The 56,173-nt window shown below is 45.7% G+C and carries 67 protein-coding genes and 2 pseudogenes (1 of these 69 cut by a window edge); 20 read left to right on the top strand and 49 right to left on the bottom strand.

Going from position 1 to position 56,173, the window contains the following annotated elements:
* The 3 genes and pseudogenes from L5M38_RS16105 to L5M38_RS16115 form a co-directional block, all read left to right on the top strand.
* Positions 1–237 (top strand): integrase core domain-containing protein (locus L5M38_RS16105; protein ID WP_263146819.1); only part of this gene is annotated, 237 nt, incomplete at its 5' end.
* An 11-nt stretch (positions 238–248) separates the two neighbouring features.
* A pseudogene (locus tag L5M38_RS16110) lies at positions 249–794 on the top strand (porin); the annotation flags it as partial.
* Positions 795–1,229: 435 nt separating this feature from the next.
* Positions 1,230–2,327, top strand: coding sequence for a porin (locus L5M38_RS16115; protein WP_263167610.1), 1,098 nt, complete (start codon positions 1,230–1,232; stop codon positions 2,325–2,327).
* Between the two features lie 166 nt (positions 2,328–2,493).
* On the opposite strand, the gene parC is transcribed toward L5M38_RS16115, so the two are convergent.
* From parC to nudF, 7 genes are read right to left on the bottom strand one after another with little or no spacing between them, the layout of a single operon-like run.
* Complete coding sequence (gene parC / locus L5M38_RS16120; protein ID WP_105251475.1) at positions 2,494–4,770, bottom strand: DNA topoisomerase IV subunit A; 2,277 nt, start codon at positions 4,768–4,770, stop codon at positions 2,494–2,496.
* Positions 4,763–5,935, bottom strand: a complete 1,173-nt coding sequence (locus L5M38_RS16125; RefSeq protein ID WP_105251474.1) for a PQQ-dependent sugar dehydrogenase — start codon at positions 5,933–5,935, stop codon at positions 4,763–4,765. The genes parC and L5M38_RS16125 overlap by 8 nt, the downstream gene beginning before the upstream one ends.
* Before the next feature lie 52 nt (positions 5,936–5,987).
* Complete coding sequence (gene parE / locus L5M38_RS16130) at positions 5,988–7,874, bottom strand: DNA topoisomerase IV subunit B (RefSeq protein ID WP_105251473.1); 1,887 nt, start codon at positions 7,872–7,874, stop codon at positions 5,988–5,990.
* Between the two features lie 56 nt (positions 7,875–7,930).
* Positions 7,931–8,506, bottom strand: coding sequence for a YqiA/YcfP family alpha/beta fold hydrolase (locus tag L5M38_RS16135; RefSeq protein WP_173246860.1), 576 nt, complete (start codon positions 8,504–8,506; stop codon positions 7,931–7,933).
* A 26-nt stretch (positions 8,507–8,532) separates the two neighbouring features.
* Complete coding sequence (cpdA, locus tag L5M38_RS16140) at positions 8,533–9,372, bottom strand: 3',5'-cyclic-AMP phosphodiesterase (protein ID WP_105251471.1); 840 nt, start codon at positions 9,370–9,372, stop codon at positions 8,533–8,535.
* A gap of 15 nt (positions 9,373–9,387) precedes the next feature.
* Positions 9,388–9,828, bottom strand: coding sequence for a DUF1249 domain-containing protein (locus L5M38_RS16145; RefSeq protein ID WP_263179646.1), 441 nt, complete (start codon positions 9,826–9,828; stop codon positions 9,388–9,390).
* Between the two features lie 6 nt (positions 9,829–9,834).
* A complete protein-coding gene (nudF, locus tag L5M38_RS16150; RefSeq protein WP_113941530.1) occupies positions 9,835–10,437 on the bottom strand; it encodes an ADP-ribose diphosphatase in 603 nt (200 codons plus the stop codon).
* Positions 10,438–10,681: 244 nt separating this feature from the next.
* Here nudF and tolC point away from each other — a divergent pair, with 244 nt between their 5' ends.
* Positions 10,682–11,989 carry an outer membrane channel protein TolC gene (tolC, locus tag L5M38_RS16155; RefSeq protein ID WP_105251469.1) on the top strand — a complete coding sequence of 436 codons (1,308 nt, stop codon included), beginning with the start codon at positions 10,682–10,684 and terminating at the stop codon, positions 11,987–11,989.
* Positions 11,990–12,065: 76 nt separating this feature from the next.
* Here the strand turns inward: tolC and L5M38_RS16160 are convergent, their stop codons facing one another.
* The 3 genes from L5M38_RS16160 to L5M38_RS16170 are packed head-to-tail and all read right to left on the bottom strand — an operon-like array spanning position 12,066 to position 14,268.
* Positions 12,066–12,803: a TIGR04219 family outer membrane beta-barrel protein gene (locus L5M38_RS16160; protein WP_263179647.1), complete on the bottom strand. Its 738-nt coding sequence runs from the start codon at positions 12,801–12,803 to the stop codon at positions 12,066–12,068.
* Positions 12,804–12,805: 2 nt separating this feature from the next.
* Complete coding sequence (locus tag L5M38_RS16165; protein WP_105251468.1) at positions 12,806–13,774, bottom strand: DUF2333 family protein; 969 nt, start codon at positions 13,772–13,774, stop codon at positions 12,806–12,808.
* A gap of 11 nt (positions 13,775–13,785) precedes the next feature.
* Positions 13,786–14,268: a copper chaperone PCu(A)C gene (locus tag L5M38_RS16170; protein WP_113941529.1), complete on the bottom strand. Its 483-nt coding sequence runs from the start codon at positions 14,266–14,268 to the stop codon at positions 13,786–13,788.
* Between the two features lie 33 nt (positions 14,269–14,301).
* Here L5M38_RS16170 and L5M38_RS16175 point away from each other — a divergent pair, with 33 nt between their 5' ends.
* Positions 14,302–15,039, top strand: coding sequence for an enoyl-CoA hydratase (locus L5M38_RS16175; RefSeq protein WP_028761866.1), 738 nt, complete (start codon positions 14,302–14,304; stop codon positions 15,037–15,039).
* Between the two features lie 131 nt (positions 15,040–15,170).
* Here the strand turns inward: L5M38_RS16175 and L5M38_RS16180 are convergent, their stop codons facing one another.
* The 3 genes from L5M38_RS16180 to dusA form a co-directional block, all read right to left on the bottom strand.
* Complete coding sequence (locus tag L5M38_RS16180) at positions 15,171–15,371, bottom strand: PspC domain-containing protein (protein WP_113941528.1); 201 nt, start codon at positions 15,369–15,371, stop codon at positions 15,171–15,173.
* A gap of 151 nt (positions 15,372–15,522) precedes the next feature.
* The gene (locus L5M38_RS16185; RefSeq protein WP_173246873.1) at positions 15,523–15,813 is read right to left on the bottom strand and encodes a hypothetical protein; all 291 of its coding nucleotides are present in this window, start codon (positions 15,811–15,813) and stop codon (positions 15,523–15,525) included.
* 210 nt (positions 15,814–16,023) lie between these two features.
* Positions 16,024–17,043 carry a tRNA dihydrouridine(20/20a) synthase DusA gene (dusA, locus tag L5M38_RS16190; RefSeq protein WP_263167621.1) on the bottom strand — a complete coding sequence of 340 codons (1,020 nt, stop codon included), beginning with the start codon at positions 17,041–17,043 and terminating at the stop codon, positions 16,024–16,026.
* A gap of 108 nt (positions 17,044–17,151) precedes the next feature.
* Here dusA and L5M38_RS16195 point away from each other — a divergent pair, with 108 nt between their 5' ends.
* Together L5M38_RS16195 and L5M38_RS16200 are read left to right on the top strand one after the other, a co-directional pair.
* Positions 17,152–18,213, top strand: a complete 1,062-nt coding sequence (locus L5M38_RS16195; protein WP_263179648.1) for a tyrosine-type recombinase/integrase — start codon at positions 17,152–17,154, stop codon at positions 18,211–18,213.
* A 106-nt stretch (positions 18,214–18,319) separates the two neighbouring features.
* A complete protein-coding gene (locus tag L5M38_RS16200) occupies positions 18,320–18,550 on the top strand; it encodes a hypothetical protein (protein WP_263179649.1) in 231 nt (76 codons plus the stop codon).
* Here L5M38_RS16200 and L5M38_RS16205 read toward each other — a convergent pair.
* From L5M38_RS16205 to L5M38_RS16300, 21 genes are all read right to left on the bottom strand, one after another.
* Entirely contained in the window at positions 18,547–18,759 is a 213-nt protein-coding gene (locus tag L5M38_RS16205; RefSeq protein WP_263179651.1) for a hypothetical protein, read from the bottom strand. The genes L5M38_RS16200 and L5M38_RS16205 overlap by 4 nt on opposite strands.
* Positions 18,760–18,784: 25 nt before the next feature.
* Positions 18,785–20,569 (bottom strand): hypothetical protein, encoded by a 1,785-nt coding sequence (locus L5M38_RS16210; protein WP_263179652.1) that lies wholly within the window; start codon positions 20,567–20,569, stop codon positions 18,785–18,787.
* Positions 20,566–20,868: a hypothetical protein gene (locus tag L5M38_RS16215; protein WP_263179653.1), complete on the bottom strand. Its 303-nt coding sequence runs from the start codon at positions 20,866–20,868 to the stop codon at positions 20,566–20,568. Before L5M38_RS16215 ends, L5M38_RS16210 begins: the two co-directional genes overlap by 4 nt.
* On the bottom strand, positions 20,861–21,799 hold the full coding sequence (locus L5M38_RS16220) for a hypothetical protein (protein ID WP_263179654.1): 939 nt from the start codon (positions 21,797–21,799) through the stop codon (positions 20,861–20,863). The genes L5M38_RS16215 and L5M38_RS16220 overlap by 8 nt, the downstream gene beginning before the upstream one ends.
* A gap of 11 nt (positions 21,800–21,810) precedes the next feature.
* Positions 21,811–24,285, bottom strand: a complete 2,475-nt coding sequence (locus tag L5M38_RS16225; RefSeq protein ID WP_263179655.1) for a hypothetical protein — start codon at positions 24,283–24,285, stop codon at positions 21,811–21,813.
* 7 nt (positions 24,286–24,292) lie between these two features.
* Positions 24,293–24,664, bottom strand: coding sequence for a hypothetical protein (locus L5M38_RS16230; RefSeq protein WP_012196693.1), 372 nt, complete (start codon positions 24,662–24,664; stop codon positions 24,293–24,295).
* 38 nt (positions 24,665–24,702) lie between these two features.
* Entirely contained in the window at positions 24,703–28,989 is a 4,287-nt protein-coding gene (locus L5M38_RS16235; RefSeq protein ID WP_263179656.1) for a phage tail tape measure protein, read from the bottom strand.
* Between the two features lie 92 nt (positions 28,990–29,081).
* Entirely contained in the window at positions 29,082–29,801 is a 720-nt protein-coding gene (locus L5M38_RS16240; protein ID WP_106649474.1) for a hypothetical protein, read from the bottom strand.
* Complete coding sequence (locus L5M38_RS16245; protein WP_263179657.1) at positions 29,798–30,223, bottom strand: hypothetical protein; 426 nt, start codon at positions 30,221–30,223, stop codon at positions 29,798–29,800. The genes L5M38_RS16240 and L5M38_RS16245 overlap by 4 nt, the downstream gene beginning before the upstream one ends.
* Positions 30,224–30,238: 15 nt before the next feature.
* The gene (locus tag L5M38_RS16250) at positions 30,239–30,808 is read right to left on the bottom strand and encodes a hypothetical protein (RefSeq protein WP_263179658.1); all 570 of its coding nucleotides are present in this window, start codon (positions 30,806–30,808) and stop codon (positions 30,239–30,241) included.
* Positions 30,809–30,811: 3 nt separating this feature from the next.
* Positions 30,812–31,156, bottom strand: a complete 345-nt coding sequence (locus tag L5M38_RS16255) for a hypothetical protein (RefSeq protein ID WP_263179659.1) — start codon at positions 31,154–31,156, stop codon at positions 30,812–30,814.
* Positions 31,149–31,472: a DUF2190 family protein gene (locus L5M38_RS16260; RefSeq protein ID WP_012196684.1), complete on the bottom strand. Its 324-nt coding sequence runs from the start codon at positions 31,470–31,472 to the stop codon at positions 31,149–31,151. Before L5M38_RS16260 ends, L5M38_RS16255 begins: the two co-directional genes overlap by 8 nt.
* 80 nt (positions 31,473–31,552) lie before the next feature.
* Positions 31,553–33,634 (bottom strand): ClpP-like prohead protease/major capsid protein fusion protein, encoded by a 2,082-nt coding sequence (locus tag L5M38_RS16265; RefSeq protein ID WP_263179660.1) that lies wholly within the window; start codon positions 33,632–33,634, stop codon positions 31,553–31,555.
* Positions 33,537–35,117, bottom strand: coding sequence for a phage portal protein (locus L5M38_RS16270; RefSeq protein ID WP_263179661.1), 1,581 nt, complete (start codon positions 35,115–35,117; stop codon positions 33,537–33,539). The genes L5M38_RS16265 and L5M38_RS16270 overlap by 98 nt, the downstream gene beginning before the upstream one ends.
* 49 nt (positions 35,118–35,166) lie before the next feature.
* Complete coding sequence (locus L5M38_RS16275) at positions 35,167–35,373, bottom strand: hypothetical protein (protein ID WP_012196681.1); 207 nt, start codon at positions 35,371–35,373, stop codon at positions 35,167–35,169.
* A gap of 29 nt (positions 35,374–35,402) precedes the next feature.
* The gene (locus L5M38_RS16280) at positions 35,403–37,400 is read right to left on the bottom strand and encodes a phage terminase large subunit family protein (RefSeq protein WP_220592016.1); all 1,998 of its coding nucleotides are present in this window, start codon (positions 37,398–37,400) and stop codon (positions 35,403–35,405) included.
* Complete coding sequence (locus L5M38_RS16285) at positions 37,375–37,908, bottom strand: terminase small subunit (protein WP_263179662.1); 534 nt, start codon at positions 37,906–37,908, stop codon at positions 37,375–37,377. Before L5M38_RS16285 ends, L5M38_RS16280 begins: the two co-directional genes overlap by 26 nt.
* A complete protein-coding gene (locus L5M38_RS16290) occupies positions 37,862–38,218 on the bottom strand; it encodes a phage holin family protein (RefSeq protein ID WP_263179663.1) in 357 nt (118 codons plus the stop codon). The genes L5M38_RS16285 and L5M38_RS16290 overlap by 47 nt, the downstream gene beginning before the upstream one ends.
* Positions 38,199–38,447: a hypothetical protein gene (locus L5M38_RS24610; RefSeq protein WP_227257030.1), complete on the bottom strand. Its 249-nt coding sequence runs from the start codon at positions 38,445–38,447 to the stop codon at positions 38,199–38,201. Before L5M38_RS24610 ends, L5M38_RS16290 begins: the two co-directional genes overlap by 20 nt.
* Positions 38,329–38,832, bottom strand: a complete 504-nt coding sequence (locus L5M38_RS16295; RefSeq protein WP_263179664.1) for a hypothetical protein — start codon at positions 38,830–38,832, stop codon at positions 38,329–38,331. The genes L5M38_RS24610 and L5M38_RS16295 overlap by 119 nt, the downstream gene beginning before the upstream one ends.
* Positions 38,813–39,346, bottom strand: a complete 534-nt coding sequence (locus L5M38_RS16300) for a lysozyme (RefSeq protein WP_263179665.1) — start codon at positions 39,344–39,346, stop codon at positions 38,813–38,815. Before L5M38_RS16300 ends, L5M38_RS16295 begins: the two co-directional genes overlap by 20 nt.
* A gap of 577 nt (positions 39,347–39,923) precedes the next feature.
* Here L5M38_RS16300 and L5M38_RS16305 point away from each other — a divergent pair.
* Positions 39,924–40,817 carry a hypothetical protein gene (locus tag L5M38_RS16305; RefSeq protein WP_263179666.1) on the top strand — a complete coding sequence of 298 codons (894 nt, stop codon included), beginning with the start codon at positions 39,924–39,926 and terminating at the stop codon, positions 40,815–40,817.
* 353 nt (positions 40,818–41,170) lie between these two features.
* On the opposite strand, the gene orn is transcribed toward L5M38_RS16305, so the two are convergent.
* The 8 genes from orn to L5M38_RS16345 form a co-directional block, all read right to left on the bottom strand.
* Positions 41,171–41,785: an oligoribonuclease gene (gene orn / locus L5M38_RS16310; RefSeq protein ID WP_263179667.1), complete on the bottom strand. Its 615-nt coding sequence runs from the start codon at positions 41,783–41,785 to the stop codon at positions 41,171–41,173.
* 8 nt (positions 41,786–41,793) lie between these two features.
* Positions 41,794–42,147 (bottom strand): hypothetical protein, encoded by a 354-nt coding sequence (locus L5M38_RS16315; protein WP_012196674.1) that lies wholly within the window; start codon positions 42,145–42,147, stop codon positions 41,794–41,796.
* Positions 42,134–42,352, bottom strand: coding sequence for a helix-turn-helix domain-containing protein (locus tag L5M38_RS16320; RefSeq protein WP_011847783.1), 219 nt, complete (start codon positions 42,350–42,352; stop codon positions 42,134–42,136). Before L5M38_RS16320 ends, L5M38_RS16315 begins: the two co-directional genes overlap by 14 nt.
* A 55-nt stretch (positions 42,353–42,407) precedes the next feature.
* Positions 42,408–43,664, bottom strand: a complete 1,257-nt coding sequence (locus L5M38_RS16325) for a tyrosine-type recombinase/integrase (protein WP_263179668.1) — start codon at positions 43,662–43,664, stop codon at positions 42,408–42,410.
* Positions 43,654–44,337: a replication protein P gene (locus L5M38_RS16330; RefSeq protein WP_263179669.1), complete on the bottom strand. Its 684-nt coding sequence runs from the start codon at positions 44,335–44,337 to the stop codon at positions 43,654–43,656. The genes L5M38_RS16325 and L5M38_RS16330 overlap by 11 nt, the downstream gene beginning before the upstream one ends.
* Positions 44,334–45,083, bottom strand: a complete 750-nt coding sequence (locus L5M38_RS16335; RefSeq protein ID WP_263179670.1) for a helix-turn-helix domain-containing protein — start codon at positions 45,081–45,083, stop codon at positions 44,334–44,336. Before L5M38_RS16335 ends, L5M38_RS16330 begins: the two co-directional genes overlap by 4 nt.
* A 164-nt stretch (positions 45,084–45,247) precedes the next feature.
* Positions 45,248–45,856, bottom strand: coding sequence for a hypothetical protein (locus tag L5M38_RS16340; protein ID WP_263179671.1), 609 nt, complete (start codon positions 45,854–45,856; stop codon positions 45,248–45,250).
* 31 nt (positions 45,857–45,887) lie between these two features.
* Entirely contained in the window at positions 45,888–46,091 is a 204-nt protein-coding gene (locus L5M38_RS16345; protein WP_011847789.1) for a Cro/CI family transcriptional regulator, read from the bottom strand.
* A gap of 79 nt (positions 46,092–46,170) precedes the next feature.
* On the opposite strand from L5M38_RS16345, the gene L5M38_RS16350 reads away from it, so the two are divergent.
* The 12 genes and pseudogenes from L5M38_RS16350 to L5M38_RS16405 all read left to right on the top strand — a co-directional run bounded on the left by L5M38_RS16350 (position 46,171) and on the right by L5M38_RS16405 (position 51,829).
* On the top strand, positions 46,171–46,872 hold the full coding sequence (locus L5M38_RS16350; RefSeq protein WP_263179672.1) for a helix-turn-helix transcriptional regulator: 702 nt from the start codon (positions 46,171–46,173) through the stop codon (positions 46,870–46,872).
* Between the two features lie 11 nt (positions 46,873–46,883).
* Positions 46,884–47,738 carry a YEATS-associated helix-containing protein gene (locus L5M38_RS16355; protein ID WP_263179673.1) on the top strand — a complete coding sequence of 285 codons (855 nt, stop codon included), beginning with the start codon at positions 46,884–46,886 and terminating at the stop codon, positions 47,736–47,738.
* A gap of 539 nt (positions 47,739–48,277) precedes the next feature.
* Positions 48,278–48,631: a helix-turn-helix domain-containing protein gene (locus tag L5M38_RS16360; RefSeq protein ID WP_263179674.1), complete on the top strand. Its 354-nt coding sequence runs from the start codon at positions 48,278–48,280 to the stop codon at positions 48,629–48,631.
* Positions 48,632–48,635: 4 nt separating this feature from the next.
* On the top strand, positions 48,636–49,154 hold the full coding sequence (locus L5M38_RS16365) for an ImmA/IrrE family metallo-endopeptidase (RefSeq protein WP_263179675.1): 519 nt from the start codon (positions 48,636–48,638) through the stop codon (positions 49,152–49,154).
* Between the two features lie 171 nt (positions 49,155–49,325).
* Positions 49,326–49,457 (top strand): hypothetical protein, encoded by a 132-nt coding sequence (locus tag L5M38_RS16370; RefSeq protein ID WP_263179676.1) that lies wholly within the window; start codon positions 49,326–49,328, stop codon positions 49,455–49,457.
* Positions 49,458–49,726: 269 nt separating this feature from the next.
* Positions 49,727–50,080, top strand: a complete 354-nt coding sequence (locus L5M38_RS16375) for a hypothetical protein (RefSeq protein WP_263179678.1) — start codon at positions 49,727–49,729, stop codon at positions 50,078–50,080.
* Positions 50,077–50,337, top strand: coding sequence for a pyocin activator PrtN family protein (locus L5M38_RS16380; protein WP_220591999.1), 261 nt, complete (start codon positions 50,077–50,079; stop codon positions 50,335–50,337). The genes L5M38_RS16375 and L5M38_RS16380 overlap by 4 nt, the downstream gene beginning before the upstream one ends.
* Before the next feature lie 25 nt (positions 50,338–50,362).
* A complete protein-coding gene (locus L5M38_RS16385) occupies positions 50,363–50,710 on the top strand; it encodes a hypothetical protein (protein ID WP_006082041.1) in 348 nt (115 codons plus the stop codon).
* Positions 50,711–50,740: 30 nt separating this feature from the next.
* Entirely contained in the window at positions 50,741–51,019 is a 279-nt protein-coding gene (locus tag L5M38_RS16390; protein ID WP_263179680.1) for a hypothetical protein, read from the top strand.
* Complete coding sequence (locus L5M38_RS16395) at positions 51,020–51,298, top strand: hypothetical protein (RefSeq protein WP_006082043.1); 279 nt, start codon at positions 51,020–51,022, stop codon at positions 51,296–51,298. It begins immediately after the preceding gene.
* On the top strand, positions 51,295–51,525 hold the full coding sequence (locus L5M38_RS16400) for a hypothetical protein (protein WP_263179681.1): 231 nt from the start codon (positions 51,295–51,297) through the stop codon (positions 51,523–51,525). The genes L5M38_RS16395 and L5M38_RS16400 overlap by 4 nt, the downstream gene beginning before the upstream one ends.
* A pseudogene (locus L5M38_RS16405) lies at positions 51,522–51,829 on the top strand (hypothetical protein). The gene L5M38_RS16400 and the pseudogene L5M38_RS16405 overlap by 4 nt, the downstream one beginning before the upstream one ends.
* Before the next feature lie 67 nt (positions 51,830–51,896).
* Here the strand turns inward: L5M38_RS16405 and L5M38_RS16410 are convergent.
* From L5M38_RS16410 to L5M38_RS16440, 7 genes are all read right to left on the bottom strand, one after another.
* Complete coding sequence (locus L5M38_RS16410; RefSeq protein WP_105251424.1) at positions 51,897–52,202, bottom strand: hypothetical protein; 306 nt, start codon at positions 52,200–52,202, stop codon at positions 51,897–51,899.
* Positions 52,203–52,691: 489 nt separating this feature from the next.
* A complete protein-coding gene (locus L5M38_RS16415; protein ID WP_220591992.1) occupies positions 52,692–53,243 on the bottom strand; it encodes a tetratricopeptide repeat protein in 552 nt (183 codons plus the stop codon).
* A gap of 391 nt (positions 53,244–53,634) precedes the next feature.
* Positions 53,635–54,165, bottom strand: coding sequence for a GNAT family N-acetyltransferase (locus L5M38_RS16420; RefSeq protein WP_263179682.1), 531 nt, complete (start codon positions 54,163–54,165; stop codon positions 53,635–53,637).
* Complete coding sequence (locus L5M38_RS16425) at positions 54,162–54,431, bottom strand: DUF1778 domain-containing protein (RefSeq protein WP_012586779.1); 270 nt, start codon at positions 54,429–54,431, stop codon at positions 54,162–54,164. The genes L5M38_RS16420 and L5M38_RS16425 overlap by 4 nt, the downstream gene beginning before the upstream one ends.
* A 187-nt stretch (positions 54,432–54,618) precedes the next feature.
* Positions 54,619–55,260 carry a hypothetical protein gene (locus L5M38_RS16430; protein ID WP_263179683.1) on the bottom strand — a complete coding sequence of 214 codons (642 nt, stop codon included), beginning with the start codon at positions 55,258–55,260 and terminating at the stop codon, positions 54,619–54,621.
* Positions 55,261–55,486: 226 nt separating this feature from the next.
* Complete coding sequence (locus L5M38_RS16435) at positions 55,487–55,906, bottom strand: hypothetical protein (protein WP_263179684.1); 420 nt, start codon at positions 55,904–55,906, stop codon at positions 55,487–55,489.
* A 191-nt stretch (positions 55,907–56,097) separates the two neighbouring features.
* Positions 56,098–56,173 carry the end of a hypothetical protein gene (locus L5M38_RS16440; protein WP_263179686.1) on the bottom strand. The gene runs 410 nt beyond the window's last position, so the window shows 76 of its 486 coding nt (coding positions 411–486); its start codon lies off the right edge, out of view; the stop codon is at positions 56,098–56,100.

Here is a 56,173-nt window from a genome sequence, read left to right on the forward strand (position 1 = left end):
CGTCGCGGGAATTGTTGGGATAACGCACCAATGGAGCGTTTCTTTAGAAGTTTGAAATCTGAGTGGATACCCGCCAGTGGTTATGGGAATTTTACAGAAGCAGATAAAGAGATCACAAATTACATCACTGGATATTACAGTGAGACCAGACCCCATCAATATAATGGTGGGTTAACGCCAAATGAGTCAGAACGTTTATATTGGAATGACTCTAAAACCGTGGCCAATTTTACTTGACCACTACAAACCAAGTGGATAAGAATGGCAACGACGTGTATAGCAAAGATCAAATGTATGCTCTGAGCGCCACCTTAGGGGATAAAGCCTTTAAAGCACAAAACTACTATGTCGCTGCCGCCTATAGTGATGGTATTGACAACGTTGAAGCCTACCGTGGTGTGGCCCAAGCTAAATTCGGTGACGTAATCTTAGGTGCCTTATATCAACACAGTGAGCATGTAGATGATAAGTTTGCCAATCTCTCAGGCGATACCTATTTTGTCAACGCAGCCTACTTAATTGGCGACTTAAAACTAAAGATGATGTACGGCAAAGATGACTCAGGTTTAGGTAAATACGTGAGCCGTTATGTTGGTGACCAAGACAACAGTGGCCTAGAACAAGTCAGCGATGTTGACCTGCAACAGTTCAGTGTGGGTGCTGATTACCGCCTGAGCACTAAGACTATGGTCTATGGTCACTACACACGCTTTGATGGTGATCTTATGTTGGCTGATGTAAAGCAAGACCTGAATGACAACATCTTTACTGTCGGTTTACGCGTTGATTTTTAAATAGATTAATCAACTAACCCCAAGGTTATTTATTGATAAAAAAGCGGCTTCGGCCGCTTTTTCTGCTTAGATATCGCCCCCAAACACAAATCTATAACCAATATGACAGACTTGCTACAGCATTAGTATATGCTACAGTTACCCTCGCCGACGCACTATCTAAGGCTATCCGCCTTACCTACCACTTAAGTAGTAAGTGAAAAATAGAGTTTTACCCCTTTCAGGTAGATTTGCAGTCAAGATATAAGGAAAGATCCCAGAAATGGCCCGAATATAGGCAAGGAGAGCCAAAAACATGATCTGCGCCACAGCCTGCGAGTCGTAAAACTGTAAAAATCGGCGGCAACTTTGTTACCAACTCAGGTAGCAAATGCGTTAAACCACACAAAAACCATGAAAAATGGATAAGAACTTAGGTTCGAGGGAGCACAAAACATGAAAAAGACATTCATCTCTGCATCAGTTGCATCAGTATTGGCATTGGCTTCATTCGGTGCGCTAGCCGAAGGCCCAAGCTTCTATGGTCGTTTAGAGCTTGCTCTAACCCATACTGACACAGGTGCCACTCTACAATCAGGTACTAACGGCATTGATACCAAAAACTATGCTGATGAGAATAACGCAGGCACTTATTTAGAAAACAACTTCTCTCTATTAGGTGTTAAAGGTTCAGAAAAAATTGCTGATGGCTTTGACGTTATCTACCAAATGGAATTCCAAGTTGAAAATACATCTACTACTGGTGATGTTTTCAAAGCACGTAACACTTTCTTAGGTTTAAAAACTAACGCTGGTACTGTGTTAGTTGGCCGTAACGATACCGTATTTAAACAAGCCGAAGGCGCTGTAGATATTTTCGGTAACACTAACGCCGATATCGACCGTTTAATCAGTGCCCAAACACGTAGCGCTGATGGTGTTTGGTACTATTCACCAAAAATTGCAGGCTTAGTAACATTAAACGCTAACTATCAATTTGATGATAACGACACTACAGCTAAGACTTCTGAAAGCCTATATGCACTAAGCGCAACTCTCGGTGACAGCAAGTTTAAAGAACAGAATTACTATGCTGCAGTAGCCTATAACAAAGGCATCGCGGGTGTTGATGCATACCGTTTAGTGGGCCAAGCAAAATTCGGTCAATTCAAAGTCGGCGGTTTATTCCAAAACTCTGAAGATGTTGTGAACAATGACATCGAAGGTAACACTTACTTTGTTAACGTTTCTTATGATCTGAACGGTGTAAATCTGAAGGCTGAGTACGGGGTAGACGAAGCCGGTTTTGGTAACTATTACAAAAATATAAACAAATATACTGAAGTTGTTAACGGTACCGTTGTAAGCAAATCAATTACTGGTACAGACATCAACGTACAAAACTTCAACGTGGGTGCTGACTATCGTTTAGCTAAATCAACTATGGTATACGGCCAATACGCTATGTACCGCGGTGACCATGTTGTTGCTGGTAACAAAGTTGATCTACAAGATGACAACGTATTCTCTGTAGGCGTACGTTACGACTTCTAATCTCTTACCTAAGAGATAATAAAAACCTACTGTAGTAATACAGTAGGTTTTTTTATGTCTCAAATCTAATCCAAAAGCGCCAAAAATAAAAAACCACCTAAGCCAAACTGAGGTGGTTTTAGTTAACCCATTTAATTCTTTACAGCATTGAAACCATTACAAAGCATTAGATGCTCGCTAAAGCATCACCACCGTCACCTAATTCAACGCTATCGACACGTTGTAATCCTCTAGGCAATTTTGCACCACGACGTCCACGTTCACCTCGATAATGCTCAAGATCGCTTGGCTTCAGTGTGAGTTTGCGCTTACCTGCCCACAAGGTAACCGGCGTATCACTCGGCACTAATTGTAAATGCGTCATAAGTTCATCGCGACTCTTGGCCCTTTCGGTTGGTATGCCAATAATTTTATTACCTTTACCCTTGGATAATTGCGGTAACGCTTCTAGCGAAAACAGTAACATCCGCCCTTCGTTTGTGATCGCTAGCAGTGACATTTCTTTAGTGCGGTCGATCAACTTAGGCGTTAATGATTTAGCGTTTGTTGGTAGACTCAGCAAGGCTTTACCTGCCTTATTGCGCGACACCATATCGTTGTATGAACAAATAAAACCGTAACCTGCATCCGTAGCTAACAAGTAACATTGGTCTTCTTCACCCATCAACACATGCTGCATGGTTTCGCCAGGTGCCATATTGAAGCGAGTCGTAATAGGCTCACCTTGGCTACGGGCCGATGGCAGAGTATGGCTATCCGTCGCAAAAGCCCGCCCAGACGAATCAATAAACACTGCGGCCTGATTGCTACGTCCCATCGCGCTACATAGATATTGGTCGCCAGACTTATAGGAGAGCGACAAAGGATCGATATCGTGGCCCTTAGCACAACGCACCCAACCTTTTTCAGATAAGACAACAGTCACGGCTTCTGTCGGCGTTAACTCTTGTTCAGTTAATGCTTTGGACTCATTACGCAATACGATTGGCGAGCGACGATTATCGCCATAGGTTTCGGCATCTTGAATTAATTCTTTCTTGATCAACGTCTTCAAGCGACGCTCTGAGCCCAATAACTGCTCCAGTTTTTCGCGTTCGGCTTCAAGCTCATTTTGTTCGGCCGTTATCTTAAATTCTTCTAACTTAGCTAAATGCCGTAACTTTAACTCGAGGATCGATTCAGCTTGTTTATCACTGAGTGAAAAACGGGCCATCAACTCGGCTTTAGGATCATCGTGAAAACGAATAATCTCGATCACTTCATCAATGTTGAGGAAAGCGATCATTAGGGCTTCGAGTATATGTAACCGCGATACCACCTTGTCTAAACGATATTCTAAACGACGTTTAACCGTATCAACGCGGAACTCTAACCACTCAGTTAATAAGGTTTTTAACCCTTTAACTCGCGGACGCCCATCGAGACCCAGCACGTTTAAGTTAACTCTAAAGCTCTTTTCTAAATCCGTGGTGGCAAACAAATGCGCCATCAGTTGATCGCAATCGACGCGATTGGAGCGCGGCACCACCACAAGACGCACTGGGTTTTCATGATCCGACTCATCGCGTAAATCGGCCACCATAGGCAATTTCTTCGCCTGCATTTGACCAGCGATTTGCTCTAAAATTTTACCGCTACTGGCTTGATGCGGCAGCGCCGTTATGATGATTTCACCGCCATCGACAGTGTAAACCGCGCGCGCTCTTAATGACCCACGGCCCGACTCATAAATTTTTGCAATATCGGCAGACGGGGTAATAATCTCGGCTTCAGTTGGATAATCAGGGCCTGGTACAAAGGCCATCAATTGCTCGAGTTCAAGCTTAGGATCATCGAGCAATGCTACGCAGGCGGAGACTAATTCTCTCACGTTATGCGGCGGAATATCCGTCGCCATACCTACGGCAATACCAGTAATACCATTGAGTAAGATATGCGGTAAACGTGCAGGCAGTACTTTAGGTTCCTTCAAAGTGCCATCGAAGTTAGCACCCCATTCAACCGTACCTTGTCCCAGTTCACTGAGTAACACTTCAGAGAATTTAGAGAGACGTGCTTCGGTATAACGCATAGCCGCAAATGACTTAGGATCATCGGGGGCACCCCAGTTACCTTGGCCATCGACTAACGGGTAGCGATATGAAAATGGCTGCGCCATCAATACCATAGCCTCATAACAGGCACTATCGCCGTGAGGATGGTATTTACCTAATACGTCACCAACCGTACGGGCCGACTTTTTATGCTTAGATTGAGCCGATAAACCTAACTCACTCATCGCATAGATAATTCGACGCTGTACCGGTTTAAGTCCATCACCAATGTGTGGCAGGGCTCGGTCCATAATGACGTACATGGAATAGTTCAGATAAGCCTCTTCGGTAAAGCGCCGCAATGGCATTTGCTCTACCCCATCGAGACTTAACTTGATAGCGTCACTCATTTTCTTCTAGTTCCTGTGTTTCTTCAGTACTATCGCCCTTATAAAACAAGCGATACACGTTACCTTTTAAATCATCGGAGATGTACATAGCACCATCGGATGCCGATAACAGCGCAAAGGGTCGAGCAACGGGAAATTCACCGTCAAGGAAACTAACAACCGTTTCACGACTCACCACTTTTTGATCTTCAATCTTCAACATCACCACTTGATAACCAACTTTACTCGAACGATTCCACGAGCCATTTTCGGCGACAAACAACTGATTATGGTAAATATCGGGAAATTGACTGCCGCGATAAAATGCAAGTCCCGTGGGTGCAACATGGGCTGGCAACTCATACATTGGCAGAGTGATTTTTAAATTTTTCGGTTTTTCATAGGCGGGTTCGACAACACTACTGGCATGTAAATAAGGGAAGCCATAATGACTCCCTATCACATCGATGCGGTTAATCTCATCGGGTGGTAAGTTGTCCCCCATCCAATCACGGCCTTGATCGGCAAACCATAATTTTTTGTCTATTGGCGACCAATCAAATCCACTTGCATCACGCACACCAGCCGCAATCTGCTCACTCGCACCGGTATCAACATTGATCGCTATGATACTACTGTAAGGCACTGGCGCTTCACAGACGTTACAGGGTGCACCAATAGACACATATAAACGGCCATCTGGGCCAAAATTAATTGCCCGAGAACTTTTCTTCTCTGAGTAAGGCAAGTCACTGTAAATCTCTTTGGGTCGACTCGGGCGGCGCAATCTTTGCTCAATATCAACAAAGCGCACTATTTGATTTTCAGTGGCGACAAACAAGTCACCATTGTGGAATGCAATCGCATCGGGTGATTCAAGCCCTTTGGCTATCACATAGCGCTTATCGACACGACCATCTTGATTACTATCAACGAGAGCATGGATAGTGCCGCTCTTATTGGAACCGACAAATAAAGTGCCATTAGCCCCCATCGCCATCTGCTTAGCATCGCCAATATCCGAGGCATAAAGCGATAAACCAAACCCCTTAGCAACGGTAATCATGATCGATTGGGAACCCGCAAAGGCGCTATTGCAGAGCAATAACGTCACACTCGCTAAGAGCGTAAAACCGGCAGAAAACACCTTTAAGCAATTATAATTATTAGTTTTAATATACAACATTGTAATTTTCTTTATGCCTATGTTTTATTGTTATCGGCAATAGTGCACAACATTAAAGTAAAGCCATGTCACCCTTATCTTCAAGCCAGTTTTTACGGTCCGGCGAACGCTTCTTAGCGAGCAACATATCCATCAAAGCATCCGTTTCTTCGATGTCATCTATCGTCAACTGTACTAAACGACGGGTGTTTGGATCCATCGTTGTTTCACGAAGTTGTAAAGGATTCATCTCACCCAAGCCCTTAAAGCGGGTGACTTGTACCTTACCCTTTTTATTCTCAGCGGCAATACGGTCTAAAATACCCGCTCTTTCTGCCTCATCTAAGGCGTAATACACCTCTTTGCCGATATCAATACGGAACAACGGCGGCATAGCAATATACACATGACCCTGCTCAACTAAGATACGGTAATGCTTCAAAAATAGCGCGCATAACAAGGTAGCAATGTGCAGTCCGTCTGAGTCGGCATCCGCAAGGATACAAATCTTGCCATAACGTAATTCAGAGATATCACTACTATCGGGATCGCAACCAATCGCGACCGAAATATCATGAACTTCCTGTGAAGCTAATACCTGCGAAGCATCGACTTCCCAGGTATTCAAGATTTTTCCACGCAGCGGCATGATGGCTTGAAACTCACGATCGCGGGCCTGTTTAGCACTACCACCCGCAGAATCCCCTTCCACGAGGAATAACTCTCCGCGCATCGGATCTTGGCCACTACAGTCCGTTAGCTTACCCGGCAGTGCAGGTCCCGAAGTCACCTTTTTGCGGGCCACTTTTTTGGCGGCCTTTAAGCGGCTCTGGGCATTATTAATGCACATTTCGGCTAAGGATTCAGCTAACTCGGTATTTGAGTTCAACCAGAGTGAGAATGCGTCACGCACAACGCCAGACACAAAAGCAGCACATTGGCGACTAGAAAGCTTTTCTTTTGTTTGACCAGCGAATTGCGGTTCTTGCATCTTCACCGACAATATAAACGCGGCGCGATCCCAGATATCTTCGGGTGAAAGTTTAATACCACGGGGGATTAAATTTCTGAACTCACAGAACTCCCGCATCGATTCCAATAAACCTTGGCGGAAACCATTCACATGGGTACCACCCAGTGGAGTCGGAATTAAATTAACATAACTCTCGCCAATGGATTCACCGCCTTCAGGCAACCAAGTAATGGCCCAATCTGCGGCTTCTAGTTGACCTTTAAAGCAACCCACAAACGGCTCTTCGGGCAACCTTAAATTGTCGCCAATCGCTGCCTTCAAATAATCAGTTAGGCCGCTTTCATAGAACCATTCATGGACTTCATTTGTCTGTTTATTGGTAAATTTGATCCGTAAACCTGGGCACAGTACTGCTTTAGCACGAAGTAGATAAATTAGTTTTGAATTTGAGAAGTTAGCCGAATCAAAATAGCTCGCATCGGGCCAAAAATGCACTCGAGTCCCCGTATTACGACGGCCACAGGTCCCTGTTGGGCGTAAATCTTCAACTTTAAAGCCATTTTCAAAAGCGATGTCATACACTTGGCCATCACGGCGAACCGTGACTTCGACACGGCGCGACAAAGCGTTAACTACCGAGATACCGACACCGTGTAAACCACCGGAGAACTGGTAGTTTTTATTCGAAAATTTACCGCCAGCATGCAATTTGGTCAGAATTAACTCAACCCCAGGAATGCCTTCTTCTGGGTGGATATCCACTGGCATACCACGGCCATCATCAGTGACTTCGAGGGAGTTATCTGTATGTAGAACAACTTCAATTTTTGTCGCGTGACCTGCCAATGCCTCATCGACACTGTTATCTATGACCTCTTGGCCCAAATGGTTCGGTCTGGAGGTGTCGGTATACATACCTGGACGGCGTTTAACAGGATCGAGTCCGTTGAGAACTTCAATGGCGTCAGAGGTGTATTGATTTGTCATAGGGCACGCTATTGGTTGTTATATCCGGCCATGTTGCGGCTCGGCATGTCAGTTTGTCAAGGTAAGTGTAAAAATTGGCTTACAGTTTGCAGATGCGACTCATAACCAACAAAGCTGTGATCACCACCCGCTTCAACTCGCAATTGACAGTGATGATACTTATTGACCGCTTCGCGATAATCCAGCACATCATCACCTGTCTGCAATAATACCAAAAAACGATCCGGATTGCGGATCACAGCCGTATTAAATTCAGCGACTTCAGACTTATGCTCAGGTAAGACAAGATAATGCTGTTCAGTGTAAGGATTGAATTGCGGCCCCATAAACTCATCGAACAACTCAAAGGGTTTTACCGCTGGATTAACTAACACCGCTTTGCCACCGTAGGTTTCGGCTAAATAGCTGGCGAAATACCCGCCTAAAGATGAGCCTATATAAGTTAATGGCTCGTTGGCATCAATCGCCGCCTCAACATAAGCGGTTAAGAGCACCATCGCAGCCTTAGGTGTATTGGGTAATTGGGGCTGATGGAAGGCCACACTAGGATGATGCAGCGCCATGTACTTAGCCGTCATCACAGCTTTATCTGAAAATGGAGAACTATTAAAACCGTGAATATAAAGCAGCATATTTCCTCAGGCTGCGGCTATTCGCGTTAATAACCGCTAGAGTTGTTGTCGGGGGAAAAATGGTTGCCCGGTACGCGATACACTTTAGTGTTGATGCTACCATCGGCTTTCAACTCCAGCAAACGATAACCCGGTTGAACGCCATCCAAGGCAAAATAAGGCGATAACGGCTTAAATTGAATACAAGTGGAAGGTGTCGCCATCAACTGCAACGTGCCATGGGGCCCATTATGATGGGTATCAATACATTGGTGCACATGTCCCCAGAGCAATCCTTTGACCTGCGGATACTTTGCCACTCGCGCGATAAACTCGGCGCCATTGTCCATGCAGTGCTGATCCAACCAAGTACAATTCACAACGATGGGATTGTGATGCATCACCAGTAAAGTATGGCATTCAGGATGTGCGGCAATGGCTTCATCAATTAATTCGAACTGAGTCTCGGCCATATTGCCGCCAGGCTTTCCCCGCACGGTTGAATCCAACATGAGGATTTGCCAGTTTCCCGCCAGAATACGCTGCTGCCCAAAAATCTGTTCACCCTGCATGTGCAGATACATGATCCGTGGATCGTCATGATTTCCAGGAAGATAATGGCAAGGTAAGCCAACGGGGGTGACTGCTTTCACAAATTGCTGATAGGACTCAGCCGAATAGTCTTGACTCAAATCGCCCGTGGCGAGCATCAAGTGAGCAGGATAGTCCACAGCTCTAATCGTATTTAATACGGCAGCAAAACTTTTGCTAGTATTAACTCCTAATAGCTGAGCTTCAGGATCGGCAAAAAGATGCGGATCTGTGACTTGCACGATACGCACGCTTTCCCCTTCAGCTATGGAGTAAGAGACAGCCTCTTTCAGCACATTGAATACCCAATTCTAAGACTGGCACACGACACTGTGTTGGTAACCAATCTTTAATAACTCTTCCAGGAATGCATTCACCTGGTACTTTTCATCACTTTGATACATGCGTACATTGGGATAATCATACACTGGGCGTAATTGGTAAATCTGTTGGCCAGTTAACACTTCTGCTAATTTAGCATCGTGATAAATTCTCACTAACACCTTGGGAGTATTGATAAACTCCTTTATTTCGATGGGACGAGATATCTCAACTAGCTGAGTATATTTGGTATTTTCTAAAATTCGCACTACTAATATACCAAACTCACCTTCGAGTCGCCATGACTCACCGATAGCTATATCTAACGGTAACCATTTCAACATGTAGCCATAATTACGCCCGCACAGTGCTAAAAAATCACTGACGTTGGGTTTATAGCGCCGTTTTAGACTCGAAGTAGCCACATTCATCCCAACTTAAACCAGTTGCTGATAGTTTAATTGTAACCATTGTAATCCAATAACGGTCGACGCATTATCAATCTCGCCCGCAACCACTCGCTCATAAGCTTGCTCGCGGCTCATGACATGCAATCGAATATCTTCGTGCTCTTCAGCTAATCCATGCAATCCACGGGCGTTGTTTGAATCGATATCAGCCCAATAGAAATAGAAACGTTCTGTACTACCACCTGGGCTCGCTAAATAGCTATTCACACTGTGTATTTGCTTAGCCATTAAGCCTGTTTCTTCCATTAATTCTCGGTGTGCAACATCCAGAGGCGTTTCTGCGGGCGCAATCATACCCGCGACTAACTCAAGAAGCCAAGGAGATTTAGCGGTTGCTAATGCAGGAAAACGTACCTGTTCAATGAGTACGACTTTATCTTGCTTGGCATCATAGGGCAGAACGACCACAGCATGACCCCGTTCAAACACTTCGCGAGTGACAGGCTTACTCCAGCCACCAGCGAATAATTTATGCTTGAAAGTGTATTCGTCCATTGAGAAAAACCCTTGATAAAGGGATTTTTTTCCTAAGATCTCAATATCCGTTTGCGAAAAAACAGGGGGTTTCATACTCTATCCTTAAAAGTTAAATTTGCGCCTACAATCAAGGCAATTTGAGCACATTTTTAAAATAAAATCTGTTACACTTCGAATTTGACTTGAAAGTGTCAGAGTTCTTAGACTCTAGGTCATTAAGTTTTAGCTGTATCGGGAAGCGTCGGGAAGCGCAAACCGCCTTGGTAAAGGCATTACTTAGTCTAAACGAAGTTAAAATATTCCTCCGTGGGGGGATTTTGTCTAATAAGGACAGCAAATGAAATTTAAGATCCATAATTTATGCGCAGCATTAACACTTGCGGCTTCCGCTTCAGCGGTGCAAGCAGATGATTTGTTGCAAATTTATCAGCAAGCACTGACCAGCGACCCGCTCGTATTGCAAGCCCAAGCCCAGCGTAATGGTTTGTTTGAGAAAATCGAGCAAAACCGCGCTCCGCTGTTGCCAACCATTAGTGCAAACGTCGGTTATGACAAAGCTTGGAATGATCCGAAGGATGATGCAAGTGGTCTAGTAGGTAGCCTGAAATTAAATCAAGTCATCTATGATCACAGTGCTTGGGTTGGTTTAAGTCTTGCTGAGAAAGCCGCTTCTCAAGCTGATTCCGCTTATGCTTCCGCATTACAAAACTTGATTACTCGTATCACTAAAGCCTATTTCGATGTATTAACGGCGAAAGACAACTACGAGTTCCAAGGTGCAGAAAAACGCGCAATCGAGCGTCAACTTGAACAAACTAAACAACGTTTCGCAGTGGGTTTGACCGCGATTACCGATGTGCATGAAGCTCAAGCGCAATATGACTTAGCCTCAGCCACTGAAATTTTAGCCGAAAACACGCTCGCCAATAGTTATGAAGCCTTACGTGAAATCACCGGCATCGATCACAAGACGATTAATGTGTTAGATACCAACCGTTTCTCAGCCGTTACGCCAGCGCCAACGTCATCTAGCGAATGGTTAAAAATTGCTGAAACCAATAGTGTTGATTTAATGACTCAACGTATTGGTAAAGATATTGCCCAAGAGACCATTAAGCTTTATCAAGCAGGCCACATGCCGTCTTTAAGCTTAAATGCCGGTTACAACAAAGGTCTTGAGCAAAAAATGGGGAATCTCAACGAACCTGATTTTGATAATGTCAGCGTTGGTGTCAACTTAAGCATTCCGATTTTCGAAGGTTTTAAAGTCAGCTCACAAGTTAATGAAGCACAATTCCAGTATGTTGAAGCAAGTGAAAAGCTTGAGCAAATTTACCGTGGTGTAGTGAAAAACGTTCGTAATAACTACAACAACGTAGGTGCTTCTATCAGCTCAATCAAAGCTTATGAGCAATCTGTTATTTCATCAGAAAGTGCCCTAAAAGCCACTCAAGCGGGTTTCGAAGTGGGTACTCGTACTATCGTTGATGTTTTGAACCGTACCCGTGACTTGTACGACTCAAAACGTAAATTATCCGATGCGCGCTATAGCTACATCAACTCAGTTGTTGCACTAAAGCAAGCTGCGGGTACATTGAATGAAGATGATGTTATCGCCATCAATAATGGCTTGATTGCACAGTAACAACGCTCTCAGTCATTAAATATAAAAAACCGCCATTTGGCGGTTTTTTTATGCTTAGAAGTTAAAATCCACAAAATTAGAAGTTGATTTCAACACCCGCAAAATAACCTTTAAATTTAGTATCAGCACTCACACCCGAGAAATTACTCACATCGAATAAAAATTCACGGTAGCCTACACGTACACGCGTATTGACGGCCAAACCATCAAATTGCCAACCTAAACCAATTGCATAGTCGTGCACGCTTGACTCATTGACGCCCTGCATCAAATCAGCAAAACCGTACAAGCCTAAGCCAGGCATACCTACATGCGTACTGGCGTAACCCATCACAATACCGCTATCGACATCTTTCTCTTCTGGATGGCCAGGATCTTGAACACGCAGTGAACCATTCATTAACTTGTATGCTGCACCGAGATCCAACGACACTATGTCGTTGTCCAATATTTCGTAGTACAGCACGAAGTCTGTGTTACTCAAATCAGTATAAGCAGTAACATTACCTTTAAAATCATGACCATTGAAGTTGAAATCAGCATCCGACATGCCGCCTTTCTGATCTAAGCTATTTTCACGGATTTTAATGTTAGGGACAAATGGCAATGGGTGCTCAACTGCAATCCAATAACTGCCTTGAGCAGATGAACTGTAATCAAATGTTTGTTGTGGTTGACCTTTATCAGCAAAAGTACCGCTAGTATCGGCGCGCCAGTAATCACCACCAATAGTAAAACCAACCACAGTTGCCGCTTGGGCAGATGAGGCCATACAGAATCCTAATACCGCACTGGCGAGGAGAGTTTTTTTCATAATTAACCTTGAGATAGCAAGTTCGTTAAATCAATCACCGCGGCATTCGCACGCGACACATAGTTAGCCATAACCAATGAATGATTAGCGACTAAGCCAAAACCGCTGCCATTCAGCACAACAGGGCTCCAGACAGTTTGCTGAGTCGCCTCCAGCTCACGAATGATCTGTCTTAGGCTTACTTCAGCATTTTTCTTCTTCAATACGTCAGCAAAGTCAACTTCAACTGCGCGCATAAAGTTCAACAACGCCCATGAAGCACCACGGCTCTCATAGAAGACATCATCAATTTTCCACCAACTGGTTTTTACCTGATGGCTGGTCAAATTTGGAGTTGATTGACGCGCCGAATTATCACCAGCTAGGTCTGTATTTAAGCGCTCTTGGCCAACGCTGGCAGATAAACGCTGCGACATACTGCCCAGACGTTTCTGCACTTCTTTCAACCATTCATTAAGGTTGTCAGCACGGGCATAAAACTGTGCATCTTGATTATTTGGGTCCATCATGCGGGCACGATAAAGCTTCAGCAATTTGATTGCATCGCGATATTCGCTTTCGGCACTGGGTACTAACCAGCTAGTGTGGTCAATATTGAGCTTAGATTGGGCTTCGCCTAAATCTTTGTCCGCCGCAGATTGTGACTGTGAGCGGCTAAACTCTTTACGCATAATCAAGGCTAAATCACGGGCTTGCTCCAAAGCACCATATTCAAATGCGGGCATGTTATCCATGAAGATGGAAGGTGGCATCACATCGTTTGATAACCAACCACCTTGCTTATCGAGTAAATTTTCGACAGTGAGGATTAGCGATGTAGTGGTAGCGTACCCAACAATATTCTTATTGGATGCTGTTAATTGTTGAGGGCTAATCGGATCCGGTTCGATACTCCACCATACACTCACGCCATAACCGATTAATACTAAAAATAAACCGACCCCGGTAACTTTTTTCCATGTAATTTGCATCAAGCGACTCCTTAATGATGGTGATGATGCTCTTGCTCTGCGGCGTTTTCTACTGCTTTACTAACAGGCAGGGTAATTGCCATTTTCTCGCCACCGTCAAACTCTAATTGCAGTTCAACTTGTTGCTCTAAAACCAATGGCGCTTTTAAGCCAAGCAACATGACGTGATCCCCTGACGGCGTTAACGTTAATGTGCCATGGGAGGGGATGTCAAAACCTTCAACATGGCGCATCTTCACCATGCCTTGGTCTTCGATAATCGTGTGTAATTGGGCATCCTTTGCCACAGTCGTACTGACACCGATAAGACGAATCGCTTTATCTGTGTGGTTTTCAAGCGTAAAGTAAGCGGCAGTATTTGGTACTGTCTCAGGCATGGCGCGTATATGACCTTCAGTCATGACTACGTTCGCCAACGCTGAAAATGATGCACAAGATAAAACTAGACAATTAAACAGCTGTTTGAATATTGGTTTCAATGTCTTAAACTCCATGTCTACCCAATGTCGTCGTAAAGGAAACAACCCATGAGTCATATACAGGTTCAGGATGATCAGGGCGTGCGTATTATTAGCTTTAATCGCCCTGATAAACGCAATGCACTTGATCTTAATATGTATAAACAACTGACAGAATACCTGATCGAAGGTGAAGCAGACAACGACATTCGTGCCTTTATGCTCCATGGCCAAGATAATTGTTTCACCTCAGGCAATGATGTTGCTGACTTTTTGAAAAATAGTGACTTAGGGCCAAATCATCCCGCAGTACGTTTCTTATTTTGTCTACTCGAACTCAAAAAACCTCTGGTAGCTGCCGTTTCTGGTGCCGCCGTCGGTATAGGTACAACCGTACTGCTACATTGCGATCTGGTATACGCTGACAACACGGCGAAATTTCAACTTCCCTTCGTCAACTTGGCTCTCGTGCCGGAAGCGGGGGCTAGCCTACTCTTACCTGAACTCATTGGTTATCAAAAAGCGGCTGAGTTACTGCTACTTGGTGAAAGTTTTAATGCCGAGACGGCCCATAGACTCAATATGATCAACGAAATTGTGGCCCATGAAGATTTACTCAGTTATGCATTATCTCAGGCAAAAAAATTGGCAAATCAACCGCCACAAGCCCTACAAATCACACGTCAATTAATGCGTCCGCATAAAAATCGTGTACAACACCAAATGCACCAGGAACTTGAACAATTTAGCGCTAGGCTAAAAAGTGATGAAGCCAAAAGCAGATTTCAGGCTTTTTTGAAAAAGTAGTCTGCAAGGCAGTATGCATATACATTTTCGCATGAGGGTCAAAGTACCCTCTTGTTGATAGGTTTAACTGCATCATTTTAAATCAAAACAAGCCACTTATTAGCTCATCAACACCAGCCATCACTGCATGATTAGGCTGGTTTTTTCCATTGGTCAACTAACAATGCTAAAACAAAGTAAATTAGCAAACTCACACCCGGCATAAATACAACTGCACCAGCCCACACCGCACGAGTCCAAAAACAAGACCAATCAAATTTCCACGCCATGCCTGCAGCAACACCACACACTAACCGCTCTGGACTCTCCATACGCACTTTTAATCGTTTCATCTAAAACCTCGGCTCAGTTGATCGCTAACTTATTTATCACTAACACTATGCCACTGAAACCAGCAAATAATGCCTGAAAACAACGCAAGACTAATTACAGGTAACAGTAGCAATGTCATCAAAGGTGCTACAAACCACATAAGCAGATCCTTTACTTAGCGCTATATTCATCGGCACCTGCCGATTCACCTTTATTTTCAGCGTTTAAGCTAAGTTGACTGTTGAAGTCATAAATACTTTCAGCCAGTTGTGTTTGCAATGACATCACAAATTCACGCTTTACACTGACGAACAATTCTTGTGTCTGCGCAGTTAATGTTTGCTCAATAGTTCCCACAACATCTGATATTGGTGCGGCTTCTGCGTGTGCTGCAACGCTACCGACTAACGCGCCTAATAACACACTCATTTGTACTGATTTTTTAATGGTTAACGTAAACATGATGGCATCCCTTTCGATTAATTAACTTGACGAAAGGAGTATTACAAACTGCGTGCCAACTTATAAAAGTATTTTTAAGATTATGATTTTAATCATTTTAAAAAAATTTTATATGGACAAGATGAGATATAGGGATGGATTTGAAAATAACAAGTGGTGAAAAATACTACTCAAATTAGTAAATTTCACCATCTTTTAAGTCGAGTGGAATTACTCTACAACTTCAGCCTGAATATTCTGAAAAGCCTGCTTTACCACTTCTATCCCAGCGCCGTTTTTATGGGCATTTTCGCTCAAATAACGACGCCACGCACGGGCACCCGGTAAGCCTTGAAATAAACCTATCATATGACGAGTAATATGATTGAGCCGGCCACCAGACTGCAAATGCGCTTCAATATAAGGCAACATAGCCTCAATCACAGCCTCGCGGCTGATCACTGCTTTTTGACTGCCACACAATATTTGATCCACCTGCGCCAGAATATAAGGATTCTGATAAGCCTCGCGCCCCATCATTACTCCATCGAGCTGCACTAAATGAACTTGTGCTTGCTCGAGAGTTGTTACGCCGCCATTAATACCAATATTAAGTGCAGGATAATCACGCTTAAGTTGATACACACGCTCATAATCGAGCGGCGGGATCTCGCGATTCTCTTTTGGGCTTAACCCTTGAAGCCACGCCTTACGCGCATGGATAGTAAAATCCGTACACCCTTTTGTACTAACCACATCAATAAACTGGGTTAAAAACGCATAACTATCTTGCTCATCAATTCCGATACGCGTTTTCACAGTCACAGGAATATCAACGACTTGTTTCATGGCGTCAATACACTCAGCCACTAACTCAGGTTCCGCCATCAAACACGCGCCAAAGCGACCATTCTGCACTCGATCGGAAGGACAACCCACATTGAGGTTAACTTCATCGTAGCCACGCTCAGCAGCGAGTTTAGCGCAACGAGCCAAATCTAAGGGATTAGAGCCACCTAACTGCAACGCCAAAGGATGTTCTTCTTGGTTATACGCCAAGTAATCACCGCGACCATGCAATATCGCTCCTGTTGTCACCATTTCCGTATACAACAAAGCATTAGCCGACATCAAACGTGCAAAATAACGATAATGCCGGTCTGTCCAATCCAACATGGGCGCAATGGAAAAGGTTCTATCGAGGGTTTTAGGCGCTAAACCTTGGTGCTGCTGGGTTTTATCTAAATTCATTATAATCCGAAAATTTGATATTTTTGCTAATTTTTACGCATTTTTGCACATTTTAACGTTGTCAGGTATCCTGAGAGGTATCCAAAATTATAGGACTGGGTACCCAAAATGGCGTTCTATGTAATTGATCCTAGAACTCGCGCTGATGGAACTACACGCTACAAATGCACTGTTAGGGTGAAGAAGAAAGGTAAGATAGTTTACAGCGATCACCAGACTTTTACAAAGCAAGCGGCTGCTGAGGCATGGGCGAAGCAAGAAGTTGCCAAACTAGAGTCTGGCGGTGTGCCTGTTCCATTGGCTGATGGCATAACACTGCAGGCATTAATCGCTAAGTATGTTGATGATCCGCATATCAGCTTAGGCCGCACTAAGCTTTATGTGCTTAATATGTTAGCTGATAGCGATATTGGTAAGTTGCATATTGCTGATATCAAATCACATCACATTGTTGAGCATTGTAAATTAAGACGCGAAGCTGGTGCAGGGCCATCTACTGTGAATCATGATGTCAGCTATTTACGTTGGTGCTTGAAAATGGCTAAGCCAAACTATGGCTATGCTTCTTCAGAAATACCTGTGATCGAAGCTTATGAGACTTTACATAGCCAAAACCTTATCGGCAAGTCAGAACGCCGCTCGCGCAGGCCAACATCAATTGAAATTGAGAAGTTGAAAATAGGCTTGCTTGAAAGAGCAGATCAACGGGCTGCACACATCCCTTATATTGATTTGCTGGATTTCTCGATACTGAGTTGCATGCGTATTGGTGAAGTGTGCCGGATAACATGGGACGATGTAGATGAGGCACAAAAAGCCGTGATCGTTCGTGACCGTAAGGACCCGCGCAAAAAAGCAGGTAATCACATGTTGGTGCCTATGTTGGGTGGGGCGTGGGAGATACTGCAAAAGCAGCCGAGGAATGATGCGCGGGTTTTCCCCTACAACGAGCGCAGCGTTACTGCAGGATTTCAGCGGGTGCGTAACGAATTGGGCATTGAAGATTTACGCTATCACGATCTAAGGCGTGAAGGTGCCAGCCGGCTATTTGAGAAGGGCTATAGCATTGATGAAGTGGCGCAGGTGACAGGGCATAGGAATATCAATACTCTGTGGCAAGTGTATACCGAGCTATTCCCTAAGCGGTTGCATGATAAGTTTAAAGATTAACTAGACCGTCAACAATGCAATTATAAGCATTTGTTTTAATTAAATATTTTACTTTTTAATTTGTTTGTGAAATGATAAATCCGAACTCATATCCAGAGGATCTACCATGAACAACTTTGAAAAGGTTTTAGAATCATTACCTGTAGAATTTGATGAAAAAAAACTAATGGATACTATCAATAAAATTGGTTGTTCCATCAGTTTGTCAGCTGCTAAAAAGCAGGTATCTAAAAGATATGGTGTAATAACTATTAATTCGTGGTCAAAAAACAGGCTGCCAAATAAAGAGCCAACACGAAAATACATAGGAATGGATCGTTCAAATTCAGGTTACTAAACCTCTATCTCCACAAATGGCAAGTCGGGTGCTGTTCCTAGCACCCTGCCATCTTGTACGTAGATGTGATCGCCAACCGTTCCTGAGCCAATGGCGCGGATAGTGTGGCCGCTGGCACTGCTGGCTGTGACGGTGCCATCGGCGTTTACGGCATCCACAGTCATGATCATCCGTGGCAATACTAACGCTGTTTGAAGTTGTTTAAGCATGATGCCTCGCTGGCTGTTAGCAGGGTTACGCGATTGAGCGGATCACTGTAATGGATTGTTCGATATCGATATCACCGCGATCACTGACGCTGGCGCGGATGCTCCAACTGTCACACGTTCCTTTAAAGACTTCGGTACCTTCACGAATACCAATCAACATGCCAAGCGTTGCGGGTGGCAAATCAACCATAACGGGCAAGGATAGCGTGACGTTGAGCTTGTCGCCTGTATCTGCCAGCGCATTGGTGCCAGCGATGCGAGCCGCTTGGTTATCTACGATCAACTGGGCGCTAATATCCGCAGCAGGAATATTGCCAGCGCTGCCGGTGCGTTTCACCTTGGCGCTAATCCCTTGTTGTTCACCACGCAGCCACACTACATCACACAACGGATTGCGGGAGACTGACTCGCTGTAATTGGTGATCACGGCATCGTGCACTGTTAGGTCCGGTACCGCTGTTGCCATTTCCCACGGCACTGTTGGCCAGCGGGGAATAATAGTGAGTTTACGGGTGGCATCATCCGCTAAGATCATGCAGCCCAATTGGCTCGCTGCTTCATTAATCGCGTCGATCGGTGACTTGTTACCCACGCTGAACGCGCCTGCAGGGACGCTAAAATCTGGTATCCCGCTTAGCTCTGCAGTCCAACCTGTGTTTTGCAACAGATCACCGATAATACCGCCAAGGCTGCGCAAGACAGTGTTGGTGTAGCTGATTGGCAAAAGGTAAGGCGATGACAACTCAGCGGCGCGTGATCGGCCTGTGCTGCTGTGGGTTTCAATACCAAAGGCTTTGCTGGCGCTTGGCTGCTCGGCAATGGCATAAAACTCATAACCGTTGATGGTGATCAGCAATAGCTCATTATGGGCGCGCTGCGCATCGATACGGCTTGAGAACTCAAGGCTAACCGACCTCGCCCACTGCCCACGGCTTTGGCTAATGCTACAACTTACGATCACAATCGGTAAACTGTCTGATACTCGCACGCATGTGATCGTTGGCTGCATTAAGTAGTACCTGCGGATTTGTGGTTCAATCGGGATTTTAAAATCGATATTGGGTAACGGTGGGTTTGCATCAATGAGGCCGCCGCCATCGTCCCAGTAGCACACGTTCGGTGAGGCCGTAAATCTAAGCCGTGTTGGGCTAGTTGAGTTGATCCAAGGTTCGCTAAAGCGCAGCGTGACCTTACCCACTGGCGGTACGTATTTACTGGAACATACCCATCGCGCCGCATGGGGAGCCCATACCACAGTCTTATTATCACCTTGGCTTTGAATGTTGGTATAGCTAAGCGCTATCTCAGTTGCTAGTTGCTCGCCGACATGCAATTTAACGCTAATTTGCTGGCTCGTGGCGGCTGCTTGTGACCAATGCATTCCAAGCGCTGTCTGCTGCAGCTCTGGCACTATCCAATTGCTCATAGCTTGCTGACAAGGGGCTTCTGGTACCAACCAATTCATATTGAGTTGAAAAGGTACCAACGTATTCCATTGCCAATCAACAGCAAATATTTCGCCAGCTAATGGCGGCGTATTCCATACCATTACAATTTGCTGCTTTAAGCTAAAGAAACTATCCCATGCAAACACTGTATTGGCAGCATGTGATTGACTGCGCTGGCTGAGAGTGAGTTGCTGCTCAACACTTTGGCCTATCAGTATTGCAAGCCCACAGGCCATACCAATACTGCCGATGCGAATAGGGGGATCGGGTAACTCGGGTATGGAGTCATCATTAAAGCGAATGGTTATCGGGGATTTAGCATTTAGCCAAGGTGTATCAAACCTTAATATAATTGCTGTCATGAGCGGATATTCACAGTGTTACCGTCAATTACTTCGGCCTGCACACCATCGATAAATCTAGTGTTATAAGTACGATTATCATCAAGAATACCCACCAATAAATCGGCATTGATACTGTAGTTAAAAGGTACAATAAACTTTAGCTGTTTGTTTGATTGATAAGTGAAATTATAGAAAATATCGCCTGTATCACGGGACATTATTAAGACACGTTCGGCATCAGGGTCGGCATCAATAGTCAACAACGCCTGATTCAGCACAAACCCTTTGGATACTATAGGTCTGATAATTTTACTCATACCAATCACCTGTAGAAATCCATAACTTACAGGTGTAATACCCCCTCAACAAAGTGAATGTAGCACCGTTAATATCCACATCAATTGGCCAAACTGCATCCCTATAACCACAAAACGATGACTCATATAGTCCCGGCACAACGCCGCGTGCTGTCGGCAATACTTGACTACTGTTGTTTGTAGCATTGTAACTGAGATTGAGAATTGCTGGTGCCATGATGTGTTGAACGCCTATGCCCTCTGCCCCATCTGTAACCGCATTCGTGACCGTTGGGAACATGTATGAATATTTGTAAAACGAATAAGGTGCAGAACCATCCGATGCATATAATCTAGAAAAACACGAACCCTGATTGCCAAGATTTATCACAACGTATGAAGTGCTCCCATTGTCGCCGTCGGTAGTATTTGCACTAACAATGGTAAACGCATGCATGTCATTGGCAATAAACGATTGAATATCCCCGATAAAATAACAAATTTGCTGTGATTGTGTAGCTGTGTACATTGTTATTGGTTCTACACTTCTGTGCTGGATAATATAAAAACCTCTGCTTGTTCCTATAATCTCCCAACCTTTACCCGCGCTAGATAGAGGAAGTGCCCTAAGACCAATGGGTTTAATAAATGTATCCAATGCACTCATACCTAATGCAGCATTGAGATAACAAGTCCCCCCTGCGGTGTTGGCACCGTTACTTGACCAGAATTGGAAATATCCACCACACCCACCATCGGTTAGAGAATTTCTAAATGCAACCTTGAATGCACCAGCATTTTCAAATTCCAATGTCCAGCCTAGTGGGGCTTTATCCCCATAACCTTCGACCAAAACCTTTTTGAGAATATTAATCCACTCAGATGGTGTAGCGTTGACTAATTGCGGGGCACCCGCATCGGTATAACGATAAACAGTAACTGGTAAGCCCATTGCAATTGCTCCTATGACTCGTTGCCGAAAAATGACAACACGGCTTTATCTGTAGTGATTTGACTGTGACCAACCTGCACATTGCGCAGCAACATAATCGGATTTGAGGCCGCGAACGTGGCGAAACGAATCGCTTCGCCTTGCTGCCAACCGCCACCCCATGCACCTGAGCGAATGATGAAATAAGGGGCATTAGTCAGTGGGTTAATCGGTGCAAAATCATTGAGTGTGTCACCTGTGGCGATTTGGCCAAGACGGCGGCCAACACAGCGAAATGCAGTGGCTGAGGTCATAATCAATACCCAATCTTCATTCACTGCAGTGGTGTTTTTGACTTCAAACGGATAGTCAACCGCATTCACGTTGCCCGTTGCTGGGTCGCCATCAAGGTCCCAATTGTTGGCCCATGCCGTCATATCCCGCACTCTGCCAACACGCGCCTGCAGATCGCCAAGGATTTGCACACTGGCTAAAGTGGTACCTGCAGGATATTCACGGGCTAAGGGCTTGGCCAACACAAGGCTATTGCCTGTAAACGATGACACTAGACCGAGTTCCATAATGGTATCGCTCAGCACAAACGGCGCAGTAAACCCCGTAAAATCACTGTTAATCGTGACCGTTCCGGCCACTTTGTTTACGGTGAAATGGTCATTGTTAGTGGTCCATAGGCTGGCACCATTGGCATCGGTAATATCCACAAACTGGGCATTTTCACGAATAGTAAACACAGTGCCGACAGAGCCTGTGACTTGCTGCACTTGGGTATGAGAAAGCGCAACTGTGCCCCAGCGTCTGAACATATCGACAATGCCATCATTGGGGATACGCAGTGGGTTTAGCCCATAAATTTCGGCGGGTGGTAGCTGGCGCAATTGGTCGGTAATGTCATAGCGCAGCGTGGTTAAATCCACCGGATTGGTAAATAACAGTTCAACCAAACCATCTACGATAGTGCCGCTAATGCCACTGCCCGTTATCACGCCTTGATTGTCAGATGAGGCGCTGATAATGGCGTGGTCGGATATCCGTTCAACCTGCACGTAAAAGCTCTCTAACAATGGATTAGCCACACTCAAGGCAAATTTAGCCGTAGTATCGCCTGCAGCCGCTGCAGTGGTTGATTCAACTAAACCTGAATAGCTCAATTCAAAATCACCACGGCTGACCGTTTGCTTGGTAACGACACCCGTAAAATAATCAATGGTCGCCAGCAATTCAGTGGTGTCATACAACTTACCGATACCACTATTCACATTTTCAAAAACGTCCTGAGGCACATAGTTACTATCGGCAAACACAGCGCGGCCTTTGATACTGCCGACCGTTAGCTGCTTATTCGCTGGGAATGCATTAGCACTTGAGTAAATGCTGTATTTATATGCAGAAACATAATAGAGCGAGACAGTGGGATTATAGGCAAAGCGCACATCAGGCCGCAGCGTAACGGTCACGTTCCCCGTTCCGACAGTAATCGACTGAACTAATGAATTACTTCCGCCGAAAACGCCATAAGGATCTGTTGATACTGCAGTGACAACATCAGTGTCTATCAGTAAATCCGCTGTGGTGAAGGTATAGCTATACGTCCCTTCTGCGCTTGGCTGGCTAATCACTTTGCGGATCACTTGGCTAACAGTGGCATCGCCGTTATCACTACCACCCGTGATGGTATTGCCGGGCTTTGGCGCTAAGGTGGTGATCGCTGGTAGTAACGATAATTGAGTCGCGCCCACAGCTAAACTTACCCCGCTGGCTGCGGCAGTCAGCTTAGTTACCCCGTGGAATTTCAATGGGGATGCAGTGTTGGATAATCGCAAGCGAGTGCACTTACTCTGGCCATTGATTTGCAAACCGGGTTCGGGTGTCGCAAAAGGGATCGGCGGGTCGAATACTACGGTACCCACTGCACCGTTCACTATGCTGGTACGCGTGACTTTGCCGAAATGGGTTTTGCGTGGCCATGCCACGTTTTCAATACCAGGATATTCCACGGTGATGCAGATCACTTGGCCAACCTGCAGATAAGTTGTTTTCCAATAGTCGCGGTCGTTAAATCGATATGATGACTGCAGGTAATCTGAGGAAAACGAGTTTTGGTTCACAAGGAAGCCGGGACCACCTTCACGGATCAATTCTCCTGCAGTGACTGACGACTCAATGATCTCTTTCATATCCGTCATGCGAGATTCATCATCCAGCGCGGCAGACTCGATCATGAATACGTTAACTAATGGGTCTATCGGTGGCTCACTGATAAACACATGTGCATCAATCAAAGTGCTGGTGTCTGGCGTATCGAGCGCAGGGAACGCTTTTACAATATCGATACTTGATTGGGCATGGTCGATATCGGATATCGCTGAAAATAGCTCGTTAAGCAAGCCTGACTGCACGGCGTTCTTAGTCCGTTGGCCGCCAGCCTCATTACTTGAACCCAGTAACTCAGGTTTAAATACTTTTAAATCTAAACGGGTAATAGTCATAAACGGCCTATAAAGTCAGAAACTTAAGAACCACGTTAGTGAGCTTTTCAAACCCGCCAACTTCGTCAAATAAATCCTCACCCGTTATGGGCGAGCCTGCAGTGTTATCCCAAACCACGTTATAACTGGTGCCTTCATAGGCCAACGTGAAGGCGGTTAACGTAATGGCGGCATGGGCTTTTAGTTGTTCAAACTCAGTGCGCAGCATCCATCCCGATTTGGTGCCTAACTCCATGGCAATACCTGCTGGGATAATGGTTTGCTGCACCAATGGCGCGCCGTTTAAGGCGCGCTTCATGTTGGCCGCAACGCGGGGCGTGTTGTCGCGATTTAGCCACAGCAAATCCACCGCGATATCGTTCTCATCGATGGTTGTCATAAGGACCTTTGATTAAATGGGGCGAATAACAGGATTGGCTAACCGCCAACAGATTGCAGACGTTTGATCTCGTTCATCAATTCAGTGACGAGGCTGCGCTTCATTTGAGCGTTAAAGGTGCTATTGCCAACCTGCAGTTGCAGCACTTGCATATCTGAAGTGTTAGCCACAGATTGCGTGCTGGTTTGGGTATTGGCTTGCGTGTTAACGGTAGCGGTTGCTTGATTTTGAGCGGTAGTTTTAGCAGCCGCGGCACTGGCTTCGGCTTGCTTCTTCGCCTCGGCAGCGCTTTGCTTATCGGTTGCTTGCTGGGCCTGCAGGGCCTTACGTTCTAAGTCTTGTGCCTGCTTAAGATCACTAAGACTTTTTTGCAGTTTATTGATGAGCTGACTATCACCGTATGCTTGAGCTGTGGTGATTAAATCGTTCACTTCCTTTAGCTCACTAGCAAACTTACGCTCAGCAATATCCTTCTGGTTGCCCAAAGCGGTATCGAGCCGGTCTTGAATATCCATTGTGGTTTTATTAATTTCATCAGCCAATTCTCTAAAACGTGAACGGGCTTCATCGATCGCTTTGTTGAGCGGAACAAGCTGATTGTCAGAAAGCCTTACAACAGAGTTATTAGCGAGATCAGCAAGTTCACCTAGCTCTTGCAAGCTGAGTGAGCCGCTCTCGATTTGAGTGACCCAATCACGCATCCGAATGGCATTATTGATTTCACGTCGTTCGCGTTTTTGATCAGCACCCGCAATTTGATTATCCAATTGCGCTAACCTTTCGGTCATTGCTTGGATAGTGGCATTTGAGTAATCGTATTCGGTATTCAGCGAAACAATCACATCACGCGTGGCGGCAGCACTTCCCCTAAAGTCATCAATCGTACTTAATTGTTCCGCGATAACTTTAGCATTTTCAATACCTGCGGCAGTATTATCCTTTGTGGCCTTAGTGTTTTCCTTAGTGGCCTCGGTATTTTCATCTGTCTTTTTACTACTTTCACCCACCACTTTATTGACTTCACTCAACGTCCCTTTGAGTATTTGTGACTGAGCATCGTACTCTTGCTTAGTTAATAAACCCGCCCTGAAATTTCGATCCAATGCTTCAAGCTGCGCTTCATAGTCACGCTGCAATATCAACAGTTCAACATAGGTCGCGTTCTCTATCTTGGATAGCTCAACAGACTCGCGCTTCAGATCAGCAAGGTTGGCTTCTTCCTTTGCCAACTTAGCTTTTATAAGGGTGAGTTCAGCCGTGGCTTTGTTCTCATCTTTTAAAGCCGCTTCAAGATCACGAACCTCTTTCTCGGTCCTTAATATTTTTTCTTGCAAGTCTAACTGTGCATCAGACAACAACCCTGTCGCGGCAATGGATTTATTCGACTGTTCAACGACTTTAGTATGTGATGCCGCTAACTCTTGCAGTGAAATATTCAGTTCTTTTTCAGTCAGCAAACCCTTTTCGTACTGCGCTTGTAGCGCTTTGCGCTGAATAAGAAATGCATTAGTTAAATCAGTTTGAGTGAGGGTTTTAGTATTACTTTTATCAACCTCTACGTTGTAATCCTTGACCGATGCATTGAGCAGTTTGGTCATGTTATTCAATGTTTCTGTTGAAATAAGCCCTTTATCATGTAGCTGATTTAGTTCAGCTTGCCGAGCCATTGCCTCTTTTACTGTGACAGAATACTGTTCTGTAGAGGTATTCACCTTTGACTGACTAACGGCAAGCGCACTAGCAGCCTCAGCCGCCTTCTTGTCAGCTTCTGCTTTATTATTATTGGCATTCGCTGAGGTAACTTTAAGGCTAGCTTCGACCTCAAGTTCGTTATTAGCACGAACTATCGCATTGGTTAATTTACGATATAAATCTTCTTGTTCAGCGTTGTATTTATTGGCCTCAATGATGCTGCGGATTTGCTTTTGCTGTTCAGCACTAAGCCTGCTCATCGCAAAACCATACTTATCCATAGTGTCATTAAAGCTTTTATAGGCAATGGATGACTCGCCCGCTAAGCGCTTATTGGTTTCCTCAATGTCCTTAACATCTTTGCTAATTGATTCCTTAGTTTTCGACATTTGCACGCCAATATCGGCGATTTCTTTCTGCAAATTTGTGGTGTCAATCCCAGCCAAAGATTCGATATTTTCAGCCAGAGATAAGGCTGCATAAGTAGTCCCTTGCAAACCCAAAGTGAGAGTATTAAAAACAGAGGTAAGATAATTAGCATTTAATGACATTTCATCAATTTTACGCAGGACAACATCAAACGCACCGTCCGTGAATAAACTGGTAAAATTATTAGCCGCCTCTAATACATCCCTAAAACCACCTATCAGTTCAGGTAAATATTCTGCCAACTTAACAACATACTCACGAACACTATCAATAGCACGACCCGTTCCTCGGATAGAGCTATCAACTTCGGCAGAAAAAGTCTCACCTATTTCAGTGGTTAAACCGTGGAATTTATTTTGTAAGCGACCGATTGCTGACTCTTGATCAGCATAAGCTTTAATCGCTTCCTTCATGTGGTAATCGCCAGCGGCATAGGCTTTATTACTTAGCTCTAATGCAACTTTTAGACGATCTGTACCATCCGCTAATACACTGAGAACGCCTGTCGCCTCAGTGCCATCAATGCCCATCGATTTAAGGGCATCAGAGACTAATCCGCCTTCGGCCTTAACCTTTTGTAAGCCCTCAAGGAATTTAACCAATACCTTTTCAGGCGCATCACCGAGATCTTGCTCAATCTGCTTAGCGGTTAGTCCGGTAATCTTAGTTAATCGCTCAAGTGAATCGCCGCCTTTTTTGCTCGCTTCGTTAATCTCAGCGCCAAGGCGTTGCATAGCCGTTCGCGAACGTTCAGCTGGTTGGCCTAACTCTGCCAGCGTAGTACCAAACGCCGCAGCCGCAGCAGAACCCAAGTTAATTTCACGGGTACCAGAAACTATCTCCTTGGTCATCTGCACAATATCAGCTTCAGTAATCGCAAAGTCGTTACCAAGCGCTACCACAGCAGAGGATAAATTATGGATCTCAGGGATACCTTCTTGAGTCATCCCTAAAATTCTGGCCAGCATGGTTGCCGCTTCATCGCCGGCTAAGTTGGTTGATAACCCCAACGCATCAGCCGCAGCCACCAAGCTGAGAATATCTTCAGTCGATTTAGTGCCTAACTGGCCCGCCACTTCCGCCATGCGCAGCAGCTCATTCGTGCTGGTAGGGGTGACGTTTTCGCTGAGGTTTTTAAGCTCATCGGCCATTTTCACCACAGTATCACGGGCAAGGTTGGTGGTTTTTTCAACCTTAGTAATAGCGGCTTCTAACTCACCGTAGTTTTCAACGCCACTTTTTACCGTTTGCACCGCCTGCTGTGCCGACAGCAATACCGCATAAGCCTTAGCCAGCGTGCTCACCGCCTTGGTGGTGAGGTCAGTTTGCGCGTTGGCGACCTTGGCCGAGTTTTTAGACTCAACCAATAACCTATCGTGTTGCGCTAATTTATCGTTAACCCCTTTAAGCGCCGCTTCTGCGCCAGCTTGTTTAGTTTTTAATTCTTGGCTGGCATCGGCAAGCTTACCCATATCAATGCCGGCTTTATTAAGCACAGCTTGCTGTTTATCTAATTGCGCTTTATTGCTGCCAAGGCTTCTGCCAAGGTTAGTTAGCTCATTGCTGGCCGTTTTAACTTTAAGTGCATATTCGGCTTTATTACGGCCAGCCTTTTCAACTTCGCTACCTAAGCGCGTTAATTCGCTACGTTCTTGCTCAAGCTCGTTTGCCAACTTTGTCGCACTGGCGGCGGTATTTTTTTGCGCTGATTCAAGCTGCTGCAAATCGGTTTTAGCCGCGGATAATGCCTTTGCTTGAGCTTGGCTGGCCTGTGCACCTTTATTTTGAGTCGTGGTTAAACGCTCAACTTCGGCGCGAGCGGAAGCAAGTTGGCTATCATAGCTAGCCAACTGCGCCGCAGTTTGGCTGTATTCAGTTTCAAGCTTAGAGGTTGAGGCAGCCGCATCTTGCTGCGATTTCTCAAGGTTTTTTGCCTCAGTATTAGCCTGCTTCTGCTCTTGCTTTAACTTATCAAGCGCTTGGGCGTTATCAACATAGGCGCGTTCGCCCTTATTGATAGACTCAGTAAGCGAATCAATCGCCTTAATAGCCTCTTGCTGGCGTTTTAAATCATCAAGTTGCTCATTGAGCTTTTCGCTTTCGCGCCCCAACTCCTGCAACGCTTGCTCAGATTTTTTGGCCTCAGCAGAAAACAGATCTTTGCCTTGAATAATTAAATTCACTTCTTGGTCTTTAAAACTCATGGCATCACCGATTGATAGAAATTAACAAACCAAAATAAAAGCCCACAGCACATGGATCACATGCTGTGGGCTATAGGGGAAAATCTTTCGACTTATGCAGCGCTACGAACGAAGAACTTAGACTTACCCGTGGCAACGATTGAGCTGTCAGCGAGTACAGCACCTTCAATATCGAAGCTACCGTAATCGGTACCGATCAAGTCTAAGCCTGATGTGGGTGTGGGCTTCCACTTATAAAACTTCAGCATCCACGGTTTACCGGTTGAGTCGTTAATACCGTCAACAACCACACTGACCGTTTTGCCTGATTCCGTTAATGCCTGCAACGCATTACCCGCTTGGCTGGTGTAACCAATGGTTAATGTTTGGCCTGCTGTAATGGCGCCAGTCGATAACGCGCGGATACCCGCGGCACTGACAACATAATCTTCATCAAGTACATAAGTCACATCACCCGCTTCATTTTTAACAACAGGGGCGATACTGGTATCAATCATTTTTGCGGTTTGCGCTAAGCCATCGAGCACAGCGATAATTTCTTCATCTGCAACGGGTGTTGCAGTTAATACATCAATCTTACCGCGCATAGCTAGCGCTAAGTTCTCGTTGTTAAAATCGTAAAAGGTCGCACTTAATTTTACGGATTTAATCAACGTGACTTCATCGGCATAACCTCCGCCACCACGGTAGTTGGGCAAGGATTTGGTTTCTTGTTCGATAGCGAGCTTTACGCCGCTCACGTTGCCACAGTCACGGCCATCGATATAGACGATCGCTGAGCCGATGTAACTTTCGGTTACTATTTCACTCATAGTGAGTCTCCAAATTTAACGGTATTAACAAGGGATAGGGTGAACACCGCTAGGCCGTGTTCTTCATGGGCTTCGGGCATGATGTACTTGCAGGGCTCTGTCTCTTTAAAGCTGATTACCGAGGGCAACCAGCTAGGTTTTTCAGGGAAGCGTTCATCTTTATAGAATGCACTTCGGATAGCACGCACGAGGTTGATTAGCTCACTGGTTGGTTGCGGATTTTTAGCGAGTTTTACGCCAGCAATCACTTGCAGCACCAGATCATCCTTGTATTTATCAATGCCATTTTTAGCATCAAAGGCATCGGTATACGGCTGCAAAAAGATGAATTTGCTTTCTTTGGCAATGGACTGCACATAAAAACCTTCACGTACAGTTGCGCCGTCAACCAGCCCGAGGCGGTCTAAGATTGCTTGGATCATGGAGTTGCCTCTTAGTTAACTGCTAGCGTGGTGGCCGTAGCGTTCGCGTAGATGTTTAATAATTGGTGGCTCAATATCCTTTTGTATTGAACCAAAACTACCCGCAACTGAAGGGCCATACATAGATGTATTGCCTGCCGCTTTGGCTTGTTTAAATGTGCGCCACGTTTGCCCGGGCAAACGCTGATACATTAAAAAATTGCGATTTTTACCAATAAAGGTAAATGTGCCTTTAAACCAATGTGGCTCATTACGTATTGGGCTGATCATGTGCCCGTTCGTTCTAGATCGGCCGTTTTTACCCGTGCGATACAATGGACGAGCAAAGCGAGTTAAGGTGCTTGGGCGATATCTTGCGCTGATATAACCTTTAAGATTGCTAGGGTCTACACTGTAGCTAATCAAGTTTTCTACATAGCTTTTTGAATTGAAACCATACTTGTTGAAGATCGCATCGACTGTCGCCTTTTCACCAAACTTAACTGCGTCCTCAATTGCCCTATTAATTGCTGGCGCTTGTGCGGTACGAATGCGGTTAAGTTCCTTTGTTACTGCCTCCATGCCTTCAATCTTTATGCGTGCCATTAGCTAGGCCTCAAGCGGAATATAGATAAAAGTCACGCTGACCGAATCCATGCTTACCCTTTGGGTGAGCCGTCCTTGCTGGACGCTAATGCCCTCACCTATCGCAAACTCATCACCAGAATTTACCGCCCCTTCGGATTGTAAAAACTCGGCACGACTGATTAGCTCGGGGACATATTCATTAGACGAGGCCGCAATTTCAGCGCCGTTATCATCCAAACTCACCAGACGAGTAAATGGCGCAGAACCATCGCTTGGGGTAAAAAGGCACGGATCAGCCAAACGCTGAAACAGCCGCACCATTTTACCCCGCACGCGATCGGCAAAGTGGTTGCCAACGTTAGGCATTGATCTTCACCCAGACGCTGGTAGATGGATTTGCCGCTGCAGCCCATACTTTGCCAGCTAAGGTATTGCCCGTGGCGAGTGATGTGATTTCATTAGCGGTGTCGTCCCAATACACGGCTGCGCCAACTGCGAGCACATCTGTGGACTTTTTAGGGAGTTCAAACACACCTTCAGTGACACCTGTACCTTCGGTATCGGCGGCAATGGCGCCAATCGCCACAACTAACAATGTGGCCAGTAATACCGCTTCACCACTGGCAACTGCGGCGGTGGGCGTAAAGCTAATGGTCTTGCCATCTTGCACATAATTTTTCATGAGAGTGTTCCTGCTTAAAAACAAAACTGAATAAAAAAGGGCTATCGTTTGATAGCCCATTTATGTCGGTTTAGCGCTGTTTACACGCCTGTTGATTTCACCAATCCACGGTAATCAAGCGGTGCAACACCCGCATCGATGCGTACTTTGGTGGCGACGCCGTCGATAGTGAAGCCCTGTTGCTGCTCAATGTAAGGCGTGTCGATGCCATCAAGGTAAGCCACCTCAATGGTGTCGCGGCCTTGACCCGCAGAAAGGAACCACTGAACCGCGCTGTTATCATCTAAACGAGGCTCAGCAATCACTTCGGCAAAGTTTTGGATTGGGTTAGCAATACCTGAATTCACATCGGCACCTTTAACAGAACTGGACTTAATGATCTGGTTAAACGTGGTTTCAAGCGCTACAGGGCACAGTACAAACTCAGGGCGAATATTCAGGGGGCGATTACCCGATTTTTGCTTACGCATTAACATGCGATTAGCATCGAGGGCCGCCACACTTGGCGCACCAGAACCTAAGTTGCCGTGTTCATTATGGAACAGCGTTTTGCCATCAGCCATTGCGGGGTTTTTGGTTAATACCGCATATACCAAATCGCCAATGGTGCCTTTGGCGGCAAAGCCCATTTTCATTGGGATATCAGTCAACATACTCATATCGTCGTTAATGATGGCTTGGCGAGTAATGCTGAACAACTCGCCATAGGTAGCCAGCGCGATTTGTTGTGCATGGTCGCCAACGGTGACGTACTTGTATTCCGCACCTTCCCGTACTTGGCGCAGGCTATTAAAGTCACCAAGGCCAATACGTTTGGCGATATTAAAGTTGCCTAGTTGACCTTTTTTGGTCCAACGCTCGAAGGTTTCTTCGGCGGTTTCCCAGCCCATTAACACTGATTTATTAGCTACATCTAACAGGATATTGCCAAAGTCGCTTGAGCTGTGTGTAAAGGCTAAGCCGACCATATCCATTTTGTTGAATCCAGCGCAGCCGATACCGCGATCTAACAGTGAGGCGCGCGCCAACTCAAGCATGGTGTAGCTCGAATAGTTGTTGCTAGCTTCAGCTTTTGCATGGCCGGAACGCGCCATTAACTGAGCACGGATCGAGTCACCAACGATATTGCCGTTACCCGCATAAATAGTCGTGCGAGGTAACGTAGCGCACGGTGTAGTGTTCTCTCCCAACTTTGCCAAGATCATGTCTTTGGCTTTATCAGCATTGATGTTGGCATCGGCAATACACTGATTACGTAACTCTGCTAACTCAGGAAAGAAAGTAAATGCCGCATTGATACCGTTCATACGCTCAGTATTAAACGCAATCGCAGCCGCTTGAATAGCTGTGGTATCAGGTTGTGTTGCTGCAGGCGCAGGCAACTGAGCATTAGGTGCTGCTGGTGCTGGCACGAGTGGGTTGGGAGCACTGTTACCCTGCGGTGCAAACAGGTTTTTGAGAGCTTCAGGCATATTAGTAAAATCCTTAAGACGTTTTGAATTAAGTGATGCCGCCATTTGCAGCGGATCGGTGAGGGTGTTGGCAAAACCTTTTTCCACTGCTTCGCGGCCTGTTAACCAAGTTTCAGCGGCTAATAAGGCGTGAAGTTCATCTTCTGACAAGCCTGTTTTGTGTTGGTAGGCGCCCACTAAATTGCCTTCAACCTTATCGAGCAAGTCGGCGTATTTGCGCATATCTTCAGCATCACCGAGAGTTCCGCCCCAAGGCTTATGCACCATCATCATGGCGTTTTCAGGCATGATGACTTCATCAAAAGCCATGGCAATCACACTGGCCATCGAAGCAGCAAGGCCATCGATGTAGCAAACTTTGTGCGCTGGATGGCCTTTGATCATGTTGTAAATCGCCATACCTTCGAATACATCGCCGCCTGGCGAATGAATACGGGCGGTAATGGTGCCCACTTTGCCTAGGGCCTGTAGATCACGGGCGAACTGTTGCGCACTAATGCCCCAGCCGCCAATCTCGTCATAGATCATTAACTCGGCATTACCGTTTTGCGCCTTGAGGCTATACCAGCTTTTGCTTGGGTGAGACTCGTTGTTAATCTGGCTCAGCGTTGCGGCGGGCGCGGTCAGCGCTCCGCTTGGCAGCATTGCGCTTAGCGCTGCTGCCGCTATTGCTATCTTGGTTTTCTTCACTGGTTTGTTCTCCAAGTATCGGGTCGGGGTCATTGGCCGTGACCATGTTGTTTTCGCGGTTGTAATCCACCTCACGCTTACGCTGGCGTTTTACTTCTGCAGGATTACGGCCACGGGCGCGAGTCCAATCGGCCTCGGTTGCGACGTTGGCAGCGATCATCATTTCCCAGCCTTCGGCCTCTTTGCGTGGGTCAATCCATGGCATGGTGGGCCCGTAGTACACGGCATCAAATAAAGTGCGCATGTCGAGATCAGGCGGTAGCACTAATGGGTCCTGCTTGTTGTGCATTTCCATTTTGAGAAAATTGCGGAACACAGGCCGCGACCAGCCAGCACAAAACCACTGCTGCATAATTCGGTTGGATTCGTCTTGCTCAACTAGCTCTTGGCGCTGGCTTGAATAACTGCCTTTGTAGTCACGGGCAATGCTGGAATAGCTGCCACGGGTACCAGCTGCGGCGGCTTTTAATTGACCGTTACGAAAATCAACTAAGTGCACATTAGGGCGGTTTGATTCAATCATGCCCACATCTTCACCGGGCTTGAGATCATCGAAGGTCATGCCAGGTGCAATGGGGATTTCGCGGCTTGACGATTCACCACTTGAGTCAGGAACAAACATGGCGGCATCACCGCGCTTGATGTAAAACGCCAGCGCGGCCGCAATCCGAGCCGCTACTCGCTCAGATTCCTCATAGTCTTTAATATCGCCAAGGCGGGTTAAAATGCCGTGGAATAACGAAGCGCCGCGCAGTTGGTGCAGGCGTTTAAATAAGCCTAAGTGCATCATGCTCGATGCTGGTATCACTTTGGTTTTGTAGCGAAAGCCGACTTGATCCGCAGGGTGATCGAGCAATACGTGATAGTTAACCACTTGGCCCCAGCCGTTAACCTCAAGCCCTTGGCGTACCCGCTTTGCTGGTTCGTTTAACTCGTAGGGGATAAAGTCGGCTTCTAAGGCTTCAATACTGTATTGAGTGCCTTGCTCATTTGGGTGGCCGAACTTCGACACTTTACCCATCACATGCTGGCCGAACACATCACCATCACGCAGGGCGCTACGTAACACCAAGCGTTCTAATTCAGGGCGACTAAAGCGGCCCGTCACATCACACTTAAGCGACCATGCACCGAAACGGCGTTGAATATCGTTAGCTAAGTCATCAAGGATTTCACCGCTAATACTGCGCGGCTGCGGTTCAACCACAATCCCTTGGGCACCGATCACCCGTTCTTCCATCCGGTCGAGAATGCCGATACTGAGATCATGATTTTCGTCTAACCAGCGCGCTTGCTCACGCAGGCTTTTACCTGCGGCAAATACCGCTTGGTTAGCCCCGCGACTTTCCTTTTTAGCGCGATGCGTGCGGCTTGGGCTGGCGGCTTCATACCCTTTCAGGTTGCGGTAGCTCATTGCGGCCGCTTCACGCTGTAATGCTAAACGCGGGGCAAATATCGCCAGCGCATCATTGATAATGCTCATGTGTTGCTCCGACTTATATTTTTAGAAGTGCCTTATTAATGCGGCTTGATTAGTTAAAGCTGGCTAACTTGACGCCACCCTGTGGGCGGCTAAAGGCACTTAATCGGCGCTCCCACTCAAGCCGACCTTTGCGAATTTCGCCTAGGTCCTCGGTGGTCATTGTTTTGCCGTTGATCGTGGTTTGCTTGCCTGCTAACACATCAAGCTCGGCCTGAAAGTACGCATCGATCATCTGTTGGCATTGGGTTTGGGTCATGCTGTTATCCTTGGCTTTATTGGCATTAACTACAGCCAACCGCCAGAACTGCCACCACCGCCACCGTTTAGGTAAGCAGCATTTGCATTGGCCTGTTTTACGGCTTTGGGTTTTGGTTCTTTGGGTTGGTCGCTTGATATGGCGATCGGGGTAACTTGTGAAAGTTTGTCGAGGTTAATGCCGAATTTCTCTATCGCGATATACAACGCGGCCAAGGCGTAAACGAAACAATCTAACGCCTCGTTGCGGCGCTTTTGGTTGTCCCATTTATAGATGATCCGCCCGTTTTGGCGCACCGGCACCTTGCGTTCGCTGGTGAGCTGTTGCAGCTCAACGTCATCACATACCGCTTCGTTGAGCGGAAAGTGAATCGCACCAGGTTTGCGCACATCCACATCAGGGGCAATCCGCAACATCGACATCAACAACTCTTTGGCGTTGTCGGTACCGACCTCCGTTAAGTACACGCCTTTGGCGGTTCGCTTACGGGGGAAGTTGGCGATCGGCTTGCCGTAAACGTTGGCACCTCTAATGGGTATAACCCGCATTAGTCCAAGCTTTTTACTCATGGCGTAAACGTCATCGGTATAGTGGCCGCCTGAGTCCCAACCCACTACGCCAATATTGAGCACAACACCATCGGCACGGGCATAGCTTTGCGCAATACGCTCAGCCACTTTGTCTTTAAGAACTTGATCAGCGGGATCACCATGGAGAATAAAGCGGTCAATTAGCGCCGCCTCTTTACCCGCACCCCAACCCCAAACACGGCCTTCGTAACGGTTATCTTGGGTGTCGATGCCGCAAGTTAAATACACCACCCAGTTAGGCACTTTGCCACTCGGGTACATTTCGCGGCGCTTAGCTAATTCTTCCCACTCTAAGCGTTCGCCGTTGTCGTTATCCCACGGTTGGCCTAACTTAGTGTTGACGAAAGTCTGCAGCTTTTCTTTATCGCCTTTGGCTTTAAAGAACTCAGTTACCAGTTTCGCCCAGCTGTTGAGCGAGTTATAGGCCGACCAGATATGAATCGAGATATTGGGCGGCGTGGTGATGTCGTTTCCGTCGGCATCATAAAAATCTAAAAAGTCTTTAGTGCGGATGCCGGTGTTTTCGCATATCCAAACTGCGCTTGGGTGCAGCTCCATATCATCGAGCTGATTGTTTTCGATACAGCAACCACAGTGCTCACACAGATAATAGGCTGTGCTTGGATCGTGCTCGCCCTTGGCATTTTTATGCCACTTAATCCCAAAGGCTTCTTCGGGGCCGCCCCACTTTAAATCCTGCAGTTCGTCGCAGTGTGGGCAAGGTAAGTTGAACCTAAAATAGTGCGGTGATTCGCTGCAGGCTTTTTCAATCTGGCAGGTACCGAGCACTTTAGGCGTTGAACCGCGAATCGACTTAGGAAACATCGACAGCTCGATACGAGTATCACCAAGCGATGTGGCGTTACCTTCGTGCTCGATGGATTCATCAAAACCCGCTAGCTCATCGTAGATCACATCATCAGTGGAGATTTCGCGATAGTTAGCTGCAGCGGTACCACCGCGCACCATCAGCGTTTTGCCGTTGGTGAATATTTTATCTTCTAGCGTGCTGTCTTTATGTTTGCGCCCCATCCAAGGCGCAAGCGATCGCCAAACAGGGATGTCACGAATCGCCGTTTCAACGTGCTTTTTCATGAAGGTTTTGGCTTGACCATCACGAGGTTGATAGATCAACACGTTGCGCTTTTTGTGCTCAATCTTGTAAGCAGCATTAGCCATCAGCATTTTGGTGTAACCGACACGCGCTGACTTCATTAAGTTAAGCGTGCTGATTTGGTCGTTACCCATGGCATTAAGAATGCCAATTTGAAACGGTAAACTTTCCCACTTGCCCTCGGTGTAAGAGGACTCAGACGACATGTAAAAGTGCTCGTCGGCATATTCAGAACAAGTGAGCATGGGTGGGCGATAGAACGAACGCAGCCCAGCAGCAACGGCAGCTTTCAGATTTTTAATCTGCGCGGCCGATATACTCATCTAATAAACCCTCAATGCCCTCCGCAAGATCGGCGGCGGTGTTTTGGCTTTTAATCACCTCCGCTTTGATAGCGTCGATTGTGCGTTCTGGAATGTCGGGGAATTTGCGTTTTACCCGTATGTGTATTTGATCGAGCACTGGGGCAATTTGCGCAGCAATGCGATTTAGCACAAAGGTGGCAAACAGAACCTCTACCACTTCTTTACGGTCTTTTTCGTTTTTAAGCTCTTGGCCGTCGGCTTGTGCTCGGGTTAAGCGCCAGCGTTCGAAGTCGATATTTGGCGCATCTGGATCATCTTCATCAGGTTTAGTGATGTTTTTTTTGCGCTCGTTGGCAAGTCTGTTACCCACCACATCGGCCATTTTGTATAAACTCACGCGGCCGCGCTTGCTGTGCACTGGCACGTCCCACTTATCAAACGCTTGGGTGCTGATCTCAAGGCTTTTGCATAGGTCGGTTTTACTCAGTAGAACAGGCTCGGGTGGTGATGGTTGAATGCGGGCCATTAGGATGCTCCACTTGTTTTAGCAGGGCGGCTTTCAGTTGCATGTCGGCGGCGTGAAGTTCTTGTTTGCGCTTTTCGTCTTTTTCTTCTTGTAAGCGCTCTCGTTGCTCTTGGCGACGCTCACGTTGACGGCGAAACTCTTGATAAGCAATGTTGCCCAAAAAAGTGAGGATAGCGAGCAGTAAGCCAATTAACATCGCCACTTTATCCATAGTAAAGGCACCTCCCAATGTGCTCATTAGTGACGATATATAGGCACTCAACGTAAACCCTTTTTGGGTGGCAACATCATTAATGTATGGATTGTTCATGCTGTTTTTCCGTTCGCCATGTTTCGATGTTATGCAAATCGGTATCACACTTGGTGATCACGGCTAAGAGTTGAATGATGCAATCGGGCAGATCGGCATTAGCGTCTGAACTACATTCGGCTGGCAGGCACTGGCTCATTAATGATTGCGGCGGTAACACATATTGGGTCTGCTTGGTGACTACGGTGCGCGCAATAGGCGGCGTGCTTGAGCAGCCGCTTAACATCATCAGGCACAGCAGTATTAGCCCAACTTCGGGTTTGTTCATTGGCTGAGGTCCTTAGTTTTTTAATGGCTTCTCGCTGGTCAGCAAGCTGGCGATCAATCTCAGCCTTGGCTTTAGCGGTTTGTTCATTGAGCGCTAAGGCAAAGGCGTAATCCTTAGCAAGCCTGTCACGTTCGATGGCCTGCGCTTGCAGTTCATCGGTAACAACTGTGAGATCATCTTGCAGTATGCGCTGGTTAACGGCGGCTGTTTCTAGCTGCGAGTTTTTTAACGCGAGGTCGGCTTTAACGGCGGTGAGGCTAAGGCCAAGTAGCGTTATCACTATGATGAGCGCTGCGATTAAATACAGATGCAGCGAGCCAGTGGCATTAATGATTTTTTTCCACATATAAATCCTTTAAGCAGATTTTACGTTCTTTTTTGCGGCGTTCGACTAAGCCAGGCAACTTGATATCAGCGGCATAGACAAACCCATTACAGCCCTTTTTTCCGCAGGCTTCGGTAAGTTGATGACAAGCGGCCACCCGTTCGCCGCGCAGTAACAGCTTGCGCAAGGTGGAGGTTTGAAAGTTACCCGCGCCAAAGTTATAAATCAGACTGAGATAAGCAGCGTGCTCACCTTCGGTAAGTTGCACCGGATACGTTAGCCGCCGCAGCTGCCGATCGGCTTTGCCTAAATCCTTGGCGAACATTTCAATGCATTGCTGCTCGCTAAAAAACTGGTTGATCTCAAGCTCGGGGTCAGTGTGGCCAAAGCAGGCAGTGATAACTTCCACCGGATCAAGATAGGTGTGCAAAACGGGCTCGCCATTCGGCGCTTCGGTGGGAGCTATCAAATTAGCCCCAGCCAGCGCGACAGCAGAAGAAAGCCCCAGTGCCACGAGCTTTTGCTTTAATGACATAGGTCAGACTCCTTTAAAATGAGGTTAGCCTTAGCGCGGCCAACGGTTAGATCAACGGTTAGGTAAGCCGCCTCTAACAGCTGATGTTTTTAGTGTCTTTCAACGTCCGTAGCGATCATGTCAAACACCACTGCAACACATACCCACCACGACCACCATTGCAGCGGCCGCTTTTTTTCAGCGGGGGGGTTAGCTAACGAACAGCTATTTGGATGTTTGCGAACAAGAAATAGCGCCAAATAAAAAGGGCCCCTAAAAGGAGCCCTTGGCAGACAAATAACGTGCGACTGAATAAATGTAACCTTAGCAAGCGTATACAAATGTACTCGATTTTAAGGGCCTTGAAAGCGCCAAAAGTGTCGCTAAAAGCGACAAAAGTGTCGTTTCGGAATTTGTAAATATGTGATACGTGAAAACTTAATCACAGAGGATTTATTGTTTTACTTATCACTTAAGTGATAAACAACTACCAATCAAAGATTATTTCAACTGGTAATGATCTACTTTAGATGCTGACAAACTTTTTATTATGTGGCCAAATTGTTTAAGCCGCCGACCAAAACAACATGGAAAAGGTATGTCATTAAAGGACTCTGTAGACGAAGTATTAAGGAAAATAGGAAGAAATATAATGCTCTTCCAAGAACTTGAACATTTATTAAAGTTTATTGTTGCAAATAGAGAGTTATCAGGATTTTCAAGAGATTTAGAGAAGATAAAAGCAGCACGGGTTAAGAATATCAGCAAGCAAACGATGGGGACGTTGGTTGGACAGTATATTGAAAATACCAACCTTGATAGCGAAGCTATCTCATCAGAACCCGAAGTTATCGATGACGCATATTTATCTTTTCGTTTTCACTTAGAATGCGACGCTACAAACTATGAAGCAAAAAAAGTACGCTTAGCCAATTTAGTTTCAAATAGAAATAAGCTGGTCCATCATTTACTACCGAGATTTGATAGTAATTCTGTAGACAGTTGTCGGATTATTGGAGATGAACTTGACGAGCAGAGTAAAGAAATACGGGAAGAAATTGAAGACTTAAAAGCCAATGTGAGTGCCTTAGATAGGGCTAAAAATCTTCTTGTAAGCTTTCTCAATTCAGAGGAAGGCAAAAAAATCATGGAATATTCTTATTTAATAAATACTCCCTTAGTCATAATGTTAGGGAAGATTGCCGTTCAAAGGCAGAGAGCAGATGGTTGGACATTGATAAATACTGCAGGACAACTACTAAAGCAACATCTACCTGAAGAGGTTGCGGTATTGAAAGAAAACTATGGACATAAATCGTTAAAGAGTCTCATCCTTGCAACTGAGATATTCGATATGCATGAAGAGACGACAGATAAAGGCGGTACTAGAGTCTTATACAGATTGAAATCTGGATGTGAATTGTCATTTGCCAAGCCTGCGGATGAACAGATCATATTGACCTCAAAGCTAATCTCTAACTCTGGTGATTAGTGATAGTTCAGTAACTACATCTCTCACCAATCAAATCTTACTGAACTACGATCTAGTCCACCTCAAAAGATCTAAAAGTTGTGGTATTCGATCATAGATCGAAGCGCTAAATCCTTACCAACTACATTGCAGGTTAATCCTTTAAAATCAGTAAATAACAATCTAAATTAAGAGAGCTTTTTTTTAGCATTAATCAATGTTCATAAAACAACAACCAACCTCCCCAAAATTCTCATATGTAGTGAAGCATTGCGCGTCACCGCCCCCGCAATCAACCGAGCCGGAAGGACCCGTGATGATAATAGGTCGCATCTAGCTCTGATGATAGCCATTCTCATTTGAACAGGCCGTACCTAACCTATTGACAAAGATGATATTTCACAACCAAACAACTCGTCGCGATAATACTTGAGTTCTGCTATCGACTCCCGAATATCGGCTAAGGCTTCATGCTGATACTGCTTAGCCTTAATCGCATTACGCTCAACCTCAGGCGCCCAAGCTCTAGCTGCGAGCCCTAGTGCTGATATGTCTAGCTGCCTGTAATGCATGTACTCATGAAGCTCAGGCATTTGGCACATGATAAACGAACGATCAAACATGATTGAGTTACCCGCAAACACCACACCAGTCTTAGCTTTACGGTCATGCTTAGGTATTCCCAGTGCTTTCAGGTGTTCGAGTACCATCTGCTCAGCCTGTGCTAACGATACTGATGAGGCACGAACAGCAGCTAACAACCCACTCTTGGTATGCACATCTATCGCCCACTCATGTGACCTTGCAATGTGTTCATAGTCTTGATGCACAACAATGTGCAGCGCTTCACCCACTTGGTTTAGCTCACTATCAGTCACGATAAAGGCCAGCTCAAAGATAGGATAATACTCCATACCCAGCATCCCATTGTCTAAGCGGCCGTTCAGCCCACCCGTTTCTAAATCACCAAACAAAAAGAATTGCTCCATCACCCACCTCACTTTGCTAATTGAATCTCTGCCCTTCTCAACCAATACACATACGACTTCTTGCTATCGAACCCCATCAATGCCCACTGGCCTTTGCACACGTAACAGGTGCGAATCGCCCGAATACAGTTTGGCGATAACCGCTCAATCATCCTATCGAACTGGACCACCTGCTTAGGAACGCTCAACTCCCTAACCAACGCACATCCATAAACCTGCACCTCACCTAACTTATCGCAAGCACTGCGATTAGTGAAACCTTTACCGAGTTCTTGGAACGCCCAATAACGCCCCCAGGCATTGAGCCCAGCACGAAGGGCTTTCATGTTAATAACCTGCTCTTGCGCATCACATACTCGCATTAGCCACCTCCGTGATCTGGTCTATCGATAAATGGAATACATCATCCACTATTGAGCGCAGGTGGTTATAAGGCACGTTACTCTTGCCATTCTCCCATCGCTGATACGTTCGGCGGCTTATCCCGTAAAACGCCGCCACTTCGTCCTGAGAAAGCCCCTTAATCGCCCTGCCTGTTTTTAGAATTTTTGCAGCTGGATGACTCATAAAACCACCTTATTTAGTGCCATTGCATACTCTTGTAAGGCTGATGCAACGATCATCACAGCCACCCACTCACACCAAGGGTTTGAGCACTCCCAACATTCGCAGACGATCTAGGGATTATCTCGGGCGCAACCTCACTAAAACCGAGCGAAATTAAATGCGCGTGATACGCATCAAGCGCACTCAACATGCCCTTATCCAACGTCGAATGAACATAGGTACGCAAAAGCACAGGCAAGGCATGATTAAGCAACCGCTCACCCACCATAGTATCTACGCCCATGTCTTGGATAATCGTGCGGCAAAGCTTTCGCAAATCATGCGAGGTAAACTCCTTAAACCGAATCGTCTCACTCCAATAATGCGCAGTGCGCTGGCTAATAGCGCCAACATCACCCGCAAACAAAAACGCCCGCTTACCCACATTTTTAAGCTGCCACTGCAAATAATGCTGGATCAACGCCTTAGCCGTAGGCGTTAACGGTAGCCGGTGCTCTTGGCGGTTCTTCGCATTCGCCGCAGGAATAAACCAAAACTCACCCGCAAAATGCTCCCATCGTGCCAAACGGGTTTCACCAATGCGCGTCCCAAACATCAGCATCAACATAAACAACATCGCCACCGGCATAAATGCATCACGCAACGCCACAAACAACGGCCCTAAGTCAGACTCCATCAAGCGCGTATCAGGCTTAGGTGATAAGGTTAAACTCATCGTCACTCGATAACCCATCAGAGGATTAAGCAATAACAACCTAAAATCCGCCGCCAAACTCAACGCTCGCTTAAGCACATTCACACTCAAACGAATATAATGCGGCGCATACCCCTCATTCAGCATCAGCTTCACCAACGCACTATCCACCACCAAAAACGACAACTCAGCCAAGGCCACATCACCCAGCTTAGGCAACAACTGCTTACGCATAATCGACCTACAGTTATCGCGCCAGCTCGGGCTTAACGTCGTATTACCATCCAAATAGTCCCCATACCACAACAGCAAATCAGTCACAGTCGCAAACTCACCACGCAACACATCCGCGCCCGCACTGCGCTTAGCCAACATCACAGGTAAATCCGCCAAAAACGTCTTAATGCACATGCTCGGCCACACGCCTTGCTTCTTCCAAACCGTCTTATCCCCCTCATTAATCACCAAATGCACACTCGCCTTCGCCCTATCCACCGTTGCCCGTAAACGCACCTCAGGAAACTGCGGGTCCCTAAAATCCCGCGTCAAACCGCCACGTAACCAACGGCGCAGCGCGGCATCGTTCAACTTACCCACCTCAACCCCGCTAGCAGCCATCGTTTGCCCCCTTAAGCCCAAGGTTGGTTCGTAAATTGGCAATAATTGATTTCGCCTTTGCCGCCTCAGTGGGCCGCGTCACCGTTTCAGGCAGTGCCTTAGGCAACTCAATATCGGTCAACTCGCCACGGCTAAAGCGCCTGCATAAGACTGTGTAATTGCGCTCAAAGGTCATTAACACATCCTTTTCAAGCCCAGTGGCAAACATCCAACTGCCCGTCTCGCGCACCGCTAAGCGCACCACATCATGGCTCCACGTATGCTTATCAGGATGATGGTAATGGCGCGTTGCCTCCTTAAACGCCGCCTCTAACTTGGGCAGCCCCAAATCACAGGCCGTCGGTTGGCACCACAAAGCAAACTGGCGCGGTGTCGGCCAAAACTGCCTATCGCCCTGCTCGCGTCTCGCGCGATTCAGCCCCGCTTGCACTTGCTCGCGGCTCGCAATGCCCTGTGCCGCCAAGGTTTTAAGCCACTCGGCTTTGTGGGTCGCTTCGTCCTCAGGCCGCGGTGCACTCACCGGAAACAACACCCGCAACTTGCTAAACACGCTGTCTACAATCGCCATGTCCATCGCCGTAGGTTCGGGTTGGCTAACACGCCCCTGCCCAACCAACGGCTGGCGGATTAAGGTCTGCAGTGATTTCATGCTCGTATTTTGCTTGGCAGTCATATCAAAGGATCCTCAGGGTCATACACCGCATGGCGCCAATCCACTTGCCCAACGGCGGTACCCATCGGTCTTGGCAACGGCGTTAGCCAGTGGCGTTCGCGGATAAACTTGGTAATACCGAGCACAAACTGGCCGTTAGCGCTAAAGCCCCAACTCGCATCCAGCGCTGCAGCCTCCTTCAACCACGTCACCGCCAACACGCAATCGGCATCGGTCAGCTTTTCAGCCTTCCACGCTTTCCACGCAGCCGAATCCGACCCGCCTTTGCGATGGGCGGGATACGCTTTGAAAAACGCATTGAAAACCGACTTAGCACTCGTAGCTGGACAACTATCTTTTAAAGATTCCTTGATAGGTTCAAAAGAGTGATAGATTCCGGTGCTATCTGGTGGCACAGGGGGTCTGCTATCTGGTGGCATACCTATGCTATCTGGTGGCACCTCTTCGGTGCTATCTGCTAGCACAGGGGGTGCTACCTCGTAGCAGATTGAAATCGTGTAAATATTGGTTAAATTTCCCTTAGGTCCCTTACGATTTTTAATCGTTACAAAACCCATATCAACCAAGGCCGCAATATGCTTTCTCACTGTGCTATGACCAATCTCGCACTGGTCAGCAATATGCTGATGGCTCGGCCAACATTCACCATTATCGTTTGCGTTGTCGGCCAGCTTAATCAACACCAGCTTGCGCAGTGGATTACCCACCTTGGCCTTCATCGCTTTTACCATCAATTCCATGCTCATAAGCCACCCCCAAACGGAGTAACCCACAAAGCCGAATTGACGCAACCCCCATGCTTTCGTAACATGTAATCGCCTCTCTTAGGTATTAAGCCCGCGCCTGTCGCCAAACTTTTGCGGGCTTTCTTATTCTCGATAAGTAATCGATGCGTGTTCGTGTTCCGTCATCAACAACCCGCCTTACCGCCTTGACTCGCTAAATACGGATAGGCCAGCTCTAACGCCGCCATGCTCGCTTGCGTGGTCGCCGCCGACTCTTTTAACTCACGGTGCGCCGCCACTAACTGCTCGCGCTTGGGCTCCTCGCCCAAATGGATCACCGCCACTTGCGCCTCAGCATTCTCTTTGGTGAGCGACGCTGCCATATCGGCCACATGCAGCACATGGCCATCATTCATGCGGTCGGCAATGACCGTCACCCCTGTGCAACCAAATACATCGTTGAGATACTGCACCCGCAAATGCTCAGGCAATGCCGCTACCAGTGCTTGCTCAACATGAAACAAGCGATCCACCTGCGGATGCTGGCCCTCATACTGACCAAGCCAACGGAACAGCTTTTGGGCATTTATCCGCGCATCGTTGTGCACGTCTTGGCTGCTGGCAAAGCTAATGCCCTCCGCCGCCAACACTTCACTCAGCCCAAGGCGTTCAACTGCCGCAACAAAATCTATCGCCAGCGCAAAGCGTGTCATCTTGGGCAATTCCAACACCCGATGAATCGTTTTCATCAACAAATTCAAACGACTATCTTTTTTACGTGAATGGGTTTTCATGTGTACTGCCCTCCTTCAACCTAAAGTGAACCTAAGCCACACTCGCTGACTCAGGATTATCTAAAACAACGACGGGGTTAACTTTGAGTGCGCCATCGGTTAGGCGCTCGATTTGATAAGCGCGGAGTTCGGGAACGTCATCGCCCCATTGAGAAACGGAAGCTGGATTAATACCTAATGCATTAGCCAGTTTCGATTTCCCTTTGAAGTATTCGACGGCAAGCTGAGTTTTCATTTTTCACCACCCTAAACTTAAGTTTTCCTAAGTATCAATACAAATAAAACCTAAGTCAAATTGATTTAAGATAACTTATATGAAAACACTCGGTGAACGCTCTAAAGAGCGAAGAAAAACTATCAACCTGACTCAACTCCAACTTAGTAAAAAAGTAGGAGTTTCAAGCGTTACCATTTCACAATGGGAATCAGGTGACACATCTCCAAAGGGTGAAAATCTTTACAAGTTGGCTCAAGCACTTCAGTGCTCACCTGACTGGTTGATGTTTGGCGATAGCAAAAACACGAAGAAACCTGAATCGAATGCTGAATGGGCAGGCGGTTTTGACCTATGGGACAACGATAGTCCACTGGGTGAGGATGAAGTCGAAATCCCCTTTTACATGGATGTCGAACTATCAGCGGGTGAAGGCATTACAGAAGGTGTTGAATATAAAGGCCCTAAGCTCCGTTTTGCTAAAAGCAGCCTTAAGCGTCAAGGCGTAAATACAGATCATGCAGCCTGTGTCAAAGTAAATGGCAACAGCATGGAGCCCGTATTACCCCACGGTTCAACGGTTGGTGTCGATACCTCAGCCACCGAAATCGTTGATGGTAAAATGTATGCCATTAACCACGATGGCATGATGCGCGTCAAAATGCTCTACAAACTCCCCGGTGGTGGTCTGCGCCTGCGCAGTTACAATACTGAAGAATGGCCAGACGAACACTTGGATGCTGAAAAACTAAAACAGATCAAAATCATCGGCAAAGTGTTTTGGTACTCGGTGTTAATTTAGAAAGAGCTATGATGAATATATCACAAGAGAATCTTACAAGTAGTGCAATCGTAGTTGGCGAATACACACATAGTCCACTGATTTTAATGGTTATAATCGGATTGTTTGGTGGATGGTTGTCATGGCTAAATACTGATTATAACGAGAGTTACTGTCATCGAAGACTTGCAAGAAATCTGATTACAGGTGTACTTGCAACATTCATGGTTCCACTATTTTTGCAGATGATTGGCAGTAATCTTTTAAAAGATATTTCTCCAGATTATCAAAATATTTATGTGTTTCTTGGGATGTGCAGTGCAGCTGCATTCGTTTGTCAAAAATTTGCATCTTCTATATCACAACAACTGCTGCAAAAGGCAAACGACAAAGCGGAACTAGCTGAAAAAACAGCTCAATTAGCATCAGAGAAAACTTTATCAGTTCAGATTGATCAGATTAAGCTTCAAGGCTCAATGCACATGATAAAGCAAGAGTACGAAGAAGCTTTAGTTTTTATGAATGAATATCTTAAACATAATCCAATGGACTCCAATACATTATGGAGAAAAGCATATTGTTTGAAAAGAGTTGGAGATGTACCCCAAGCGATGAAGAACATCGACTTAGCAATACAGCATTCTGTCAAACCTCCTGGAATGCTTTACTTTAACAAGTCCTGTTATATGGCTTTACTTCAGCACAAAGTTTCAGAGATCGTGGAATGTCTTGAGATGGCTTTAAAGTTAGATGAAGACAAAGTAAAAATTGCTATCTCAAATGATTTGAGTGATGATTTTAGTTCCATAGCTCATAAAGATGAGTTCAAAAAATTACTTGATAAGTACCAGATAGACTATCCAAAACCTTTAAGTGATTATCAATAATATTATGGCCCATCAAAATATTTTGTATAAAAACACAATGTTGTTATACTGAGATTGTTATACTGTTCTAACAGAGAAAACTGGAGTTGCGTATGATAAAATATATTTTGATTCAAGATTTACACGATACTGAGCCACCAATCCTTGGTTAGGCTTTAGCAGTGTTACGTTACTCAAGTAAACCGCCATCCGGCGGTTTTTTATTATAAAAGGTAATAATATCAAGCTCTAACCCTGCTATTCAACAGACGCATTGCACTAATAAGCACGTGACAGGAAGAGCCATTAGTCGATAGTTATGGATAACGCCCCCACCTCAATACTCAATTCGCAGCTTACTTTAACGCATCATCATTCATACCCACATATTCCCTTATCTGCTATAAAAAATGAATAATCTGAATCAATTGACAGTCTTCATTGCGTCTAAAATGTAACTGGTTCTTTAATGAAACCAAAATTGGTTGATTTAGGCGGTTGTTTATGGTTTAATAGATAATGAAGATATAATCTTCATTTGGAGACACGAGGACAATACTATGAAAACTACAGCCTTAGGCCGTTTGTTGCGTAAGCTACGGATTGATCGTGGAATGATCATGAAAGACTTAGCTGAGGTATTAGGCGTTAGTTCTGCATATTTATCAGCTATTGAGCTAGGTAAGAAAGCGGTTACAGATAAAAATATACTTAGAATGATCGAATATTTTGACTTAAATCCCGAGGACTCTGCAGAGCTGAGGCATGCAGCAAAAACGTCTCAACCCTCAATTAAGATAGAACTAAAAGATAGTTCAATTGAACAGAGGGAGCTAGCGGTGTCATTTGCCCGCAATTACCAAAATATATCGCCTGAAGATCAGAGAAAACTTATGGAATTGCTGGAGGGATAGTGCGATGGCACATAAACGTAAACTTGGCCATAAAGTAAAACCTCTCAAAACTGCGACCATTGAGAGTTCTGCAAGGAATTGTCGAGATTCATTCAGACAATTTAAGCCTTACATTAATATTTGTAAGCTTTATGAAGTCCTACAAGAGTTAGGTGTTTTATGCTTTGAAGTAGTAGAGGATTATGAGTTAGGCGATGAAGAAGCTCGAACCTATCCGAATGCTAAACTAATCAAAATTAAAAACACGGTATACGAAGCCGCGGCTAATGGTGATGGACGCGCTCGGTTTACACTAGCTCACGAACTCGGGCACCTTGATTTACACAAAAATCAAGAACCAGCATTTTCGCGTGGTGACCACCAAGTTTATGAAGACAGCGAATGGCAAGCTGACACCTTTGCAAGCGAGTTTTTGATGGATAGTAGGATGATTAATTCTACAGATACAGCACAAGATCTTGTGGAAAAGTTTGGAGTTAGCTACACAGCAGCGGCATTAAGGCTCAAAAAAATGAGAGGATAAAGAAAAGGAAGGCTGCGACCCCTTCCTTTTCTTAGATACTTATTACGCAAAATACCTAGGTAACGTTGTCATCTAGGTATCTGGTTGAAACAGCATAAAAGTAAACTTGACAGTCTTATCTTAGTGCAGTTTCCATCAGTTTGTCAACGACGACAGATTGAGGAGATACTCATGCCAGCATTATGTAATGAAGATGTTGTTGTGATCTTTCGCCCTTATATCACTCGAAACGGTAAACGAATTTTCCGTAAAGATGGTGGTATGTGGCGTTTAGAGATACCAAAATCAAAATTCAAAGGTTAGACATTTGTTTTTTGATTTACAAAAGCCTTGTTAATCCAAGGCTTTTTACTTTCTAAAATGTTCTTGTAATTTTCGAGACCGACATCAACTTAAAACAATAAACCCTCCTTAGTTCAATACTTTAATTTATATCATCCCATGCTTTAAAAATCACCAAATCAAAATAACCAAAAATATTTTAAGTTTTCCTAATTTTTAACTTGACCCATCACTTAAGTTTTCCTAAATTGTATTTAAGAAAACTTAAACAAACTACCGAGGACAGGGAAATGATTCTAGCGAAAGTTCACACCACACCTAAGCAACGCGATGAGTTTCGTCTACTGGTGGCAATACGTTTTGCCTGCTTAATGGCGCTGGCCAAGGGCCACACCGACCCGATGGATTGCCCACGGGTGCAAGCCCGCTGCGCCGAGCTGGTAAAGCATTTTGCCTATCACCACCCAAGCGCTGCCTTTTACCGCCAGTTTATACGCCACACGGGCGAACTCGGGCTCAACTTCAGCCTGCGCTTCACTGAGCCCCAACAAGGTTTGTACGGCAAGGTGATGGTGTGGCGTAACGAACAGGCGGCCACTAACGTGCATCCGCTGCAACTCACCCAAGCGGAGCAACCAACATGAGCGGAATCAACACCGCGTTTTTGCTTATGGCCCAGTTCAACAAAGTGATAGTGCCACTGGATCAAATCAGCAAAGAGTATTTTGGCCTCGAACCGCGTACCGCGGCCAACTATGCCAAAGCCGGCCGCTTGCCCTTAGCCGCCTTTCGCACCAGTAACAGCAACAAAGCGCCTTGGATGGTCAATGTCACCGACCTTGCCGAATACCTCGACAAGCAACGCGACGCCGCCAAGCAAGATCAAATCAACTTAGCGTAATCAGCGGCTCAGTGGGGAGGTATCTATGTTTTTTGTTTACGGCGTGTCCATGACCTTAGCGAAAAATCAAGCGGCCAAAAAGTGCAGCACCTCAGTAGGCGCGCACCCTAACCGCCGTCAACTAAGCCCCGACGAGTACCAAGCTAAGTTGGATGATATGGCGCAGCACTTATTTGAAACCATGAAGCCACAACGCCTGTCGCATTCGTTATCGACGCCCGCGCTGTGCCAGCAATACATCGTGTTAGCCATGACCCAAGAAGCCCACCGCGATGTACATATTCGCTATCACAAGCTGTCGGACAAGGTGAACCCCAAAACCAAGAAACCCATCATCAATCTGGTGGTGTTTAACGGCGAAGCCGCAGCTTAGCCCTGCTGATTCAAAAGGAAGGAATAGCGCATGAACCACTTACTCCCAGGCTTTGAATCACAAGAGCGCGTTGCGTTATTGCTATCGCTCACCCGCATTAGTTCGCCCGAGGTGATTGCCGCGTTAACGCTGCATTACACCAGTGCCCTGCCCGCCGAACGCGCGGCGGCTCGCCACGGGATTGAACTGTCGAACTTTATGCGCGGGCAAAAGAAGTTAGAGCAAATCGCCGCCACGGTCGAGGCCATTAAAGCCATCGACTGGGCCAAGCTGCAATCAAACCCTTTGCAACCGAAGCAGGTGGCCTAAATGACTCAATCAGCGGCGTTTCGCCATCTGTTAAATCATTACCGCAGCCATAAGTTAAGCCTGTTACTAAAGGCAAAAACGGGCGACAGCATCAAAATCGCGCTGGCACTGGGCGCGTTAGATTGCCTGTATTGGCAAGCATTGGGCAACGGCTTAACCAACTTAGCCAAGGGCATTAGCCGCACCATAGTGTATTCGTACCGATATCACCCAATGCGTCTGCCCTGCCATCCGCCTGTCAGCCAAACCAGCGACAACCAAAACAAGGAGGCGGCATGAATGCGTTCAGCACCAAAGATGGCGTGGTCACGTTATCTAAGCCCTACTCCACCTTGATGTGCGATCAGCAACAAATCGAAGTGAAGTACACCCCCAACAACTACCACGGCTGGGGCATTTGTAAGTCTTTTAACGCCATCGAGTGCAGCGACTTCGGCCAAGCCGACGCCGAAGTATTCGCACTCAATGCAGAATCAAAACTCAGGATAAAAGGAGAAGCAGCATGAACCCGATACAAGCAGCAACTGTAGAACGTGAAGAAGGTTATTGGACCCATCCCGATTTGCCCGAGTGGGATGAAGGGGTAACCCGTGTGGAGTGTGAAGCATGGGCGGCGAGTTTGTGGCGATTTGGTTTGAACTCGATGCGCCAGAAAACCTCATCGAGCGCTACTTTGACGAGGGCGACACCGATATCAGTGACTGGCAACCCGTTTGCGACAAGGCCGGATCATTCTTGCTGAGTATTCACGACACCGAAGATGGCCCCGTCGCGCAGTTCTTCGCCCCGAAGGACAAGGAAGCGGCGTGACGTCCAAAGCATCGCCCCTGCGAGGTCCTGCCCCACAGGGGCGATGCTGCCTTTGCTTGTTAAATGCTTATACTTTGATGGTGCCATTGGACCACCCCTCTACTAGCTGGCCAATATTGGTTGCAACCTTTTGAAACCTACCCTCAATTGGATAGAAAGCCCAAACCCCAGGCTTATGGATACGGTAACAAAACTCAATACCATCAGCACCGGCATGACCAATAACCAAGTGCTGATGTTCATTGCTTATAGTGACATCAGTTAACGGAAGCACTAACTGCAAGAAAGACTGCTCATCATAATGGCCACCCTCGTACCTTGATAAGTACTCAGCGCAATCATAATTTTCATCTAAGAATCTCTTGGCAAACACTCTGATTCCTTGGGGCATTTAACGCCCCAATAAGGGGCTGATAATGCTTGGCTAAACTGTGAAGCGGAGCGAAACTGAGCCAAGCTTTAGCAGTCCCGCACTTAATTGGCTTTTTAGGTGTATTATTGCATGCACATTATAGAATCCGAACTATAACTACCATGTTGTTTTTTATAATGTATTTCAAAGTTTTGACCACAAACATTACTATCTACAAAATTTTCACAGAAGAAATAATCCCCGTCGTGATTTACATACCAATGCGTAATGTTTTTTTTATTTTTTGATTGCAATGACACTGGAATGTCTATCGCCTTATTCCAACCGTTAAGATCAAACTCACACCCTTTTGGTGGAGTTGATGAACAGCCAATTAAAACAAAAGCAAGTAATGATATTCGCCACACTCTAGATACACCTAACGTGGAAGTGAGCGGCCTGCGCGGCTTTTCGCGCAGGTCCGCTCGACTGCAAGATTATGTTTCACGTTCACCGGAGCGCCTTTGCCTTGGCTTCAAAGCGAGCAGCAAGATCACTATCGGTGGTACCAGCAGCTAAGTGCCTACCATATTTGGACAATACCTCGCTGGCGTAAGCCTGTTCACGCGGGGAAAACTTTTCGGTCAATGGCAGCACACGCTCAAGATAACGGGCGCCATCGGACCACTTGTCTTGGGCGGCGAGGCTAACAGATAACTCAAGAAGACGACGACCGATCTTTTGTTCGGAAGGAACAGGCAACTTATCTTCTATTGCCAACGATTCCTTGAACAGTTGTTCGGCCTCTCCGAACTTGGATAGACCCCGCTTGATACGGCCGAGGTTGTAAAGCGCCTGAGATTTTAGCTCTGGGCCGAGGTTGCCCCAATCGGTATTTACCAGTGCTCGGTAGCAAGCCTCCTCAGCAACATCGAGGCGGCCGTTACTTTCGGCAACTGCGCATGTTTCTGAGTAATTGTCGAAAGTAGCGCGGTTGATCGGATTGGCACAGGCCCCAAGAAATACTGCAACCAAGGCTGCTACTGGAAATGAATAATTCATGCGTGCTCCAGTGAAACATAACGTCTTAAAAGTGCTCACACGCGTTTACCTATTAGACCAGTAAAAACGCGCATAGTTAATTACTTGTAATAAAAGAAAGTTATCAGTTCTTTAACAAAGAAACCATGCAGAAAAACACTGTTGCGCGAGTTCTAAACCTATTATCTCAAGCCGCGTTTCAATAAGTCATTGATTAAAAATAGTATAAACTGGAATCAGCCCTATAAGTGCGCACAACTATATTTGGTTATAATCCGTGAAATGTGATCAAATCGAATAATACTGTATACATAACAGCATCTAAGACTGAGTTGTTATGAATACAAAAAACAGTTTCTATGCACGAATGTGAGGAATAGGCAGCACGACAGGTAAGGCGGGGAGCTAGTAGCTAAGTGAATAACTGACCGACTGTTTTCATTGGAATAAACATTCTTACACGACCGTTGATTTCACAAAGAACCTCGAAACCATACTTAGCGTAAAATGATTCAGCTTGGCCAGTTAAACAATCGACCACAATGGCATAAGCTCGCATGTGAGCGTTAATTTCCCAAAGATATTCTAGCGCTTTGATTAAGCTAGCTTTACCTAACCCATTACCATGAAACTCTTTATGGACAGCAAGTTGAGCAAGCAGAAAGACCGGAATGGGATAGCGTGGTAACTTTTTACCCATGGCTTGCGGCAAGGTATCACGGCAAATTGAACTTGGTGCGATAGTATAAAATGAGCAAATTGGGTATTTTTGATTGGGTAATGGCGTAGCAGCAGGTAAAACCATTGTGCGGCTAATACCTGCTTGCATGTGTTTCGCTGCTTGAGTTTTGATAAAATCGTTTAACTCTGCTTCGCCACAGTCAAATGATGCTCTATCGTGTTGTGATTTATCCAATTCTTTAAAAGTCTTGGAATAACTCACTTAAACTCACCACGTTTAGTAAATGCAGCCGCTTCACGCAATGCCTTGTTCGGGGCCTTAGCCTCATCACAAGCCATTATGAATTGGTCGAATACATCAGCTTTAACAGTAATGCTTTCGTGCTCAGCAATCACCTGAGTTGAATCTTCGTCCATTAAGCGAACAACGTATTCAGTTAAGCTTTTTAAACCAAGCAAAGCCGATGCTTTCTCAGCCTTAGCTTTGATCTCTTCATCCAAACGGATATCAAGTCTTGCAGTAGCCATAATACCTCCTATCGTACGGAGTTAATCCGTAATGGATTGGAGTATAAAGTTTAAACAACCACAGCGCAACTTGTACGGACACAGTACGGATGCGATTTTGCTGATTTGTAGGGACTAATGCTCGCCTAAACGGCGAGCAACTTCTTGCGAGTCACACGGTCACAAACAGCGCTGTTTAAGGCGCTTTTTAGCGCTGTTGTGTCTTCTGTGTCTTAGTCAGCTTTTTAGGTTGCTTTTCGACAACTCGGCATGCAGCATTAACATCTCTAGCCCCTTTTAAAGTGAACCAAGCGATAAAGAACATATAGAAAACTACGCATATAAAATTAAATAAAATTTCACCATTAGCACCAGCCATTAATACCGCTATAAGGAGTAACATAGAAACTACTCCACACAAAGATGAAAGCATAAATAAAATACCATAAATCCATCTTATCGTTTTTAACCAATAGTTTTTCCGATAGTTTATTTTATTATCTTCAAAATTTAAATATGAGTACCCCCAAATATAGTCTTTTATAGCTGTTGAAGGTGATTCGAAACTGAGTAGGTATTTAATTTCTTTGTATGTAAATGAGCGTTTATAAAGCTGAGCGAAATATTTTTCAAGCTTATACTTTACTGCTGCACTATTTTCCTCGTTTATACTAGAGGAAAACCCTTCAATATTTTTTATTTCTATTGTGTGGGATATTGTAGATATTTCTTTAAGTAGTTTAAGCAAGTAAGGTATGGTAAAAATTACTGCTAAAATCACTGCTGAAATTATTACCCAAGGATTTTCCTGTTCAAATATGAACTTTGAAAATTCGATTGATTCCTTCATCTATACTCCGTGACAATGTGATCAGCCTAATATTCTATTAATACGTATGCGCGCTTACCTCATTAGACCAGCAAAAGTGCACATAGTTAATTGTTTGTAATAAAAGGAAATTAGCAGTATTTTAACTAATGTCGCTGCTTTTGATAAAGCTACCGACACCATTTAAATCAACTGGCTTGCTTGTTTCATCACTTGAGATCAGGTCGCAACTATGCACGACCAATCTCTATTGTTGTACATCACTTAACTGGTACTTAAAGGTTGCTTCCAATCCATTAGTCGGTTCTTTACTATATTCAGTTATCTTTTTAATTCCCGAATAAAGCCACATATTTAAAGCAGACACACTCGTATTCCAAAAAATGTCTTCATTCTCACAATGTACAACCTTAATGTTAAATGGCTTACTACCATGGTCGACACTTTTCAAATCAAATGAAAGCCTACAGTTACCCGTGATTTGTCTTTCGAGTGCTTTTTGGGGATACGATGGAACAATTAATACTAAAGGTTGAATTTCATTATGAAGTTCGACCTTCGGTAACACACTCTGATCACGAGTTTGAGTTTGAGTTTTGGCTTGATGGTTTTGGCAAGCAGCTAAGGATAAAACTAAAATTAAAAGTATAAAACGTCTTAGTACCACAATAATCTCCCAAGGTTACAGTCCATCGACTGCAGTAAACAGCACATATAATAGAGCAAGCTATATAGTAACATTTATCATTTGTTATTCCACGAATCTACACCCTAGCCCAATCATCTGATTTCATGGATGCACTTGCAGACACCATTTAGCCAAAGAGCTTCATCATGTCATTATGGACTTAAAAACCTCTATTTTAACTCTTCTTTAAGCTGTTCAATTTGCCTATCAATAGATGACACCTGCGTATCGGCCTCTTGGGCGGTG

This window comes from Shewanella sp. SM101, from assembly GCF_025654465.1.
In the GTDB taxonomy this organism is placed as follows: Bacteria; Pseudomonadota; Gammaproteobacteria; order Enterobacterales; family Shewanellaceae; genus Shewanella; species Shewanella oncorhynchi.

Coding starts and splice junctions, on each gene's coding strand:
- L5M38_RS16240 (WP_106649474.1), bottom strand. CDS start 29,801: ATGAGTGAAATAGTAACCGAAAGTTACATCGGCTCAGCGATCGTCTAT.
- dusA (WP_263167621.1), bottom strand. CDS start 17,043: ATGAATTTAGATAAAACCCAGCAGCACCAAGGTTTAGCGCCTAAAACC.
- L5M38_RS16370 (WP_263179676.1), top strand. CDS start 49,326: ATGCCAGCATTATGTAATGAAGATGTTGTTGTGATCTTTCGCCCTTAT.
- orn (WP_263179667.1), bottom strand. CDS start 41,785: ATGGAGCAATTCTTTTTGTTTGGTGATTTAGAAACGGGTGGGCTGAAC.
- L5M38_RS16220 (WP_263179654.1), bottom strand. CDS start 21,799: ATGGGCTTACCAGTTACTGTTTATCGTTATACCGATGCGGGTGCCCCG.
- L5M38_RS16115 (WP_263167610.1), top strand. CDS start 1,230: ATGAAAAAGACATTCATCTCTGCATCAGTTGCATCAGTATTGGCATTG.
- L5M38_RS16145 (WP_263179646.1), bottom strand. CDS start 9,828: ATGAATGTGGCTACTTCGAGTCTAAAACGGCGCTATAAACCCAACGTC.
- L5M38_RS16355 (WP_263179673.1), top strand. CDS start 46,884: ATGAATATATCACAAGAGAATCTTACAAGTAGTGCAATCGTAGTTGGC.
- L5M38_RS16280 (WP_220592016.1), bottom strand. CDS start 37,400: ATGAGTATATCGGCCGCGCAGATTAAAAATCTGAAAGCTGCCGTTGCT.
- L5M38_RS16255 (WP_263179659.1), bottom strand. CDS start 31,156: ATGCCTAACGTTGGCAACCACTTTGCCGATCGCGTGCGGGGTAAAATG.
- L5M38_RS16295 (WP_263179664.1), bottom strand. CDS start 38,832: ATGTGGAAAAAAATCATTAATGCCACTGGCTCGCTGCATCTGTATTTA.
- L5M38_RS16250 (WP_263179658.1), bottom strand. CDS start 30,808: ATGGCACGCATAAAGATTGAAGGCATGGAGGCAGTAACAAAGGAACTT.
- L5M38_RS16195 (WP_263179648.1), top strand. CDS start 17,152: ATGGCGTTCTATGTAATTGATCCTAGAACTCGCGCTGATGGAACTACA.
- L5M38_RS16215 (WP_263179653.1), bottom strand. CDS start 20,868: ATGAGTAAAATTATCAGACCTATAGTATCCAAAGGGTTTGTGCTGAAT.
- L5M38_RS16425 (WP_012586779.1), bottom strand. CDS start 54,431: ATGGCTACTGCAAGACTTGATATCCGTTTGGATGAAGAGATCAAAGCT.
- L5M38_RS16390 (WP_263179680.1), top strand. CDS start 50,741: ATGAACCACTTACTCCCAGGCTTTGAATCACAAGAGCGCGTTGCGTTA.
- L5M38_RS16365 (WP_263179675.1), top strand. CDS start 48,636: ATGGCACATAAACGTAAACTTGGCCATAAAGTAAAACCTCTCAAAACT.
- L5M38_RS16170 (WP_113941529.1), bottom strand. CDS start 14,268: ATGGAGTTTAAGACATTGAAACCAATATTCAAACAGCTGTTTAATTGT.
- L5M38_RS16205 (WP_263179651.1), bottom strand. CDS start 18,759: ATGCTTAAACAACTTCAAACAGCGTTAGTATTGCCACGGATGATCATG.
- L5M38_RS16345 (WP_011847789.1), bottom strand. CDS start 46,091: ATGAAAACTCAGCTTGCCGTCGAATACTTCAAAGGGAAATCGAAACTG.
- L5M38_RS16395 (WP_006082043.1), top strand. CDS start 51,020: ATGACTCAATCAGCGGCGTTTCGCCATCTGTTAAATCATTACCGCAGC.
- L5M38_RS16415 (WP_220591992.1), bottom strand. CDS start 53,243: ATGAATTATTCATTTCCAGTAGCAGCCTTGGTTGCAGTATTTCTTGGG.
- L5M38_RS16380 (WP_220591999.1), top strand. CDS start 50,077: ATGAGCGGAATCAACACCGCGTTTTTGCTTATGGCCCAGTTCAACAAA.
- L5M38_RS16230 (WP_012196693.1), bottom strand. CDS start 24,664: ATGACAACCATCGATGAGAACGATATCGCGGTGGATTTGCTGTGGCTA.
- L5M38_RS16160 (WP_263179647.1), bottom strand. CDS start 12,803: ATGAAAAAAACTCTCCTCGCCAGTGCGGTATTAGGATTCTGTATGGCC.
- L5M38_RS16180 (WP_113941528.1), bottom strand. CDS start 15,371: ATGAAACGATTAAAAGTGCGTATGGAGAGTCCAGAGCGGTTAGTGTGT.
- L5M38_RS16340 (WP_263179671.1), bottom strand. CDS start 45,856: ATGAAAACCCATTCACGTAAAAAAGATAGTCGTTTGAATTTGTTGATG.
- L5M38_RS16320 (WP_011847783.1), bottom strand. CDS start 42,352: ATGAGTCATCCAGCTGCAAAAATTCTAAAAACAGGCAGGGCGATTAAG.
- L5M38_RS24610 (WP_227257030.1), bottom strand. CDS start 38,447: ATGATGTTAAGCGGCTGCTCAAGCACGCCGCCTATTGCGCGCACCGTA.
- parE (WP_105251473.1), bottom strand. CDS start 7,874: ATGACAAATCAATACACCTCTGACGCCATTGAAGTTCTCAACGGACTC.
- L5M38_RS16285 (WP_263179662.1), bottom strand. CDS start 37,908: ATGGCCCGCATTCAACCATCACCACCCGAGCCTGTTCTACTGAGTAAA.
- L5M38_RS16350 (WP_263179672.1), top strand. CDS start 46,171: ATGAAAACACTCGGTGAACGCTCTAAAGAGCGAAGAAAAACTATCAAC.
- parC (WP_105251475.1), bottom strand. CDS start 4,770: ATGAGTGACGCTATCAAGTTAAGTCTCGATGGGGTAGAGCAAATGCCA.
- L5M38_RS16125 (WP_105251474.1), bottom strand. CDS start 5,935: ATGTTGTATATTAAAACTAATAATTATAATTGCTTAAAGGTGTTTTCT.
- L5M38_RS16185 (WP_173246873.1), bottom strand. CDS start 15,813: ATGTTTACGTTAACCATTAAAAAATCAGTACAAATGAGTGTGTTATTA.
- L5M38_RS16360 (WP_263179674.1), top strand. CDS start 48,278: ATGAAAACTACAGCCTTAGGCCGTTTGTTGCGTAAGCTACGGATTGAT.
- L5M38_RS16200 (WP_263179649.1), top strand. CDS start 18,320: ATGAACAACTTTGAAAAGGTTTTAGAATCATTACCTGTAGAATTTGAT.
- L5M38_RS16225 (WP_263179655.1), bottom strand. CDS start 24,285: ATGACTATTACCCGTTTAGATTTAAAAGTATTTAAACCTGAGTTACTG.
- L5M38_RS16270 (WP_263179661.1), bottom strand. CDS start 35,117: ATGAGCATTATCAATGATGCGCTGGCGATATTTGCCCCGCGTTTAGCA.
- L5M38_RS16330 (WP_263179669.1), bottom strand. CDS start 44,337: ATGACTGCCAAGCAAAATACGAGCATGAAATCACTGCAGACCTTAATC.
- L5M38_RS16135 (WP_173246860.1), bottom strand. CDS start 8,506: ATGCTGCTTTATATTCACGGTTTTAATAGTTCTCCATTTTCAGATAAA.
- L5M38_RS16275 (WP_012196681.1), bottom strand. CDS start 35,373: ATGACCCAAACCCAATGCCAACAGATGATCGATGCGTACTTTCAGGCC.
- L5M38_RS16165 (WP_105251468.1), bottom strand. CDS start 13,774: ATGCAAATTACATGGAAAAAAGTTACCGGGGTCGGTTTATTTTTAGTA.
- L5M38_RS16245 (WP_263179657.1), bottom strand. CDS start 30,223: ATGATCCAAGCAATCTTAGACCGCCTCGGGCTGGTTGACGGCGCAACT.
- nudF (WP_113941530.1), bottom strand. CDS start 10,437: ATGAAACCCCCTGTTTTTTCGCAAACGGATATTGAGATCTTAGGAAAA.
- L5M38_RS16210 (WP_263179652.1), bottom strand. CDS start 20,569: ATGACAGCAATTATATTAAGGTTTGATACACCTTGGCTAAATGCTAAA.
- L5M38_RS16375 (WP_263179678.1), top strand. CDS start 49,727: ATGATTCTAGCGAAAGTTCACACCACACCTAAGCAACGCGATGAGTTT.
- L5M38_RS16430 (WP_263179683.1), bottom strand. CDS start 55,260: ATGAAGGAATCAATCGAATTTTCAAAGTTCATATTTGAACAGGAAAAT.
- L5M38_RS16300 (WP_263179665.1), bottom strand. CDS start 39,346: ATGTCATTAAAGCAAAAGCTCGTGGCACTGGGGCTTTCTTCTGCTGTC.
- L5M38_RS16260 (WP_012196684.1), bottom strand. CDS start 31,472: ATGAAAAATTATGTGCAAGATGGCAAGACCATTAGCTTTACGCCCACC.
- L5M38_RS16315 (WP_012196674.1), bottom strand. CDS start 42,147: ATGCGAGTATGTGATGCGCAAGAGCAGGTTATTAACATGAAAGCCCTT.
- L5M38_RS16385 (WP_006082041.1), top strand. CDS start 50,363: ATGTTTTTTGTTTACGGCGTGTCCATGACCTTAGCGAAAAATCAAGCG.
- L5M38_RS16305 (WP_263179666.1), top strand. CDS start 39,924: ATGTCATTAAAGGACTCTGTAGACGAAGTATTAAGGAAAATAGGAAGA.
- L5M38_RS16335 (WP_263179670.1), bottom strand. CDS start 45,083: ATGAGCATGGAATTGATGGTAAAAGCGATGAAGGCCAAGGTGGGTAAT.
- tolC (WP_105251469.1), top strand. CDS start 10,682: ATGAAATTTAAGATCCATAATTTATGCGCAGCATTAACACTTGCGGCT.
- L5M38_RS16400 (WP_263179681.1), top strand. CDS start 51,295: ATGAATGCGTTCAGCACCAAAGATGGCGTGGTCACGTTATCTAAGCCC.
- L5M38_RS16290 (WP_263179663.1), bottom strand. CDS start 38,218: ATGAACAATCCATACATTAATGATGTTGCCACCCAAAAAGGGTTTACG.
- L5M38_RS16325 (WP_263179668.1), bottom strand. CDS start 43,664: ATGGCTGCTAGCGGGGTTGAGGTGGGTAAGTTGAACGATGCCGCGCTG.
- L5M38_RS16175 (WP_028761866.1), top strand. CDS start 14,302: ATGAGTCATATACAGGTTCAGGATGATCAGGGCGTGCGTATTATTAGC.
- L5M38_RS16235 (WP_263179656.1), bottom strand. CDS start 28,989: ATGAGTTTTAAAGACCAAGAAGTGAATTTAATTATTCAAGGCAAAGAT.